Here is a 57671-nt window from a genome sequence, read left to right as displayed (position 1 = left end):
ATAGACTATTTTGTTATCAATACCTTTTAGTGAAAAAGCTCCAATATCAATAGGTATATGATTTTTATCTTTTTTATTATGACTTTCTACTATAGGAGGTACGTTGCGATAACATTGTTTGAAAAAAAGTCTTACATCACGAGGCTCTGACTTTTGTTCTAAAGTCACAGGAGCAATATCTGCCGCTACAGTTGTATTATCGGAACCATTACCCGTATTTACATTTGTATTAGAGTCATTATTTTCATCTGCTTGTGCAGTGATACTAGCAATGGGAAATAAGATCAAGAATACAGGAAACAGTTTTAACATTAATAACTCACAATAAGGGCTTAGAAATTAAAGAAAGCGCTAAGCATAAATAATAAATATGACTCTATATAATAGAGTAAACTTTTGCTTGCTCCAATCTTTGATTCGACATTAAATGGCTATTTTAGCGATTTAATACAAATAATTGGTAAATGTTCACATAGTTAGTCAAAATAATAGACAGTTTTAATAATTCTTAAATTTAAGGTAGTTATCAGTTATGCGTATATGGGGTAAGTTATTAGGCGGTTTTTTTGGTTTTATGTTTGGTCATTTCTTCGGGCTTATCCTAGGTGTGTGGTTAGGGCATAAATTTGATACGGCTGTTGGTCGCAATTTTAATATGCAAGATGGCATGTTAGGTGGGCGAGCAAATAGCATAGCAAAACAAAAAGTCTTTTTTGAAACTACTTTTTCTGTAATGGGGCATGTTGCTAAATCAAAAGGACAAGTAACCAGTACTGATATCCATATAGCAAATGCTTATATGGATCAAATGAATTTACACGGTGAAGCAAGGGTACAAGCTCAAACCGCATTTACTGAAGGTAAAAAAGCCGACTTTGCATTAACTGAAGTATTACAGGCTTTTGTACAAACCTTGCATGGCGAACGTAATGTTTTACAAATGTTTTTGGCCATTCAAGTACAAGTTGCTTTTTCAGATGGGCATATCGATGATAATGAAAAAGTCATCCTTTATACCATCGCTGAAACATTAGGTTTCTCTCGTTTTGAGCTAGATCGGTTAATTCAGATGATTGAAGGTCAAAGTCAATTTCATCGAGGTAATAGCAACGGTGGACAGCAGTTTAATAAAGCACAAGTTGAAGAAGATGCTTATAAAGTATTGGGTGTTGATAGCAGTGCAACAGATAAAGAAATTAAACGAGCTTACCGTAAGTTAATGAGTCAAAACCATCCTGATAAATTAGCTTCAAAAGGTTTACCTGAAGAGATGATGGAATTAGCGAATGAGAAAGCGCAAGATATTCAAAAAGCTTATGAAGTATTGCGTTCAAGCAGAGGTTTTAAATAATAATGTTATCGGTAATTAAGCGTTATAGTTTACAAATTGTTTTTACATTAAGTTTGCTATTAGGGCTGCAATTACCGAATTTCTTACAACAATATGAATTACGTTTACAAGGTCACTTTGCAGAAGCTCAATTGCAACTTTCACAGTTTCAATCATTAGCTGATGTGTATTTTTCTGGTGATCTTCAAGCGCTGATTAATAAACATAAAAGTAGCCAAATAGCTTTATTTCGTGATGAAGCCACTGTGATTGAAAATAGTTATTTACGGGTGCAATATTTACAACAAAAAATAGATAACTTAAATAAACCTATCTGGTATCGTTTAGCGGCATTAACTCAATCTTTCAAGCAACCTATTTTTAAAGAAAGTTGGAATAACTATAAAGCGAATATTATATTAAATCAGCAGGCGATTATCGTTGGTTTAACGGTTGCCGTCGCATTGATGTTATTGCTAGAAATTCTCTTATATATCGCTAAATTGTCAGCTATTTTTATATTTAAACGAATCAGAAATCACACTCAAAAACAAATACGGTAAATTAAAATGATGGCTGATATTTATTCATTTTATGACCAATCTTCTTATTAATAAAGACTTATGTTAAACCATCTATAGCAATTAATTGATACTTATAACGTTTTAATTTTGCATCTCACCTATCGCTTCTTTATTATTAGCACCACTTATTATTTCGTCATTATATTTTGGTGTTCTTTGCCTAATAGACTTTTAAATCGGAGCTTAATACATGTCTACATTTTCTCTTGCGTTTGGTACTGCGACTAAAAACCGCGATCAAAAAATTATTGAAGCATTTTTTCCTAATCCAATTTTAAATCCAAACGATGATCTAGTTGCGACAATTGGTGCTATTGCTGGTTATGAGGGTGGTAATCAAGTCATTGAAGTTACACCTGAAGTTGCAGAACAATTAGCTGCCGCTTTTAATGGTGAAAACGAGATGGATAACGCCGATTTTGCTGTTGCAGCGGCTAAATCAAAGCAACCTTTGGTGCTGGTTATTTTAGCTACAGATGAAGCTCCACAAAGTGTTGCTGAAGGTTACTTAAAACTACAACTTATCTCTCATCGTTTAGTAAAACCACACGGTGTTGTTTTAGATGGTATTTTTGGTCTATTACATAACATTGCATGGACAAATAAAGGTCCGATTGATTTACCTGAATTAAAAGATCGCCAAATTAAAGCGCGTTTAAAAGGTAAAACAATTACTGTTGATTGTGTTGATAAGTTTCCAAAAATGGTTGATTACGTGGTACCTGCTGGTGTGCGTATTGCTGATACATCTCGTGTACGTTTAGGTGCACATGTTGGCGAAGGCACAACTGTAATGCATGAAGGTTTCATTAACTTTAATGCTGGTACTACAGGTGTTAGCATGGTTGAAGGGCGTATCTCAGCTGGTGTTATGGTTGGTGAAGGTAGTGATATCGGTGGTGGTGCTTCTATTATGGGAACACTATCTGGCGGTGGTAAAATGATTGTTGCTATTGGTGAAAATAGCTTACTAGGTGCTAATGCTGGCCTTGGCTTCCCTCTAGGTAACCGTTGTACTATTGAATCTGGTTTATATGTGACAGCTGGTTCTAAAGTTAAAATGTTAGATAACGAAGGCAAAGAAGCGGGTTCTGTTAAAGCGCGTGAGTTAGCGAATAAAGATGATCTATTGTTCCGTCGTAATTCAGTAACGGGTCAAATTGAATGCTTAGTGAATAAAAGCGCTGTTGAATTAAATAGCATGCTGCACTCTAATTAATCCCTTCTCATTTATTACTTAAAAGAGTAATAGTTTAAGAATGCGATTCATGAAAATGAATCGCATTTTTTTAATAAAAAATTATTTTCTGTTTGTTTTTTTATATATCCCCCTAAAATAACCTATTACATTTGTACTGTCACCTTTATGTCATGTTGTTGCCATCGTATTGTAATCTATATGTTGATAATGAAGAACTTAAAAGCGTGAAAGGAAATGGTGATGCAAAGTAATAATATTGGAGAGCCTCTTAAGTTATCATCAGATTTTAAATGCAAGCTTGTTGAACTAAAGGAGCTAGTAAGAAGCCTATTTGATATTGAATTATCAATGGATAAATTAGTATTAGATGAGCAGTATCGACTCACTGTTTTTGAAGAGCTGAGCAGTTTAAATAATGAGGTTATTAAGCAACGAATAAGATCATTACAAAAGACTAATATGTATGAACAATTTCTGCCGATAAAGCCTGAAACATCCTCACAAGTGAAATCTTCCGTTATTATAAAAAAACATAATAAACTATTATTTATTACGCTTTTATTAGTCTGCATCGCATTTAGTTTACTAGTACTGATACAAAGTAATGTTTTGAAATTTACCTTAAATTCTGCAATATATCCATCAACTCTAAAGTCACATCCAAATGAACCGATAGTACATAAAGAGATTGTTTTACCGGTTCAAAATGCACAAGTGATAATGCGTTTACATGGTTCAAATACGATAGGTGAAAGTCTTGCTCCTGCATTGTTAGAAGCTTATTTGATGCAACTTGGAATCACAGAAATGCAATGGATAAAAGGTGACTCAGACAATGAACGTCAATTACAATATATTGATAATAATAGTGTTTATAGTATTGAAGTACATGCACATGGTTCGAGTACCGCATTTACAGATTTATTAGCAGGCAAGGCTGATATCGCGATGTCATCACGAGAAATTAAAGATCGGGAAGTGGCATTATTAAAAAGTAAGTATGGGAACTTAAGGCTTAATAATAATGAGCACATTATTGGTTTGGATGGTGTAGCTATTATGGTTCACCCTGATAATCCTTTAACTAAGTTAACTTTACAGCAAATATCAAAAATATTTTCAGGTGAAATTACACATTGGAGCGAACTTGGTGGAGAAGACATTGCTATTAAGCTTTATGCTCGTAATGCAAAATCGGGTACCTGGCAAACATTTAACCAATTAGCACTTAATGCTTACGATAAAAAATTATCTGGGAAAGCTAAACGTATTGAATCTAATAGCGATTTGTCAGAGTTGGTGAGTCATAATAAGGCTGCTATTGGTTTTGTGTCCTTACCTTATATTAACCATAATAAAGAAATTTCTATTATGGCGAGTGAATCTACATATCCTATCTATCCTACTTATTTCACCGTTAGTACTGAAGATTATGCTTTAGTACGTCGATTGTATTTGTATGTTCCTCAAGCAAGTAACTCCTTTATTAAAAATTTTGTTGACTTTAGTACTTCATTTTCAGGGCAAGAGGTGGTTGAAAAGGTTGGATTTATTTCTCAAAATATTAAATTAGAAACGCCTTCTAAAATACCTAGTGCACCAGCGTTTTATAATGATTATATGGAAATTGCTAGTCGTTTATCACTTAACTTTTATTTTAAAAGTGCTAGTAACCAATTGGATAGTAAGGGGAAAAAAGATATCTCTCGTGTTGTTGAGTATATTCAGCAAAACCCAGAGAAACGAATTGTTTTAATGGGGTTTTCTGACCCTTTAGAAGATCTTAAAAAAAGCACTGAATTATCGCTTATGCGGGCAAATATGGTAGAGAGTATTTTAGTTTCACATGGTGTGCACATCACTGCTATTGAAGGGCTTGGAGAGAAATTACCAATTGCATCAAATAAAACAGAAATTGGGCGGAGTAAGAATCGTCGTGTAGAAGTTTGGGTTTTTTAATCGATAAGTGTCAATTATGTTGTAGTAAGGAAATATGATGAGTCTTATATTAAAAAAATTAGATTATTTAAATATTCTTTTTAAGACTTTTTCTAATCAACAATTAACTATTGTTAATCACAATATTAATGTAACAAAACATTTATTAAAACAGCCTACCGACAAAATGAAAAGGTTAATGGCTGAACAGAATGTAATGATAGAAAATTTGCTTTCAGATAAATGCTTAGCATTAACTCGCTTTTACCTGTCCGATGAAGTTATTCAACGTGAGTATTTTTTAAATAGAGAGGCTTTAGCGCTATTTTTCGAAGCATTGCCTATGGCTGAAGCAACTATCTTTAAACAATATATCGAACGTGCTCAAATGCTCCTATCTAATGCTCATGAACTTGTATTGCATGAATTTAATTCAGAGCTTGCTGAGCCTATACAGGAAGGGGCTGATTGGGTTTATTTACAGAAACAACAAACCTTTACTAAGAAGGCAAGATTAGGTGCGGCTTTTGATAAACACTATAAAGCGTATTTTTATGAGCTACGGCAGGTGAATGAAAATGGAGATATGAAATTATTTAAACATAAAGAGTATCATGAAGGTTTTTTATTTTATTGTGAATTATTGCCATTGATGCAGATTAAAGCACAGCAATTATGTCAATAACCCCATTAATATTAATAATTAATGGGGTTATTGTGCCACTAGATAAATAATCTTCTAAAAATAATATTTATCATTTACTTTTTTGTTCTGGTTTTTCTAGCTGCTTTTGATCTTCATTAGGCAAATACTTATAAATATAAAGTCCACTTAACACGGTAAAAACTAATGTGGCGCCTAATAAACCAAAGACTTTAAAATCTACCCAAATATCCTGCGTTAAACTAAATGCCACATAAATATTTAATAAACCTAAGAACATAAAGAATATAGCCCAAGCTAAATTGAGCCTATTCCAAACATTATCAGGCAAGCTTATTTCCTTACCTAACATTTGTTTTATGAAAGGTTTATGGAAAGCATACTGACTGACTATTAGTGCAATTGAAAATAATGCATAAATAACCGTTACTTTCCATTTAATAAAAACATCGTCATGCAAAACAAGTGTTAACGTACCAAAGATCAATACCATTAAAAATGTAATGATATGCATTTTTTCTGCTTTACCATGCTTCAAGTAATTATAAGCAAGTAATAAACCTGTTGTTACAATTAAAGACCCCGTTGCAACGTATATATCGATCATTTTATATACAATAAAAAAGATGATTAAAGGAATGAACTCAAAAAACTGTTTCATGAAAATATCTCTTTAAATCAATTATATAAACGACTTATTTAAAAGTTGCTGCTTTCATTTTACTGATGAATTCAAACATCTCTGTTTGCATTTTTTCAGGATCATCAAGATTACGTTGAATAATTTTTACGACTGCTGAGCCCGAAATTGCACCCGCTGCACCAGATTTTATGGCATTTTGAACTTGCTCTGGTTGTGAAATACCAAAACCTAATAATGATGGTGGTGCATTATATTGATTTAATGTTTCAAGCATATGTTCAACGGGCATACCCGCTTTAGCATCTGCTCCAGTAACACCGGCACGACTTAGTAGGTAAGTGTAACCTTGTCCGTATTCTGCAACTTGCTGTAAAGTTTCTTGATCACCATTAGGTGGTGCAATAAATATTTGTTGTAACCCAAATTTTTCTGCTGCAGCACGATAAGGGGCACTTTCATGTAAAGGTACATCTGCAATTAAAATGGAATCTACGCCAGCTTCTTTACAACGTTGGTAAAAGTTTTCAATGCCATTACAGTAAACAAGGTTTACATATAATAATAAACCGATAGGAACTTGCGGGTGTTTGGCACGTACTGCTTTTATAATATCAAAGCAAACTTCTGGCGTAGTGCCTGCTTCAAGTGCTCGGATTGATGCATCTTGAATTACAATACCGTCTGCTACAGGGTCAGAAAATGGGATTCCTAACTCTAAGGCATCTGCCCCTGCTTCCACTAATGTGTTGATCATTGCTAGTGATTGTTCTTTATTCGGATCGCCAATGGTCACAAAAGGAACAAATGCACCTTGATTCGCTGCACCTAAGCGATCAAATAATTCAGCGTAACGCTGTGTTTGTAGATCATGAGTCATTAAATCATTCCTCTTTTTTCAAAAATATCAGCAACCGTAAAGATATCTTTATCACCTCGGCCAGATAGATTAACAATAATAATTTGTTCTTTATCATCATGTTCAATGATTTTTAAGGCATGTGCTAAAGCATGGGAAGATTCCAGTGCTGGAATAATACCTTCTTGCTCTGCTAATGCTTTGAATGCCATTAATGCTTCGTCATCTGTTGCATTCACATATTGCGCTCGACCTGTTTGGGCTAGGTAGGCATGTTGTGGACCAACTGAAGGGAAATCTAAACCAGCTGAAATAGAGTAAGACTCTTGAATTTGACCTTGCTCATCCTGCATCATTAATGATTTCATGCCAAAGAAAATACCTTCTGTCCCACAAGCAATTGGACAACCATGTTCACCACTTTCAATTCCGTGGCCACCTGGTTCAACACCAATTAGCTGTACATTTTCATCTTCAATAAAATCAGAGAAAATCCCAATTGCATTTGAACCGCCGCCTACACAGGCAATAACTTTGTCAGGTAAAATACCTTCTTTACGTAGACATTGTTGCTTGGCTTCTTCGCCAATCATTTTTTGAAATTCTCGTACAATTGTTGGGAAAGGATGTGGCCCAGCTGCTGTGCCTAATAAATAATGAGCTTGATCATAACTTCCTGCCCAATCACGTAGGGCTTCGTTACAAGCGTCTTTTAATGTGGCTGAACCAGAAGTGACTGGGATCACTTCTGCACCCATTAAGCGCATTCTAAACATATTAGGTTTTTGGCGTTCACAATCAACTGCACCCATATAAATACGACATTTAAGACCTAATAATGCACAGGCTAAAGCCGTTGCAACACCATGTTGTCCTGCCCCTGTTTCTGCAATGATTTCAGTTTTACCCATACGTTTGGCAAGTAAGGCTTGGCCTAATACTTGATTGGTTTTATGCGCGCCACCGTGTAATAAATCTTCACGTTTTAAATACAGTTTGGTTTTTTTACCTTTGGTTAAATTACGACATAGTGTTAACGGAGTGGGGCGACCAGCGTACTCAGTTAATAATTCTTCAAATTCTGCTTTAAAAGATTCATCTGTTTGTGCTTTTAAAAACTCAGCTTCAAGCTGTTTTAATGCAGGGACTAATATTTGTGGGACATACATACCACCAAAGTCACCGAAATAAGCGTCTAATGTTTTCATTTTTTACCCTTTAAATACGTTTATGTCATACAACTCAACTATACGATCAAGTTATCTGGTCATGTAGCGACGAATAGCTGCAAAGCTACGATCTAATTTATCTGCGTCTTTTGTGCCTGGTTTAGACTCTACACCTGAGTTAAAGTCTAATCCTGCACAACCGATTAATGCTGCTTGTTGCGCATTTTCAGGAGTAAGACCACCTGCTAATATAATGCTGCTTTTATCAAGTTGCTTACCTTGTTCGCTGCTTAATAAATCCCAGTTAAAACGCTGGCCTGTTCCACCACTTTGTTCACCAACTCGTGTATCTAATATGTGCTTGCTTACATTGAACTTTTCAAATTCAGGTAAGCTATTACTCACGCCATGTGCTTTCCAAATTTCACAGCTTTTTGGTAATACGGCTAATAAATCTTTAATATATTTTGGTGTTTCGTCACCATGTAATTGCACTGCACTTAATCCTAAGCTTTTAGCGGTATAAGTGACAAATTCAATCTCTTCATTTTGAAACACTCCTACGTATTTAAGCGGTGCACCTAACATCACTAAACGTGCTTGCTCTAATGCAACAAATCGAGGTGATTTTTCAACAAAGATTAATCCACCGTAAACTGCGCCTGCTTTATAAACGTCAGCAGCATCACGGGCATGAGTTAATCCACACACTTTATTTTCACCTAGGATAAGCTCTCTACAAGCACGATCAATATTAGCCTGTGACATGATTGAACTACCAACCAGAAAACCATTAGCGTATTGGCTTAACTCTTTAACTTGTTGGTGGTTATAAATACCCGATTCAGAAATAACAATGCGATCTTGAGGAATTTTAACAGCAAGTTGTTTAGTACGGTTTAAGTCGATAGTAAGATCACGTAAATCTCTATTATTGATTCCAATGACTTTTGCATCTAGAGCAATTGCACGTACCAGTTCGTGTTCATTACTAACTTCGGTTAATACGCCCATGTTCAAGCTATGTGCCGTATCTCGATAAGCTTGGTAAGCATCGTCATCTAATACTGACAACATCAGCAAAATAGCATCGGCTTTATAATGACGCGCTAAGTATATTTGGTAAGGATCTACAATAAAATCCTTACAAATAATAGGTTGTGTTACTTGCTCTCGTACTATGTTGATATAGTCTAAGTTACCTTGAAAATATTTTTCTTCAGTCAGCACTGAAATAGCCGAAGCGTAGTTTTTATAAACACCTGCAATTAAATCAAGATCAAACTCTTCTCGAATTAATCCCTTTGAAGGTGAGGCTTTTTTACATTCTAAAATAAAGACGCTGTTATCTTGATCTAATGCTTGATAAAAATGACGGTCACTTTCAATAAGCTCATCTTTAAAACTGATCAGTGGCTGTTGTTTTTTCCGTGCTTCTACCCATAGCAGTTTGTCATCAACAATCTTGCCTAAAATAGTATCTTGTAAACTTTGGTCATTAAGCATTACTTTGCTCCGCAAGTTGTTTTAATAATGAGAGAGGTTGGCCAGATTGCATACTTGCTATTGCCATTTCAGTACCTTGTTTGAAATTATCTGCTTTACCATTTAATACTAATAGCGCAGATACATTGATTGCCACTGCAGCTTGTTGTGCGGGAGTACCTTTACCTTGTAATATTTGTTCAATGATGACTTTATTTTCTTCAGGTGTGCCACCAAAGATACTTTCAATTGGGTAGCGTTCTACTCCAAAATCTTCTGGTGTTAATGTGTATTCTTTAATTTCGCCATTATGTAATTCAGCGATCTGCGTCGTGCCATGTAATGCAACTTCATCTAAGCCACTACCAAAGACAACCATCACTCGTTTCATGCCTAGCTGTTGATGTACTTTTGCAATGGGAACTAACAACTCTGGAGCATAAACCCCCATTAATTCAAAATCAGGGCGAGCAGGGTTAACCAGTGGACCTAATACGTTGAATATTGAGCGTGTTTTTAAAGCCGCTCGAACTGGTCCTGCAAAGCGCATTCCAGCGTGATAACTTGGTGCAAAAATAAAACAGACATTTAAATCATCTAAACATTGACGTGCTGTTTCTGGTGACATTTCAAGGTTAATGCCAAATGCAGCTAATAAATCAGAGGAGCCTGATTTGCTAGACACGCTACGACTACCATGCTTACACACTTTTACGCCACAAGCTGCAGCAACAAAAGCACTGGCTGTTGAAATGTTAATGGTGCCTAGTCCATCGCCACCAGTACCGACAATATCGGTGAAAGGGTAGTTTGGACGAGGAAATTTTTTAGCTTGGGATAATAAGGCTTTTGCTGCACCGGTTATTTCTGAAGGGGTTTCACCTTTTATTTTTAATGCGCTAATAACCGATGATAAAACGATGGGGTCAATGTTACCCGATACAACTTGTTCAAAAAACTGTTGGCTTTGTTGTTCAGTGAGCGAATCGCCTAGGAAAAGTTGCTCTAAAATAGGCTGGACTTGATATTGGCTCATTTATTTATTCTCCGATTCAGTCAGTAAATTAAGACTGTTTTCTAAAAGCTGTGCACCTTCACAAGTTAAAATAGACTCTGGGTGGAATTGAAAACCGATCACTTTATCTTGCTCATGATAAATCGACATGCACATGCCGTTATATTGTGCCACAGTTTTAAGTGATGCGGGTACTGTTGTGCCAACTAATGAATGGTAACGTGCTACTGACAACGGTTGCGATAGACCTGCAAACATTTTGTCGCCGCAGTGTTCAATCAATGATGATTTACCATGTTGTATTTCATCAGCTTGACCAACGACACCACCATATTGTTCGATTAAGGCTTGATGTCCTAAACATATACCTAAGATAGGAATATGACCTTTGCATAAAGTTATTAAATCAATCATACAACCCGCAGCACTGGGTGTGCCGGGGCCGGGTGATAAGACTAACACGACATCATCTTCACAGGCATCAATATGCGCTTTAATTTGTTCTGCACTTTGACTGTTACGATAAATTTTGACTGGATAACCCGCAGCTTTAAATTGATCAACTAGGTTGTAAGTGAATGAATCAAAGTTATCAAGAAAAAATAGAGTAGTTCTTTTTGTCGTTACCGTTGTTGAAGTCATCTCTTATTCTCCTTGTTTTTTGGCTGTTGCTGTCACAGCGGCTAATGTTGTGCCGTGAGCAAGTGCAACTGCATTTAAAACGGCTGCTGCTTTACTGCGTGTTTCATCTGCTTCTAATTGTGGAACTGAATCGTAAACAACCCCGGCACCTGCTTGCGCTTGTGCCACTCCATCTTTTACAAAAGCAGAGCGGATAACAATACAAGTATCCATATCACCATTGCCATTGATATATCCAACGGCACCGCCGTAACTGCCTCGACGTTTTTTCTCCACTTGTCGCACTAAGTGTGATGCACTAATTTTTGGTGCTCCAACTAACGTACCCATGTTCATACAGGCTTGATAAGCATGTAGCGCGTCTAGATCATCGCGTAATTTACCAATGACACGTGAAACTAAATGCATAACATGGCTATAACGATCAACTTGTAATAACTCTGCTACATGGCGAGTACCTGGTTCGCTGATGCGTGCAACGTCATTACGTGCTAAATCAACTAGCATTAAGTGCTCAGAAGTTTCTTTTTTATCTAAACGTAATTCTAATTCTAAACGTCCGTCTAGATCTTTATTGATGCTGCCATCGGGATTAAACCCTCGGCGACGAGTCCCCGCGATAGGATAAATTTCTACATCACGACTGGTTTGAGTGAATTTAATTGCACTTTCAGGTGAAGCACCAAATAAAATGAAATCACTGTCTTTTAAATAAAACATGTAAGGACTTGGATTGGTTTCTTTTAATTTTTGATAAGCAGAAATAGGATCTGGACAAGGTAAAGAGAAACTACGTGATGGTACAACTTGGAAGATATCGCCTTTAACAATATTGGTTTTTAACTGTTCAACAATGGCACAATATTCACTATCTGTTACATCAACCGAAACTTGTGCATCAATGCTCATTTGTTGGTTAATTGGTGCAATAAAGTTATCGCAGAAGCCTTGTAACTCGGTAATACGTTGAGTAATTCTAAATTGGCTTTCATCTGAATACAAACCACCAAATATACTACCTAATATTTGGCTTTTTTGAGTTTGATGGTCGTGGATCATCAAGGTTTCAGCCACATAAAAAACATAATCAGGAGTGGTATTTTCTCCATCAACCACATCAATTAATTGTTCAAAAGTGGCAATGAAATCATAAGCAAATACACCACCTAAAAATAAAGCTTCTGGATGTGATGATTTTTTAACAATACGATTTACTAAACAGCGGATAGCATCCATTGGTGATGCCGATTTTAAACGTTGGTCTTCATCGCCACTGGTATCTGATTGTGGAAAGGTAAGTTGTAGTTGGTTAGGTTGTTGTGCTGTAATGAATTGTGTTGAAAATTTAGGAGTAATAAAAGTCAGTAAATCTTTACCATTGTCGGTGAGCGCATCTAATGTAACAACTAAACCGTGGCAGGTTATTTTTAAGCAGGCGTCTACTAGGATCAAGCTTTTAAGATGGGCTTTACTTTCAATTTCTGCTGAATCAAATAACAAATGGTTTTGACTGTCAGCACTAATTTGTTGAAATAACCCTAAAGAATCTTGGATATAACTACAGTGTGCTTCAATGGTTTTTAATACGCCGATTGGGTGGTGAGTATTCATGTTTAAGTCCTTAATAATAAGTTAGCAAATAGTGTTTATGAGTTATTTGATTTGCCATCGCCAATTAAGGATTGTGCTTAATATGATCATTGTATTTTACCTGTTTTACTTTTGTTTGTTCCAAATATGAAAAAAGCCCGCAATATGCGAGCTTTAAAATTGGTTTTGTTGGGAAAATTAACTATACAAAAACCTCATTGCTCGCTTATGAGAATGAGTGCCACCAAGAATCTTTAAGAGTAATTGTATAAGAAATCATATATTATCTATCCCGTAATTATTAGAAGCTATTTTTTTGCATTATGCTTTTAATGTCAAGGTGATTTTTAGGATATTCATGTTAATTGATCTTCACTCACATACTAAAGCCTCAGATGGGCAGCTTACACCAAGTGAATTAGTACAACGCGCTGAAAATAGACAAGTTCATTTTTTAGCCATTACTGATCACGATACGGTTGATGGATTAGCTGAAGCAAAACAGTATATTCAAGATAATAATTTAAAACTGCAATTAATAAATGGTATTGAAGTGACAACTAATTGGTTGAATCATGAAATCCATGTTGTGGGCGTTAATATTGATCCAACTCATCCAGCATTGATTGAATTAATAAAAATACAAAAAGAAAAACGTGAACAACGTGCCATTGAAATGGGACGTCGTTTAGCAAAAGCCAATATTGATAACGTTTATGAAGGTGCCAAAGCATTAGCGGGAGATGGTGCTATTACGCGAGCTCATTTTGCGCGTTATTTAGTTGAAATTGGCATCGCTCCTACTTTCCCCAAAGTATTTGATAAATATCTTAGCCGCGGTAATACAGGTTATGTTCCTCATGATTGGGTCGATTTAGCTGAAGCAATTACTGTTATTCAGGCGGCTGGTGGACAGGCTATTCTTGCTCATCCTGATCATTATAAGCTATCTAATAAATGGTTAAGAAAATTACTTATTACTTTTAAAGCTGCTGGTGGTGATGCAATGGAAGTGGCGATGGGGCAACAATCTCCACAAATGCGTTTACAATTAGGCATGTGGAGTAAAGAATATGATTTACTTGCTTCGCAGGGCAGCGACTTTCATTTTGTAGGGCGCTGGAGAGATTTAGGGAAAAGTCTATTTTTACCTGATATTTGCCTACCAGTTTGGCATAATTGGCCTGCTTGTCAGACACAATAAATAGCAAACTATGTTTAACCCAATTTTTATCTAACATTTAAGAGATGTTTAAAGAGTAATTTATGAGTCAGTTTTTTTATGTACATCCTGATAATCCCCAAAAGCGATTAATGAAACAGGCTGCTGAAATAATCAATAAAGGTGGGGTCGTTATTTATCCAACCGATTCAGGGTATGCACTTGGTTGTGGTATTGATAATAAACGAGCGTTAGAACGTATTTGTCATATCAGAGATTTATGTAAAAAACATAACTTTACTTTAGTGTGTAAAGATCTCGCCGAGATTGCTGTTTATGCTCGTGTTGAAAATGCTGCATATCGAATGTTAAAAAACAATACGCCGGGCGCTTATACGTTTATTTTTAAATCGACTAAAGATTTACCTAAACGTTTAATGAATCCAAGTAAGCGTACTATCGGTATTCGTATTCCTGATAATGCGATTGCTTTAGCGTTATTAGAAGAGTTAGATACACCTTTAATGACAACTAGCCTTATTTTACCTGGCAAAAACACAACTGAGTTTGATCCAGAAGAAATTAGAGATCAGTTAGAACATCAAGTTGATTTAATCATCAACGGTGGTTATTTAGGTGAAGCACCTACAACAGTGATTGATTTGTCTGAAGATGAAGTTGTTATTTCAAGAGAAGGGGCGGGTGATTTAACACCTTTCCTATAAATAAAAATATAAGTAGTTATATAAAATATTAGTAGTGCTCGTTTTTAGCAGTCACGCTAAAGTGACGATACTATTTATTGGCATAATGAGAATTACCCAAAGGAATTTAAAATGAGTGAAAAATTACAAAAAGTCTTAGCACGTGCAGGATTAGGTTCTCGTCGTAAGATGGAAACAGTGATCGAAGAAGGGCGTGTTAGTTTAGATGGTAAAATTGTTGCCTTAGGCGAACGTGTCACACAAGAGCAAGTGATCCGTGTTGATGGTCATGTTGTTAAATACCAAGCTGCTGAAAGCGTTGTTTGTCGCATTTTAGCGTATAACAAACCTGAAGGTGAAGTTTGCACACGTAGTGATGAAGAAGGACGAAAAACGGTATTTGATCGTTTACCACAACTAAAAGGGGCGCGTTGGATTTCAATCGGTCGTCTTGATATTAATACATCTGGTTTATTGTTATTTACTACTGATGGCGAATTTGCCAATAAAATGATGCATCCAAGCCAACAAATTGAACGTGAATATGCTGTTCGTGTTTTTGGTGATGTAACTGAAGCTATATTAAATCGTTTACGCATGGGCGTTCAGCTTGAAGACGGTGAAGCGAAATTCTTAGATATTAAAGAGCATGGTGGAGAAGGCATTAACCGCTGGTTCCATGTTGTATTAACTGAAGGCCGTACACGTGAAGTTCGTCGTTTATGGGAAAGTCAGGGGTTGCAAGTTAGCCGTTTAATGCGTGTTCGTTACGGCAATATTATTTTAAATAATCAATTACCTCAAGGTGGGTGGCAAGAACTGTCACTAAAAGAAGTTAACTACTTACGTAAACTGGTGAATATGCCACGCGAAACAGAAACTAAAGTTCGTGTAGACACCAATAAAATTTCTAACCCTCAGGCGAGAATTCGTCGTGCTGTGAAAAAACATAATCAGCACCGTAAAGCGGGTGAACGTCGTCGTGTTACACGAACCAGAAGCTAAAGACTTAATATTGTTGTATTTTTTCATGTAATCGTCATGCAAAAAAAGATATAGTTATTTTAAGTCAATGAATTATTAAGAGGATGTGAAATATGATCAAGAAATGTTTATTCCCTGCAGCAGGTTACGGTACACGTTTTCTTCCTGCAACTAAATCTATGCCAAAAGAAATGATGCCACTTGTTAATAAACCTTTGATTGAATTTGGTGTTGATGAAGCAATTGAAGCTGGTATGACTGGAATGGGTATTGTTGTTGGTCGTGGCAAACACTCTATCGCGGATCATTTTGACCATAATTATGAATTAGAAAATGAAATTAGTGGTACGCCAAAAGAAGAGAAACTAAAAGATATCCGTAAAATTATGGATAACGCTCGTTTTTCTTTTATTCGCCAGCGTCAAATGAAAGGTTTAGGGCATGCAATATTAATTGGTAAAGAGTTGATCGGAGATCAACCTTTTGCTGTCGTACTTGCTGATGATTTATGTATCAATCAAGAAGGTGACGGTGTTCTAAAACAAATGGTGGCTTTGTACCAACAATTCCGTTGTTCTATTGTTGCTGTAGAAGAAGTACCTGAAGAAGAAATTCATAAATATGGTGTGATTAAAGGCTCTATCATCCGTGATGATATTTATCGTGTTGATGATATGGTTGAAAAACCTGCTCCAGGTACTGCACCAAGTAATTTGGCGATTATTGGGCGTTATATTTTAACTCCTGATATTTTTGATATTCTAGAAAATACAAAACCAGGTAAAGGCGGTGAAGTGCAAATTACTGACGCTTTATTAGAGCAAGCTAAATCTGGTTGTGTATTAGCGTATAAATTTAAAGGTAAGCGTTTTGATTGTGGTAGTGTTCCTGGATATATTGAAGCGACTAACTATGTATATGAAAATATTTATAAAGATGAGTAAAACCTTTAATTAATTTATTTGTTGTAAATATAGCCCTGCATTGTCAGGGCTTTTTATTACCATTATTCTATTATCGCAATCGCAATGTAATTGCTATTAAATACACTGTCGAATAAAGCCTTTATTCTTTTGTAAGTTATGTTTTGCTTGTTGCACATCAACGCCTGTTAAGATCATTACAATGGCTGTTTTACAATGATTACCTGAATCCATTAGTGCTTGCTCTGCCTTTTCTCTACTGCAATCTGTTGCTTCCATTATAATTTTCTTTTGTCGCTCAATAAGTTTTGCATTGGTTGCTTGTACATCTACCATTAAGTTGCCAAATACCTTACCACTTTTGATCATTGCACCTGTGGTTAGCATGTTAAGCACCATTTTTTGTGCGCTACCTGCTTTCATTCTGGAAGAGCCTGTAACAACTTCAGCCCCTACAATAATATCTAATGCAATATCAGCAATTTTTGCCATTTCACTATTTTGATTACAACATAGGCTAATGACTGTACAGCCTAACTGTTGTGCATATTGCATTGCACCAATAACATAAGGTGTTCGACCACTTGCGGCGATACCAACTAAAATATCGTTACTATTCATCTGTATTTTTTGTAAGTCTTCTTTACCTGCTTGTGTATTGTCTTCTGCATTCTCAACTGCTTTTAATATCGCACTTTTACCGCCAGCAATAAGTCCAATGACTTGTTCTTCTGGGCTACCAAAAGTAGGAGGACACTCACTTGCATCTAAAATACCTAAACGTCCTGATGTTCCTGCTCCACAATAAATTAAGCGGCCACCGTTATCTAATGCTTGTTTAATGGCATCTACAGCTTGTGCTATTTGCGGCAAAATCGTACTAATCGCAAGCGCTACTTTTTTATCTTCATTATTGATAATAGTGAGCATATCTAAGGTTGATAATGTATCGATATTCTCACTGGCTTTATTGCGACTTTCAGTTGTAAATTGTTGTAAAGATAAGCTCATAATAGGCTCTTAAGTTTAATAGTTTTTAACTCATAGGAAGTAAGTTGTTATACTAACAGCTCATTAAATAGAGTTGAATTGATATCATGGTTAAACAGGTTAATAAACATCCTCCAAGAGCAGAAGAACAAGCTGAAATAGTACTTTCTAATGATGTAAAAAATGATAAAAAGTTAGCCGCAGCTAAAGCTTTAAATAAAAAGCAAGATACGGCCCGTTTTGTCAAAAATAGTTTACAAATTTTATTAGGACTGTTGATTATTATGCTTTTTTTATCAATTGCTAAGGTCATTATTGGTTATTTTCAAAGTACTTTTCCTGCATCTATATTAGCCATGTTAATGCTATTTGTTGCGCTGTCATTGGGGGTAGTAAAATTAACTTGGATTGAGTTTACTGGGAATTTAATATTAAAATATTTAGCGTTATTATTTATTCCAGTTGGTGTTGGTTTGATTAATTATTTTGATTTGATTGCAGCTCATTGGTTAGTGATTGTTTTTTCTTTATTTTTTACCACGTTATTAACTATGTTTCTGGTAGGGCATTGTTATCAGTGGTTAGTTAAAGAGGAAAAATAATGTTTATTTATATTGCAGCACCACTGACTTTGTTATTGTTTTTTATGTCTAAAAAACTATACACATTAAAACCAATTGCATTATTAAATCCCGTACTTGTTACGATTTTTAGTTTAATTGCAGTTTTGTTAGCATTTGATATTTCTTTCATTGAATATCAGCAAGGTACTAAATTAATCACTGCGTTATTAGAGCCTGCTATTGTTGCGTTGGCTGTTCCCTTATATCTACAGTTACGAGTGATCCAGTCTCGCCTTAAATATATTTTGAGTGCCTGTTTATTAGCTGTGTTTGTGGCTTTTACTTGTGCATTTTTCATTATGCCGTTCCTTGGAGCTGATTTGATCACTGCAGCCTCTTTTGCGGCTCAATCTGTTACTACGCCTATTGCCATGGGGATCAGCCAAAACTTGAATGGTATTGTTTCATTAACTGCTGCGATGGTTATTTTTGTAGGAATTATCGGTGCAAGCATAGGCATACCATTTTTAAAATTATGCAGAGTACATAATAAACAAGCAATAGGTGTTGCAATAGGCTGTGCTTCACATGCATTGGGGACAGCAAAAGCATTGGAAGAAGATGAAGAATCGGGAGCTTTCTCATCTATAGCATTAATTATTTGTGCCATATTATCTGCGGTATTAATGCCTTTTTTATACCATTTAATTATTCAATAATGATAAAAAAACCGAAGCAAGCTTCGGTTTTTTAAGTTGATAATGCGTTTAATTAATAGTGATTAATCAGGCGCATAACCAAATTCACCAAGCTGTTTACCATCCAATAAAGCATAGTTATCTTGCATAACTAAACGTCCATCAATAAACCACGAAGCAGCAAGTGCATAAATTTGGTGTTCTTGTGTTAATACGCGTTCTGCTAATTCTTGTGCATTATCTTCTTCGAAGATAGGAACTTTAGCTTGTAACACGGTTGGTCCACTGTCTAACTCTGGTGTCACAAAGTGTACCGTCGCACCATGTTCTTTTTCACCAGCATCGATAGCGCGTTGGTAGGTATTTACACCTTGATATTTTGGTAACAAAGACGGATGGATGTTTAGCATTTTACCTGAATATTGGTTAACAAAATCTGGTGTTAAAATGCGCATAAATCCAGCCAATAAAATAAGATCTGGCTGCAGTTTATCTAACTCTGCTGTTAACAACCTATCGTATTCTTCACGTGAACTAATACCTTTGCTTTCAATTAAGATCGCGGGGATATTAGCTTCAGTAGCACGTTGTAATCCATAAGCATCTGTTTTATTGCTGATAACTGCAATGATTTCGATGTTATGATTATTGACTTGTTGCTTATGTAATTTATCGATTAGTGCTTGCAGGTTACTGCCGTTACCAGAGATAAGTACAACTATCTTTTTAGTTACCATGATATTATTTTATCTCTACTTGAGATTCACCTTCAGCTGCATCTTCGATATGACCTAATACCCAAGCATTTTCACCTTGTGCATTTAAAATCTCAACTGCTTTGTCTTTTTCAGCAGCAGGAACAACGATCATAAGCCCAACACCACAGTTGAATGTACGGTACATTTCTTCTGTTTCAACGTTACCATTTTCTTGTAACCAGTTAAAAATTGCAGGCCATTCCCAACTGCTTCCATCAACAACCGCTTTACTGCCAGCTGGTAATACTCGTGGGATATTTTCCCAGAAACCACCACCGGTAATATGTGAGATAGCATGTACTGGACAGTTTTTAATTAATTCTAATGTTGATTTAACATAAATTTTAGTTGGTGTTAATAGAGTGTCACCTAGCGTAGAGTCACCGAATGGTGCGCTTGTGTCTGCTTTTGATACTTCTAAAATCTTACGTACTAACGAGTAACCGTTCGAGTGAGGACCACTTGAACCTACTGCGATTAAAGCATCACCAGCAGCAACTTTAGTACCATCGATAGCTTCTGACTTTTCAACAACACCAACACAGAAACCTGCGATATCGTAATCATCACCTTCGTACATGCCTGGCATTTCAGCAGTTTCACCACCGATTAATGAACAGTTTGATAATAAACAACCCTCACCGATACCTGTTACTACGTCTGCTGCTACGTCTACATCTAATTTACCTGTTGCATAGTAGTCTAAGAAGAATAGTGGCTCAGCACCTTGTACGATAAGATCGTTTACACACATTGCAACTAGATCGATACCTACAGTGTCATGTTTTTTAAGGTCAATTGCTAAACGTAATTTTGTGCCAACACCATCAGTGCCCGCAACTAATAATGGCTCTTTATAACCAGTTGGCAGTTGACATAAAGCCCCAAAACCACCAAGTCCGCCCATTACTTCTGGACGTTTAGTGCGCTTTGCTACACCTTTAATACGTTCAACTAATGCTGTACCTGCGTCAATATCAACACCAGCGTCTTTGTAGCTTAAAGAGTTTTTTTGGTTGCTCACTTGTATTCCCCACAAAATAGAAGTTAAAAGCGAATATCGCTTTAAAAAGTTTAGAAGGTAAAAATTGCGCGTATTTTAGCATTTATATGACTAGGATCGAATTATTTCTGATAAGAATTTGTACTTTTAATGTAAGTTTTTACATATCTGGCGCCTAAGCTGTTAAATCAGGCTAATTTTTAAGTTATTTTATTGCATATTGATTCACTGATACTTGCATTAACACAAGATCTGCTTATGATCTGTTTTATATAAATAATTAAAATGGTTGTGTAAGTAGATGAAAATTAATGTGTTGGTACGTGTTGTTGCTGTAATAAGTATATTTTTTTCGGTGCACAGTATCGCTTTACCTGAAATAAGCCCATATAAAGGCTTAGTCTTAGCGCAGGGAGCGAATGAAGGAGAATTAAGAGAGCAAGCTTTACAGCAAGTGCTCATTAAAGTTTCTGGTAACATCGATGTTAATAAATTAGATGAAAGTAAAGCGCTAACAAAACATATCTCTTCTATATTATCGCAATTCGGTTACCAACAAATTGGTAATGCTCGTTTTTACTATGCTCTATTTGATTCACGCAAAATTAATAAAGCTTTAGTTGATATGCAACAACCTATTTGGGGAGAAACTCGTCCTAAACCTTTAATTTGGTTAGTTAATGAAGACAGACAAATTACTTCAGAGCATATGATAAATAGCAGTCAAGATAGTTCTATTTCTTGGGGATTAACAAAATCACAATTAACACGAGGTATTAGTGCACAATTTCCATTAATTGATTTAGATGACTCACTTGCAATTAGAGCATCAGATATAAGCGGACGTTTTTATCAAACCATTGCAAATGCTTCAAAGCGTTATGATGCTGAATATTTTGTATTAGCTAATTTAGTAAAAACAGGCGATGGTAAATCACAATTAAAATGGGAATTAGTGCAATACAATGCGCAAAGTAAAAAAAGTAAGGTGTTAATAAAACAAACAAATAGAGGCTCTAAATCGTATGTAATGTCTATTATGCTCAGTGATATTGCTGATTATTATGCAAAACAATTTGCCATTTTAGAAAATAATGGAGAAAAATTAACACAGGAATTAAATGTTAAAAATATTAATTCTTTAAAAGATTTAACAGGTTTAAATTCATTATTAGATGGCTTAAATGCAGTAGACTCTTTTGAAATTGTCTACATCTCAGAACATCAAGTAAAAGTGTCAGTGACACTGAAAGGTGGTTTGATGAGTTTAAAGAATGCCTTGAATGTACAAACACATTTACAAAAAGATTTGTCGTCAGGATCTACATTCTTTTATAAATGGAAACCATAGAGAATTTAATGCCTCAAGATGAATTACGATTTCAATATCCATTATTAGCGTTAAAATTTCCAGACGATGAAACGTTTGCTAGTTTTTACCCAGGACAAAATGCTGAACTATTAACCCTACTTAAAAATAGTGTAGTAGGGATAGGTGAGCCTATTTTGTATATGTGGGGAGAATCTGGAAGTGGCCGCTCACATTTATTACATGCTTTATGTTCTGAAATTGATGAACGTGGAGAAAGTGTTGCTTATATTCCCTTGCATCATCACCGCAGTATGACCTTAGATATTTTTGAAAATATGGAAAATGTTACTTTAGTTTGTATTGATAATGTAGATGCAATTGCTGGTAATAAAAAGTGGGAAAAAGCATTATTTGATTTTTATAATCGCTGGTTAGACAACAAAGAGCATAGAGTCCCTGGTGCGAGCTTAGTTATTGTTGCTAGTGACTTACCAAAGCAAATTGGTATTGAGTTGGTCGATCTTGTTTCCCGTTTAGAGTGGGGGGCTTGTCACCACTTGGAGCCTCTTACCGATGAAGAGAAATTAGGTGCATTACAATTGCGAGCACAATTAAAAGGAATGCGTTTGCCAATTGATGTTGGTCGCTTTTTACTTAATCGACTTTCTCGTGAAATGTGCATGTTATTGAATACATTAGATCAATTGGATAACGCTTCATTGGAAGCAAAACGTAAACTAACCATCCCCTTTGTAAAAGATGTCTTACGTTTATAGCCTAAAAGATAAAGCCACTCAGCGAGTGGCTTTATCTTTTTAATAGTATTTAAAATTATTCTTTAGATTTCTTTTTACGAATACTTAATCCTAGTTCTCGCCCTTTATGTTTAGCAAAATAAATATTACCCGCTAAAAATAAACTCGCTAAAATTAACTCAATAATGGCTAATCCTAGTTCTGCACCACTCATTAATATGACACACGCGTGCATAACATATATGAGCGAAATAAAACCACTCCAAGCATAAGTGTATGGATTACCTTTAAGGATCCCTTTTAATGGGAATAAGAGTGGAATAAACCAAATGGCCGTTATCAACCATGGATTAATATCTAATGCAGGTGGGGATAAATACAGATGCCAAATAGGTACCAATAATAACAGTCCAAAATACCCACATTGTGCAAGACGTTGAAATTGTAAAGTGCTCATCTAAATCCTTTTAGTTAATACGCTAAATAGTGGTAACGACAGTTAAAGGATCGCTAATACCGATTCTGGCGGACGACCGATCGCTGCTTTTCCATTAGCAACGACAATAGGCCGTTCAATTAATGATGGATTCGCATGCATTACTGCTATTAATGCCGATTCATCTTCTTCAGATGCAAGGTTTAACTCTCTATATAGTTTTTCCTTTGTACGCATTAATTGTCGAGCAGAGGTAAAGCCTAATTGTGAAATTAACTGTTTAATTGTTTCATTTGATGGCGCAGTTTCTAAATATTTTATTATTTCAACATCATGCTGAGTATTTTTAACTAAAGCTAATGTTTCACGGCTTTTAGAGCAACGTGGATTATGGTAAAAAATAATACTTGTCATAATAACCTCTTTATTTATTAAATTGCTTATTCGGCAGGCCAAATTGCAATGTAATCTTCTAATTTTTCAGGATCTATTTGCGTTTCGGAAATGATTTTTCCACGAATAGAATGCCCGCCTTTGTGCATCGCCGATTGATTTCCTGTAAGTAAAGGGTGCCACTGTGGTAGGGGCTTTTCTTCTATCAATAACTTATAAGCACAGCTTGCTGGTAACCAGTGAAATTGCTCAACATCCTCTAATGAAATTTTCACACAGTCAGGCACTAACTTAAAACGTTTTTCATATTTTCTGCATTGGCATGTTTTAGTGTGTAGGAGATGACAAGCTACATTAGTAAAATGCAACTCTTCTGTTTCATCATCAATAAGTTTATTAAGACAGCACTTTCCACAACCATCACAAAGTGATTCCCATTCGTTCTGAGACATTTGAGAAAGCGTTTTTTTTTCCCAAAATTTTTCTGTTACATTTTTCATTAAATAGAGCCTTATTCAACAACTATTTTAGGATGTTGGATACGTTCAGATAAATAACTTACAGCGGTTGCAAAGTAATAAGAACGATTCCAATGCATTAGTACTTTGTAATTGTTATAGGCTAAATAAACTCGTCCATTTTCATCATCAGGGATAACAACAGAAGCTTGTAAATCAAAATCTGGTAAGTCTTTTCCATCATATCGGCGAACACCTAATGCTTGCCATTCCTTTAATGATTTCTGTTGTCTAATACCTGCTAAGCTTTTATCGAAATCATTCGGTAGTTTGACTTGGCGTCCCCATGTTTGCTGGTCATTCCAACCTTCTGTTTTAAGGTAATTTGCTGCTGAAGCGAATACGTCTGCAGGTGTATTCCAAATGTCTTTTTTACCATCACCATCATAATCAACTGCATAGTTTAAGTAAGAAGTTGGCATAAATTGAACTTGTCCCATGGCACCTGCCCATGAACCAATAAATTTATCTTGGCTAATATGGCCTTCTTCTAAAATAGTTAATGCGGCAAATAATTGCTTTTTAAATAACGCTTCTCGGCGACCTTCATAAGCCATAGTTGTTAATGAGGAGATAATATAATGACGACCCGTCAATTTACCAAAGTTAGTTTCAATTCCCCATAAGGCAACAATAAAGCGCGGTTGCACACCGTATTCTTTTCCAATTTTGTGTAATAACTTATAGTGTTTTGTGTAGGCATCACGTGCTTGCTGGATTTTCCAATTAGGCACAGCTCGTGGAATATAAGTATCTAGCGTCATTTTAAACTCGGGTTGTTCTTTATCTGAAGAAACACTCCGCTGTAGAAATTCAACGTTTTCAAAAGCTGAATCAATCACGCCTTTATCGATACCTAAAGTGAGGGCTTCTTGTTTCAGGTTCTCTACGTATTGAATAAATGAAATATTACGTTCAACGCTCGCAACACTGGTTGTTGAATACCCCAATAAGACTAAAACTGGCAGTATGCTTAGGTAACGAACAATTTTTTTTGAAAATAAACTTATTTTTTCCATTATTGCGATTCCTGTTTTTTTTGTGTCCAATTTTTATGCTCTTTTAAATGATCAACTGGCGGTGGTGGCAATTGTAAATAAAAGCCGGCTCTACTGACTTCTTGTATCACTTTTGTTGCATCTGCCATAACCATTTTTGTGTTTTCAGTGATATTTAATATAGTCACCAATTTTGGTGGGCCAAATTGTTCTAGCAAAGGAGTGGGGACTTGCTCAAAGTCATCTCGTTTTGCAACAAAAAGGTAGGTCTGTGGTTTACGGATACTTTTATATACAGCACATAACATAATACTTATCTAGCCCTTTACTTGCCTAATGTTGATGCAAACTATAACATGCATAAGCGTTTATTTTTTATAGAAATTCGCTGAATTTTATGTCAAATGATAAAGATTAGATTAGAAAGGATAATTATGGCGTTAAAATCGTTAAATTTTACCTTGTTAGTAGTGAATCTTGATAGTGAAACGCTTTCAGAACTTGCCGAAGAATTAAATAAAAGACGGCTGATGGCTCCTGAATTTTTTGCTCAAACACCTATGGTGGTTAATATTGTAAAAACATCGTTAAATATCGATTTTTTACAACTACAACGTACAGTTGAAGAGCATGGTTTTATCTTGACAGGTATAACAGGCAAAGTCTCAAAAGAACAAAAACAGCAAGCGAATGAACACTCTATTGCTGTATTACATGGATCAACAAGACAAGTTATTAAAGCAGTTCCTGCAACGCAAGTGTCGGAACAATTAGAAGAAATAGTTGTCCCAGCTGAAGAAACGGATGATGTAGTTGATATTCCACCATCATTTGTAGTGAGTGATGTTAAAACAAAAGTACATGTTGGTCGGGTACGCTCTGGACAACAAATTTATGCTAAAGAATGTGATTTAGTCATTAATGGTGATGTGGGGGCTGGAGCAGAAGTTATCGCAGACGGATGTATCCATGTTTATGGTGCGTTAAGAGGTAAAGCTTTAGCCGGAGCAATGGGTAATACCAATGCCGCTATTTTTTGCCAAACTTTACAACCTGAATTAGTGTCAATTGCTGGTGTTTACAAATTAAGTGAAGCATTACCTGAGAATATGTGGTCAACGGCTTGCTCTGTCTCTTTGGATGAGCAAAATATGGTTTTTTCAAGTTTAAATAAAATTTAACATTAGAAAGGAAAGTTATATGGCAAAGGTAATTGTTGTCACATCAGGTAAAGGCGGTGTTGGTAAAACAACGAGTAGTGCTGCTATTGGTACTGGGTTAGCAAAAACAGGTGCTAAAACAGTGATCATCGATTTTGATATTGGCTTGAGAAATTTAGATCTGATCATGGGATGTGAGCGTCGTGTTGTTTACGATCTTATTAATGTTATCAATGGTGAAGCAAATTTACAGCAAGCGTTAGTGAAAGATAAACGTGTTGATACTTTATATATTTTACCTGCATCACAAACACGTAATAAAGATGCTTTAACACAAGAAGGTGTGGCTGAAGTTATTGATGCTTTAAAAGCAGACGGTTTTGAATACATCATTTGTGACTCTCCTGCAGGTATTGAGCAGGGCGCAATGATGGCATTATATTTTGCCGATGAAGCTGTTGTCACCACCAATCCAGAAGTGTCATCGGTTCGAGATTCTGATCGTATTACTGGCATGTTATCTAGTAAGTCTTACCGTTCAGAAAAACAGATGGAGCCAGTGAAAGTACATTTGTTGATCACTCGTTATTGTCCTGAGCGTGTTGAGCGTGAAGAAATGTTGAGTATTGAAGATATTGATGACTTATTAGGTATTGACTTAATTGGTGTTATTCCTGAGTCTAAAGATGTATTAAGTGCATCAAACTTAGGTGAGCCAGTTATTTTAAATCAAGAAAGTGATGCAGGGAAAGCTTATCAAGATGCTGTTGATAGATTGTTAGGCTTTCAACGAGATTTACGTTTTGTTACTGTTGAAAAGAAAGGCTTTTTGAGCCGTATATTTGGGAGTTAATATGGGATTATTAGAATATTTTCGTAAGGAAAAACCTAAAAAAGGCACTGCAAAATTAGCTAAAGACCGTTTACAAATTATTGTGGCTCATGAGCACTCTAGTTTTGACGTTCCTTCGTATATGCCGGAGTTACAAAAAGAACTTGTTGCTGTGATCCGCAAATATATGGATATTTCATCAGACGATGTTAAATGTGAATTTAATGATAAAGCAGATGATGATATGTCGGTGCTTGAAGTAAATGTAACATTGCCTAAACAAAAATAATGTAGTTAAAATTAATCGCTAACTATTGCAGAGTTTGTGTTTATTTAGCTGATCGTTTTACATAAAAATGCGACTAATTAGTCGCATTTTTTGTATTCAGATTATTATACCAATCACAATAAATAGCGGATCTATTTTACTGCTTAAAACAAGTCACTTCTTTGTTATAAATTTCGTAAAAGGGGCTGCCATTTACGTCTTGAATTGAACTTTTTTTCAGCGTGAAATTCAGATAACATATTTAATGTAATCGCTATTATTACTTCGGTTGACTACTTTTTATCAATTAACATAATACTTTGGTCTGTTACGACAGTGATCCTATTAATAATGACTGGTGTTACAGGCTTGTCTTGAGCGCCTGTTTGCACGTTGGCTATTTTATCAACCACATCCATGCCTTTGGTTACTTTACCAAAGACTGCATAACCCCAATTACCACCAGAGGCATCTAAAAATAAATTATCTTTATGATTAATAAAAAACTGACGGGTTGCTGAGTGAGGGTTACCGGTACGAGCCATCGCAATAGTGCCACGTTCATTACTTAATCCATTACGAGATTCATTTTTAATTGGAGCATTCGTTTCTAAACGCTCTCCTGAAGCTAAAAATCCTCCACCTTGGATCATAAATCCTTTAATGACTCGATGAAAAGTACTCTGCTTGAATTCATCTTTCTCTATATAAGCTAAAAAATTCGTAACACTCGCAGGAGCTTGTTCAGGAAAAAGCTCAAGAGTAATTTGCCCTTTATTTGTATCTATTACAATCATTGGATTATTTGCTGCAAGTACCAGGTGACTAGTAAATAATAAGATCAGGGCAGTTATGTATTTCATGGTAGTTCCTTAACTATAAATAATTTAAATAATATTGGTGTGCGTTAAAACTTTTGCAGTTTATCGTTGAGCTCTTGGTCTTTAATAATTTGGTTTAATAATTGTGATAGTTGTTTATTTAATTCTTCTCTAATACGTGAAACATTGGTTGAAAAAGGAGCCTCCCACTGATTATTTGAGCGGAACAATTTAACAAAGCTTTTATCTTGATAGGTCAGCTGTACCTTAATGATCATTTGTGTTGATGCGTTATAGCTTACTGCACCTTCTGTGACCGTTGTTAATGCTTTAATTAATCTAATATCTACTTTGTAATCACTTACGTTAGCTGTTTTTAATTTATTTGTTATCCAAGCTTGTTTTAAATTGTTTTCGACGAGTACTCGTAATGATTGACGTTCATTGATTAATTGAGCAACGTTATCACCATCAACTATTTCGATTAAATGACGAGCAATACGATAATCTTGACTATTTATTTGCCAAGCGTGAGGATTAGAAAATTGATAAGTTCCCGTTTCAAGAGGCTGTTTAGAATTAATATTAAGATCTGCTGGGATAGTAGAACACCCCATTAATATTAATAAAGTAGCAATAATTAATGATGGTTTAAAGTAAGTAGCAAACATCCTAAGATCCTTTGAGGCAATGTGGTACACATCATAACAAACCTATTATCTAAGTGGGTTATAAATATAAGCTTGTAAGCATAGTTGTATTAATTTTAAGCGACATTATTTTATAAATTGTATTATTGAAGCAATATGCCTGTACTTTTTACGCTTATTAATCACTTTGAGCTGTATATGATAAAAGTACCCATTACCTTATAAATAAATTTTTTTGTACAAAATATGATCAAGGCTACTAATTTTTTTTCCAAGAAGATCCTTGTCATATTAAGTTAATCTTTCTGTAACACTGATGAACTCTAGGCTAGCGATGGTTATCCACTTTTTCTGTGGATAACTCTGTGGGAAGTTAATGAAGATCACGCTGCAACCCTTGATATACCTTAGGTTTGATTAAATAGAAGTATTTTTAAGCATAAAAAATAAGTCTTATTTTTCAATTGGTTATAATCGTCAAGTGGTTTTTTTTTAGTTTTTATTGTTATTTTAAACCCTTCTTTTGTTTTTTACCCTGTCAACTATTTTCTGTGAATTATTTTTAAATTTTTAAAATTATTTTAATTGACAATCATCTCCTTTCTTGAGTTTGTATTGACTGTTTTATGAACACCACTTTTTATAACCTATATGAAGTTAATGGCTATTATTATTGGTGTTTTTATAAACTTTTATCTATTTTATAAAGTCTTTAAAGTAAATTTTTAATCTTTTAATGTATATAAATACTAAATTCGTTCGCAAATGTTTGTGTAACAGTTGTTTTCACTTGTTTATTGAAAAGTCATCTTTATCTCTATTTAAATCTGTCGTTTTGTTCGTAAACAATAATGGTAATATTGCAGCTTAAGCCAAGATAATATTGAGGATCTATGAGTAAACCTTTTGAATTAGTTTGTCCTTTTTCACCCGCGGGAGATCAACCGCAAGCAATTTCAGAATTAGTGGATGGATTAGAGTCGGGTGTTGCATTCCAAACTCTCTTAGGGGTAACCGGCTCAGGTAAAACATTTACCTTAGCTAATACTATTGCTCAAGTGAATCGCCCTACGTTGATCTTGGCTCCTAATAAAACACTTGCCGCACAACTTTATGGGGAAATGAAAGCTTTCTTTCCTAATAATGCGGTTGAATATTTTGTTTCTTATTATGATTATTATCAGCCTGAAGCTTATGTGCCTAGCTCAGATTCGTTTATTGAAAAGGATGCGGCAGTTAATGCACACATTGAACAAATGCGGTTATCTGCAACAAAAGCGTTATTAGAACGTGATGATGTAGTTCTTGTTGCTTCTGTATCTGCTATTTATGGTTTAGGTGATCCTCAGTCTTATTTAAAAATGATGTTGCACATTAGTGTCGGTGAAATTATTTCGAGTAGAGATATTTTGCAACGCTTAGTGGATATTCAATATACACGTAATGAAACTGAATTAAGCCGTGGTACTTTCCGCGTTCGTGGAGAGGTGATTGATATTTTCCCCGCGGATTCTGAAAAAGAAGCCATTAGAGTTGAGTTATTTGATGATGAAGTTGAGGGGATCAGTATTTTTGATCCTTTGACTGGACATGTCATTGAAAGGTTATCTCGAACCACCATATTTCCTAAAACACATTACGTAACGCCTAGAGAAAAAATATTAAGCGCCATTGATGGCATTAAAGAGGAGTTACAAGAGAGAAAGAAAACTTTTCTTGATGAAAATAAACTTGTTGAAGAGCAACGTATTTCACAGCGTACATTATACGACTTAGAAATGATGAACGAGTTAGGCTATTGCTCCGGTATTGAAAACTATTCCCGATATTTATCAAGTCGTGGAGTAGGGGAAGCACCGCCTACACTATTTGATTATCTCCCTAAAAATGGTTTATTAGTCATTGATGAAAGTCACGTAACAGTGCCTCAAATTGGTGCTATGTATAAAGGTGACCGATCACGTAAAGAGAATTTGGTGAATTATGGTTTCCGTTTACCTTCTGCTTTAGATAACCGTCCTCTGAAATTTGAAGAATTTGAAAAACTTGCTCCACAAACTATTTATGTTTCTGCTACGCCAAGTGATTACGAAATAGATAAATCACAGGGAGATGTAGTAAGGCAAGTTATACGACCAACAGGATTGTTAGATCCTATTATTGAAGTGCGCCCAGTCAGTACTCAAGTTGATGATTTATTGTCAGAAATTAATATTAGAGTGCCTAAAAGTGAGCGTGTATTAGTGACAACGTTAACCAAACGTATGGCTGAAGATTTAACTGAATATTTAAACGAACATGGTATCAAAGTGCGTTATTTACATTCAGATGTTGATACCGTCGAGCGTGTAGAGATTATCCGTGATTTACGTTTAGGTGTATTTGACGTGTTAATTGGTATCAACTTGTTACGAGAAGGTTTAGATATACCCGAAGTTTCACTAGTGGCGATTTTAGATGCTGATAAAGAAGGTTTTTTACGTTCTGAACGTTCATTGATTCAAACCATGGGGCGTGCTGCACGTAATCTAGAAGGAAGAGCTATCTTATATGCGGATAGAGTTACTGATTCAATGCGTAAAGCGATTAAGGTAACGGAAGATCGAAGAATATTACAGGATGACTTTAATAAAGCGAATGGTATAACACCGCAAGGTTTATCAAAAGAAGTACAAGATGTGATGCAATTAGGCCAAAATCCACAACCTAAAAGCAATATAACACCACTTAAAGTCGCTGAAAATAATTCACAATACCAAGTGAATAAAGGCTTACGTAGTGAGAAAGATATTCTTAAAGCGATAGCTACATTAGAAAAAGAGATGTTTGCTTGTGCTAAAGCATTAGAGTTTGAAAAAGCTGCACAACTTCGAGATCAAGTCAGTAAGTTACATGAGCAACTTGTTTCGATGGGATAAGTATTATTATTTTATGCAAAGCTACCTAGTGACAGTAATACTGTCACTAGGTATTTATATTACGATATTAAAGTATTGAAAAACCTTCATTTTCTAATAATTTAATTAAAGAAATAAGTGGCAAACCAATGAGACTATTTGGATCTTTGCCATCGAATTGACTAAATAAACTAATGCCAAATCCTTCACTTTTAAAACTACCCGCACAGTTATAAGGTTCTTCTTTATTAAGATAATTAGTGATCATTTCATCAGATAATTCTCTAAAGTACACATCATAAGGTTCTACTAATGATTGCACTTTTCCTGTTTTACTATTAACAACAGCAAGACCCGTATAAAAAGTAACATGTTGAGCACTTGCTGCTTTTAGTTGTTTAAATGCATTCTCAAAGTTACCTGGTTTTCCAAGAATTTTTCCGTTATTTAAACAGACTTGATCAGATCCAATAATTAATGAATCAGGAAAATCGTTAACGACTGCTTGTGCTTTTGCAATTGCTAGTCTCTCTACTAATTGAATTGCTGTTTCTCCAGGTAGTTCCTCTTCGTTAACCTGTGGGTTAGCTGTGGAAAAGTCTAAATGCAGCTTTTCTAATAGCTGTTTTCTAAATGGTGAAGTTGATGCTAGCACTAGCTTTTGTGGCATAATTAACCCTACTTAAGTATAAAAATAAGTTTATTTTAAGGACTGTGAAAGAATAAAGCGATAGCTGAATAAAAACTTACGAAAAATAACGCTTTTTCTTTGACTATATTGCACTCTATCTATATTATTCGCGACCATGCAAAAGGTTAAACTACCGATTAGCGTTGATTCTGTTCGCGCTGCTAATAATAGATTAGAGATAGAAGCTAGTCTCGATAAGTCGTTATTAAGCAGATTAAGAGAGTCAACAAACAGTATTAACTCTGATATCGATACTTATTTTTCGTTTAATGTTGATCAGCAAAAGCTGAAAATCATTGAAGGTAAAGTGAGTGTCGCAGTAGAACTCACTTGTCAACGGTGCAATGAGCCTATGACTTATCAGTGTGAATCTGAATTTACGTATTGTCCCGTTCTTAATAAAGAGCAGGAAAATAATTTACCAGACGTTTATGAGCCAATTTATTACGATGAAAATGGCGAGGTAAACCTTCATCAAATAGTTGAAGATGAGCTGTTATTAACACTTCCGCAAATTGCAAAACATGCAATTGAAGAATGTCAATATAGCAACTACGAAAGTAGCTTCGGCGAAATTGAAGAAGAGGAAGAACGTCCTAACCCATTTGATGCTCTAGCTCAGCTAAAGCGCAAGTAACAAGCAGGAATTTTAAAAATGGCAGTACAAAAAAGTCGTAAGACTCCTTCAAAACGCGGTATGCGTCGTTCACATGATGCACTAAGTGCACCTACTTTAACTGTTGATAGCACTTCTGGTGAAACTCACCGTCGTCATCACGTTACTGCTGACGGCTTCTACAAAGGCAAAAAAGTAATCGAAAAGTAAGCGATTATTTTGCGTAACTTTACCATTGCGCTAGATGCCATGGGGGGAGATTTTGGCCCCCATATTTCCTTATCTGCAAGTTCAAGAATTCTACAGTTACATCCCAATTTATCACTGCTTATCGTTGGTGATAGTCAGCAACTTATCCCTTTATTAAAAAAACACTTATTACTAGATCATGCTCGTGTCAAATTTATAGATGCACCAGAAACCATATCAATGGAAGATAACCCTGTTTCTGTTTTACGTCATCGGGTTGAATCTTCAATGCATATAGCATTACAACTTGTTGCAAGTGGTGAGGCTGATGCTTGTGTTAGTGCAGGGAATACAGGTGCATTGATGTTGTTGGCAAAGCATACATTAAAAACATTAGAAGGCATTTCACGTCCTGCATTAGTGGCTGCTTTACCTAATAATGACGGTGGTCATAGTTATTTAATGGATTTAGGTGCTAACCTACAATGCGACAGTGATACTTTATTCAATTTTGCACTCATGGGCAGTGTTTTATGTGAAAAAGTGGAGCAATTGAGTTCTCCAGCTGTTTCATTATTAAATGTCGGTCGAGAAAGTAATAAAGGTAGTGATGTCATAAAGCGTTGCGCAGATTTATTAAACAGAACAGAACATATAAATTATACAGGTTTTATCGAGGCCAACGAATTATTTGAGAATCGTGCTGATGTTGTGGTTACAGATGGTTTTAGTGGTAATATCGCGCTGAAAAGTTATGAAGGTATGGGGCGTGTTTTTTTTGCTCAATTGCATAAGGCAATGAATGCAACGTGGTATAGCCGTTTATTGGGTAAAGTCTTGAACCCGATAATAAACAAGCAATTAAAACATTTACATCCAGATCTGTATAATGGCGCAAGTTTGATAGGATTACGTGGTATTGTTGTTAAAAGTCATGGGAGTGCTAATGTTGAAGCATTTACTTATGCAATGGAACAAGCCATTAAAGAAATTCAATGGCAGATACCAGCTTGTATTACAGCAAGGTTGGAATCTGTCTTAGTAGAGCGAGATTGTTTATCACATGAATAGCAAAATTATAGGTACGGGTAGTTATTTACCAACAGCAGTACGAACTAACCAAGATTTAGAAAAAATGGTTGATACAAGTGATGAATGGATCACTGTGCGTACTGGTATTAAAGAGCGTCGTATTGCTAATGAGCAAGAAACTATTGCTTATATGAGCAAACAAGCTGGCGATAAAGCATTAGAAGCTGCGGGTATGACTGCAAGTGATTTAGATTTAATTATCGTAGCGACAACAAGTAACCATAACGCTTTTCCTTCAGCTGCATGTGAAGTACAAAATCTTTTAGGTATTTACGATATTCCTGCGTTTGATGTATCTGCAGCGTGTGCTGGTTTTGCCTATGCATTAAGTGTTGCTGATAACTTTATCAAAGCAGGTTCTGCAAAAAATGTTTTAGTGGTTGGTGCAGATGCACTTGCTAATACTTGTGATCCAGAAGATCGAGGCACAATCATCTTATTTGGTGATGGTGCAGGTGCTGTGATCGTGAGTGCAACAGAAGAAGTAGGCATTTTATCTACACATATTAATGCTGATGGTCGTTTTGGTGATTTATTAAAACTACCCAATGTAGAGCGTGGTAATCAGCAAGCATTAACAAACTCATACTTATCAATGACTGGTAATGAAGTTTTCAAAGTGGCCGTTAAAAAACTAAGCCAGGTGGTAGTAGATACATTAGCAGCTAATAATATTGAAAAAGATAAATTAGACTGGTTAGTACCACATCAAGCGAATCAACGCATTATTGCTGCGACTGCTAAGAAATTAGGTATGTCAATGGATCAAGTTATTCTAACACTTGATAAACATGGTAATACGTCAGCAGGTTCCGTACCGCTTGCATTAGATGAAGGTGTTCGAAGTGGTAAAATAAAACCGGGCCAATTAGTGCTATTAGAAGCATTTGGTGGTGGGTTTACTTGGGGCAGTGCATTAGTTGTAATGTAAATATTCAGTGTGATTATTACAACACAAGATTTTAGTTTTAAAATATATTAATAGAAAATTTAGGAATAAAGATGACAAACTTTACATTTGCCTTTCCTGGCCAAGGATCTCAAAGTATAGGCATGTTAGCTGATTTAGCTGCAAATTATCCTGTAGTGATTGATACATTTAAAGAAGCAAGTGATGTATTAGGCTATGACCTTTGGGCACTAACTCAAGATGGTACTGCGGAAGCATTAAATCAAACAGACAAAACTCAACCTGCGCTATTAACCGCATCAGTTGCTATTTGGCGAGTATGGGCTGAAATTGGTGGCGAAAAGCCAACGACTATCGCAGGTCACAGTTTAGGTGAATACTCTGCTTTAGTTTGTGCTGGGGTTATTGACTTTAAAGATGCCGTTAAATTAGTAGAGCTTCGTGGACAATTAATGCAACAAGCAGTACCTGCCGGTGTTGGTGCTATGTATGCCATTATTGGTTTAGATGATGCTAAAATTGCTGCTGCTTGTGAACAAGCTGCACAAGGTGAAGTTGTTTCTCCTGTGAACTTTAACTCTCCAGGTCAAGTGGTGATCGCAGGTAATAAAGATGCTGTAGAGCGTGCTGGTGTTTTATGTAAAGAAGCTGGTGCGAAACGTGCATTACCATTACCTGTTTCTGTTCCTTCACATTGCGCCTTAATGAAACCAGCTGCTGATAAATTAGCGGTTGCACTAGAAGCATTAACATTTAGTGCTCCTCAAGTGGCTGTGATTAATAATGTTGATGTGGTTGCTGAAACGGATGCAGATAAAATTAAAGATGCTTTAGTTCGTCAATTATATTGTCCTGTTCGTTGGACTGAAATTGTAGTGAAAATGGCAGAGCAAGGTATCAACTTACAAGTTGAAGCTGGTCCAGGCAAAGTATTAAGTGGTTTAGTTCGTCGTATTGACAAAAGCTTTACTGCACAAGCAATTAACGATACAGCAAGTTTACAAGCTGCATTAACTGCTGTTAAAGGAGAATAAAAAATGAGTATGACAGGTCAAGTAGTTTTAGTTACTGGTGCAAGCCGTGGTATTGGTCGTGCAATTGCTGAAAGTTTTTTAGCATTAGGTGCAACCGTTTTAGGCACTGCAACAAGCGAAAATGGTGCAGCTGCAATCAGTAAATATTTAGGTGATGCTGGCAAAGGTTTTGTACTAAACGTTACTGAAAATGAATCAATTGAAGCTTTATTTGCAGATATCAAAAAAGAATTTGGTAGTGTCGATGTATTAGTTAACAATGCAGGTATTACACGTGACAACCTATTAATGCGTATGAAAGATGCAGAATGGGATGACATTATTGAAACCAACTTAACGCCTATTTTTAAATTAAGTAAAGCCGCACTTCGTCCTATGATGAAAAAACGTGTTGGCCGTATTATTAATGTTGGTTCTGTTGTTGGTACAATGGGTAATGCAGGACAAGCAAACTATGCTGCAGCTAAAGCGGGCGTGATTGGTTTTACTAAATCATTAGCACGTGAAGTTGCAAGTCGTGGCATTACAGTTAATACAGTTGCACCAGGTTTTATTGAAACTGATATGACTAAAGCATTAAATGAAGAACAACGAGCTGCAACATTAGCAAATGTACCGGCAGGTCGTTTGGGTGATCCAAAAGAGATTGCTGCTACTGTTGTATTTTTAGCTTCTGAAGGTGCTGCTTATATTAATGGTGAAACAATTCACGTTAATGGTGGCATGTACATGGTTTAAATTTTTAACAATGTTGTTAAAAATTAAGCTAAAAATAGATATTCTACTAATTTTTTGATTAAAATCTAAAAATAACTGGTCTAACCAGTGATAGAATACTTGAATATTAAACGCGATAGAATAAACTACCGCTACTAAACGCAAAAGCGTAATTACAAAGGAAAATAAAAATGAGCAATATCGAAGAACGCGTAAAAAACATCATCGTTGAGCAACTTGGTGTTCAACTTGACGAAGTTAAAAACGAAGCTTCTTTCGTTGACGATCTTGGTGCTGATTCACTTGACACAGTTGAGCTTGTAATGGCTCTTGAAGAAGAATTTGATACAGAGATTCCAGATGACGAAGCAGAGAAAATTACTACTGTTCAATCTGCGATTGATTACGTTGTAAACAACGGTTAATTCTTCACTTTCATCAGTGTTGAAATTTTCTAAAGGCGGTCTTCTGACCGCCTTTTGTATATTTATTATTAAGTATTTAACTTTAATAATAACTAAGCATTTTACATAAAGTCTTTAGTTATTATTTTTAAAGTCTCATTAGGAGAGTCTAGTGTCAAAGCGTCGAGTTGTAATAACCGGTTTAGGTATGCTATCACCAGTAGGTAATACGGTGGAGCAATCATGGGAAGCTGTACAAGCAGGGAAAAGTGGTATTTCAAATATTGAACACTTTGATACTGAAAAGTTCTCTACTAAATTTGCAGGTTTAATCAAAGACTTTAATGTCGAAGAATACATGCCTAAGAAAGAAGCCCGTAAAATGGATCTATTTATCCAATACGGTGTTGCTGCTGCAGAGCAAGCGTTTCAAGATTCTGGTTTAGTCGTTACTGATGAAAATGCAGATCGTATTGGTGTTGCAATTGGTTCTGGTATTGGTGGTTTAGGTATCATCGAAGCGAATAAAGATAGCTTTGCTAAAAGTGGTCCTCGCAAAATTAGTCCGTTCTTTGTACCTGCAACCATTATTAATATGATCTCTGGTCATGTTTCTATTAATAAAGGCTTAAAAGGTCCTAATATTGCTGTTACTACTGCTTGTACTACAGGTACACACAGTATTGGTTTAGGCGCTCGTATGATCCAGTATGGTGATGCTGATGTGATGTTCGTTGGTGGTGCTGAAAAAGCATCAACTGAAATGGGCATGGGCGGTTTTGGTGCTGCTCGCGCATTATCAACACGTAATGATTCACCTGAAACGGCAAGTCGTCCATGGGATGAGTCTCGTGATGGTTTTGTATTAGGTGATGGTGCTGGCGTACTTGTTATTGAAGAATATGAACATGCAAAAGCACGTGGTGCAAAAATTTATGCAGAGTTTGTTGGCTTTGGTATGAGTGGTGATGCTTACCATATGACGTCACCACCAGAAAGTGGTGCAGGTGCTGCAGCATCAATGAAAAATGCCATTAAAGATGCAGGTATTAACCCAACCGATATCCAATATATCAATGCTCACGGTACATCTACTCCTGCTGGTGATATTGCTGAAACACAAGCTGTTAAAGGTATTTGGGGAGAAGCTGCTAATTCTGTCATGATGAGTTCAACTAAATCAATGACCGGCCATCTATTAGGTGCAGCTGGTGCAATTGAAGCTATTTTCAGTGTTTTAGCGATTAAAGATCAAGTTGCTCCACCAACTATTAATCTTGAAAACCCAAGTGAAGGTTGTGATTTAGATTATGTAACTGATGGTAAAGCTCGTCCTGCAGACATCGAATATGCATTATCAAATTCATTTGGTTTTGGTGGAACAAATGGTACTTTAATCTTTAAACGTATCTAGTTTTTACAATTACCTATAAAATAAAAACCCGATTTTGAAATCGGGTTTTTTTATGTCTAAATTTTGTAACCGAGCTTATATCAATCAAGATAAATAGCTGATCTATTTTACAGGTTAAAACAACTCACTTCTTTGTTATAAATTTCGTAAATGGAACCACCATTTATCTCAATTTACATCTCGAATTGAATTGTTTTTTCTGCTTAAAATTTAGATTACATAGTTAATGTAATTGGTATTATAAAAAATGAGCTGATAGTCGTTATATAAAAGTTTAAAGTAGTGATATAGCTTTTAAACCCCTCACAAATAGATATGGTTAATTTTATATAACCATATTGAACAATTTAAATTTCTAGAGGCTGATAACATAAGATGTTAATTAATGGATTAGAAAATAATAAACTGTGTGCAACAGACCGTGGACTTGCTTATGCTGATGGATTATTTTCTACGATTAAAGTTGAGTTTGGTCTGATAATAGATTGGTCATTGCATCTACAGCGACTACAGCTTGGTGCTGCTCGTTTATTTTTTCCTGATGTGGATTGGTTGTTATTAGAGCAGGAAGTTACAGACTATGCACAAACAGTAAAAGAGCATGCTCACTATGTACTAAAAGTTATATTAACGAGAGGCAGTGGTGGCCGTGGTTATAGTATCGAAAACTGCCAAACACCAACACGAATTATTAGTCTTTCACCTTTTCCTGAGATCTATTTACAATGGCAGAAACAAGGGATTGATATCATCCAGTGTGAAAGCCTGTTAAGTCGTAATAAACAACTGGCTGGACTAAAATCGCTTGCTAGATTAGAACAGGTTCTTATTAAACAAGAACTCATGAGTAAACAAGCCGTTGAAGGTTTAGTCTGTGATGAGTTTGATCACCTTATTGAAGCTTGTGCCGCTAACGTATTTATTTATCTTAACGATCAATGGTATACACCTAAATTAGATTATTGTGGTGTGGCGGGGGTGATGCGAGCTCGTATTTTACAACATGCATTAATTGATGTTATTGAAAAAGAAATAAGCTTGATTGAAGTTAACCAAGCTTCATGTCTATTTTTAACTAATGCCTTGATGGGAGTTGTGCCAGTTAAACAATATCAAGGTAAAACATATTCTCAACAACAGTTACAGAGAGTAACTGAATTACAAGCGGTGCTTAACCAAGGAAGAATTTCAGAATGATTAAAAAATTAGCCCTCATCTTTTTACTAGTATGCCTTATTTTGGCTGGTTCATTATTATGGGGCAAATCTCAAATCAATGAATATTTAACATCTCCAAGAGTACAAGAAACACAATTGTTTACTTTAAAGGATGGTAGTTATTTTTCACATTTAGGGCCTCAATTAGTTGCACAAGGTTTATTAGATAAAACCACTTGGTGGAAAGTAATTTCAAAACTGAATCCAGAATTAACAAAGATAAAATCAGGTACTTATCAACTGCCTAAAGGTGCTTCTTTGGAAGATATTTTAATTATCTTAAATAGCGGGCGTGAGTTTGAATTTAAATTAACTTTTGTTGAAGGTAGTACTTATAAAGATTGGCTAAAAGTGCTGGGTAATGCAGAACACTTAAAGCCTCTTGATGATGATGAAGTTGTTTTATTAGAAAAGTTAGGCAGCCCTTATAAAAAAATTGAAGGTTTATTATTTCCTGAAACATATCACTATACGGTGGATATGAGTGCTTTTAGTATCATTAAAAAAGCCTACCAGCATCAGCAAAAAGTGTTAGATAAATTATGGTCAGAAAGAGACAAAAACTTACCTTATAAAAATGCTTATGAAGCATTGATCATGGCTTCAATTATTGAAAAAGAGAGTGGGCTTTCAAATGATCGAGATAAAATATCATCAGTTTTTGTTAATCGTCTAAGAATTGGTATGCGTTTACAAACAGATCCTACGGTTATTTATGGAATGGGAGATCGTTATGATGGGCGTATTCGTAGCAAAGACCTACGTGAAAAGACAGCGTACAATACTTATACCATGCATGGTTTACCTCCGACACCTATTGCAATGCCAAGCGAACAGGCTCTTTATGCCGCATTACATCCAGCAAAAACAAGGTATTTATATTTTGTAAGTAAAGGTGATGGCACATCTTATTTCTCAAAAAACCTTAAAGAACATAATAATGCGGTTAATAAATATATCCGAGGAAAATAGAATGTCAGTATTAGAAAAGCTAGTGGGTAAATTTATTGTTATTGAAGGTTTAGAAGGTGCAGGAAAGAGTACGGCTATCGAATATATTAAGTCTTGGTTGTTAGCCCAAGGAGTGACTGAACAGCAAATTGCATTAACTCGTGAACCCGGCGGTACTGTATTAGCAGAGAAAATGCGTGAAATTGTTAAAATGGATATTGATGGTGAACAATTAGCAGATAAAGCTGAATTGCTGATCATGTATGCTGCACGTGTGCAATTAGTGGAACATAAAATAAAACCGGCGTTAGCAAAAAATAAAGTGGTGATTGGAGATCGCCATAATTGGTCTTCTTTAGCTTATCAAGGTGGTGGACGTGGTATCGATTTAGAGTTGATTAATGAGATCAAGCAGGTTGCATTAGGGGATTTTAAAGCTGACTTTACTTTGTTCTTAGATATTGAGCCTGAATTAGGTTTAGCCAGAGCACGTGGCCGTGGAGAGCTTGATCGGATCGAACGTTTAGCCATTGATTTTTTTAATCGCTCTCGCGCTATTTTTCAGCAATTAGTCGTAGATGAACCTAGTGCCGTGAGTATTGATGCAAGTGAATCATTTACACAAGTTGAGGCTGCTATTCATTGTCAACTTGATAGATGGGCAGCGAGTCTATAAATGTCAGATAAAATCGATAGCCTAACAAGTGATTTGCAGCATGTGTCTACTCCTTGGTTAACTCCTTTTTACGAGAAGTTGCAAAAAACCTATCATCAAGGACGTTTTGCTCATGGTTTATTATTTACTGGTAGTAGTGGTATTGGTAAACAGAAAATAGCAAAACAATTAGCCCAATTTTTACTGTGTACTAATAAACAAAATAATGATGCTTGTTTTCAGTGTCACTCTTGCCAACTTATTAATGCTAATAATCATCTTGATTTTCATTTGTTAGAGGCAGAAAAGAATAAATCAATTGGTATCGACCAAGTTCGTTTATTAACTGAAAAACTTAATGAACGCCCACAATTAGGCAACAACAAAGTTGTTTTAATTAAAGGGGCGGAACAATTAACTGAGTCTGCTGCTAATGCATTATTAAAAACCTTAGAAGAGCCTCAAGGTGATAGTTATCTTATTTTATTAGCACGTACTCATCATCAATTAATGCCTACGTTATTAAGCCGTTTACAGCAAACCCATTTACATAGTCCAGATGATCAAACATTAATTAATTGGTTATATCAATTAGGTTACCAAGTTAGTGATTTAGGGGTGTTACGGTGGTTTCAAAATAGTCCGTTAGCATTGCTTAATCATTTAAAGTTATTACAGCAAGATCCTTCATTAGATACTCGCCGACAGTGCGTTGAAGGATTATTTAATCTGTTATATCAGCCTATTAATCTATTTTCATTTTCATCATTAATCGCTAAAGATGTAGAACAAAATTTATTGCTGTTATTTCATTTGTTGCACGATATTCATCGTTTAAAATTAAATGATAATCAGCTTAATGAAGATGCTATCTATTACTTTGCTTTACCGCAGTTACAACTTTGGCAAATACAATTATCACTTAAAAGTTTACGTACATTAAGTACTGAAATATTGACGACTCGATCTTTATTAGTTGAACATTCAGCCTTGAAAAAAGAATTATTAATTAATGCCTTATTAATAAAGATAAAAAATAAATTTAAGGAAAGCACACCATGTTAGTGGATTCTCATTGTCATCTTGACCGATTAGATTACGATAAAAAACATAAAAATATTGCAGATGTTATTGAAAAAGCAAAAGAAAAAGGCATTTCACATTTATTAAGTGTGTGTGTGACGCTAGACGATTATCCAGCAATGGCTGAAATGATTGCTCCTTTTAAACAAGTTTCGAGTACCTGTGGTGTGCATCCATTATATAAAGATGCGGTAATGGATGAAGCTTTGTTATTAGAATATGCAAGTGCAGATAAAGTGGTTGCCATAGGAGAAACAGGGTTAGATTTTTTCTACTCTCCAGAAACTAAAGAATGGCAAATTGACGCTTTTCGTAAACAAATTCGTGTCGCTAAAAAATTAAATAAACCATTAATCATCCACACTCGTGATGCTCGCCAAGAAACACTAGATATTCTTCGTGAAGAGGGAGCTGAACAAGTTGGTGGTATCTTGCATTGTTTTACTGAATCTATCGAAATGGCTGAAGAAGCAATGAAAATGGGATTCTATATTTCAGTGTCAGGTATTGTTACTTTTAAAAACGCCAAAAGCTTACAGGAAGTGATTAAAGCGATACCGTTAGATCGCCTACTTGTTGAAACGGATTCCCCTTATTTAGCGCCTGTACCACATCGAGGTAAAGAAAATGAGCCAGCATATACCTATGATGTAGCACAGTTTGTTGCACACTTAAAAGGTGTTTCATTTGCAGAATTAGCAGCAGTGACAAGCAATAATTACTTTACACTTTTTAAAAGTGCAACCACTTAAAGAGTTAAAATATTGAAGATAAAAATGCTCATCAGTTAATATCTGAATGTAATAAATTATTTTAAAAGGGGCGTGCTATGCAGTCTGTATTATTAAATGGTCAAAAAATTACACCGTCTAAAGTAGTTTGTATCGGGCGTAACTATGTTGAACATATTGAAGAATTAAATAATGAAGTACCAACGGAGCCGGTTATTTTTGTTAAACCCAATTCAGCTATTTCAGATGAAATAGCAACACATCCTATTGATGCTGTTCATTACGAAGCAGAGCTCTCTTTGATCATCAAAGATAATCAGTTTATGGCAGCAGGCATTGGTTTAGATTTAACAAAAAGAGAAGTGCAAAGTAGATTAAAAGAAAAAGGCTTACCTTGGGAACGAGCAAAAGCGTTTGATAAATCTGCTGTATTTTCTGAGTTTGTTAGCTTAGATAATACTAATGATGTTAAATTATTACGTTTAGTTTTATTGATTAACGATCAAGTTATTCAACAAGCAGATTACGACTTGATGATTTATAAACCTGCAGATATCGTTAAACAGGTCAGTGAATTTATGAGCTTTGAAAATAACGATATATTGATGACTGGCACTCCAAAAGGTGTCGGTAAAATTAACTTAGGCGACCGATTTACTAGTCAATTGTATAACCAAGACGAATTGCTTATCACTCAAACTTGGGTGGTTAAATAAACCAACAAACTACTTTGATTTTTAAAGCACTGCAACGAAGAGATACATTTCTTAAAATAATTCTTCGTTTGCAGTGTTTTATCTTCTGCAAAATGTCCTCAGCACTAGCCATATCTATTTGATCTGCGTAAAATTGCATCCATATTTTTTATCACTTGTCTTAAAGTAGAGTAAATTGAATGCAGCATCTAGATGAAATCGTTGCTAATGCGCAACAACAGATCGAAAACGCCGCGGATATTAACGAGTTAGAAGAGATTCGTTTACAATATCTTGGCAAAAAAGGTTTAATGACCGAGCAAATGAAAGGGCTGGGTAAATTACCACCTGCTGAAAAACCTGCTGCGGGTCAATTAATTAATCAAGCTAAACAAGCGATTCAAGCGGTATTAGTTGAGCGTAAAAAATGTTTAGAAGAAGCGATTTTAAATGAAAAATTAGCTTCTGAAACAATTGACGTAACCTTGCCTGGTCGTGGTTCAAAGCAGGGTAATGTTCACCCTGTCACGCGTACAACTGAACGTATAGTTGAATTTTTTAGTGAATTAGGTTTTGAAGTAAAAGATGGACCTGAAGTTGAAGATGGTTACCATAACTTTGATGCGCTAAATATTCCTCCGCATCATCCAGCACGTGCTGATCACGATACATTCTATTTTAATCCTGATTTAGTATTACGTACGCAAACTTCTGGTGTACAAATTCGTACTATGGAAAATCAAAATCCACCGGTACGTATTATCTCTCCTGGACGCGTTTACCGTAACGATTATGACCAAACACATACACCAATGTTTCATCAGGTTGAAGGTTTGATGATTGCAGAAAATGTTAGCTTTACGCAGCTTAAAGGTATTTTGCATGATTTCTTACATAACTTCTTTGAGCAAGATTTAGAAGTACGTTTCCGTCCGTCTTATTTCCCATTTACTGAACCTTCTGCAGAAGTAGATGTAAAAGGTAAAAATGGCTGGTTAGAAGTATTAGGCTGCGGCATGGTGCATCCTTCAGTATTAAAATCAATGGGTGTTGATCCTGAAAAATACTCTGGTTTTGCCTTTGGTATGGGTATTGAACGTTTAACAATGCTGCGTTACGACGTAAATGATTTACGTTCTTTCTTTGAAAACGATCTTCGTTTCCTCAAGCAATTCAAATAAGGGTTAATGACAATGAAATTTAGTGAAGCTTGGTTACGCGAGTGGGTTAACCCAGAAATTACACGTGATGAATTAACACATCAAATCACTATGGCTGGTCTTGAAGTTGATGATGTAGAGGCTGTTGCTGGTGAATTTAGTAAAGTATTAGTTGGCGAAGTGGTTGAATGTGGTCCACACCCTGATGCAGATAAATTACAAGTAACCAAAATTAATATCGGTGAAGAAGAGTTAATCGATATTGTTTGTGGTGCAAAAAATTGCCGCCAAGGTTTAAAAGTTGCAGTTGCAGTTGTTGGCGCTGTGTTACCGGGTGATTTTAAAATTAAAAAAGCAAAACTACGTGGTCAACCATCGTTTGGCATGTTGTGTTCTGAATCAGAGCTAGGCATGGCTGAAAGTGCGGAAGGTATTATTGAATTACCGTTAGATGCACCGATTGGTGAATGTGTACGTGAATACTTACAACTTGATGATGTAACGATTGATGTTGATTTAACTGCAAACCGTGCAGACTGCTTAGGTATTGCAGGTTTAGCGCGCGAAGTTGCTGTGTTAAATGGTATTGAAGCAACTCAAGCAACATGGGAAAACGTAGCTGTTACCATTGATGACCAAGTTGCCATTAATTTACAAGCACCTGAAGCATGTCCTCGTTACCTTGGACGTGTGATCAAAGGCATTAATCAAAATGCAACAACACCTCTATGGATGGTTGAAAAACTACGTCGTTGTGGTGTGCGTAGTGTTGATGCTGTGGTTGATATTACACAATACGTTTTACTTGAGTTTGGTCATCCTATGCATGCCTTTGATTTAACTAAATTAGAAGGTGGCATTGAAGTTCGTCTTGCTGAACAAGATGAAAAATTAACGTTATTAGACGGTAAAGAAGTAAAACTAAACGCTGATACATTAGTGATTGCCGATCAATCTAAAGCATTAGCGATAGCGGGTATCTTTGGTGGTCAAGATTCAGGTGTGCAAGAAGGTTCTACTGACATCTTCTTAGAAAGTGCATTCTTTGCTCCGTTAGCAATTGCTGGTCGAGCACGTAGCTATGGTTTGCATACTGATGCTTCACATCGTTATGAACGTGGTGTTGACCCTGTTTTACAAGCAACGGCAATGGAACGTGCAACACAGCTTTTAGTTGAAATTTGTGGCGGACAAGTTGGCCCAATGACTGAAGCGGTTAGCGAAGTGAATTTACCAAAACAAGCAACAATTGAATTACGTCGTAGTAAGTTAGATCGTTTAATCGGTATTTCAATTGATTCTGAACGTGTTCAGAAGATATTAACGCAATTAGGTTGTAAAGTTTCTGAAACGGCTGAAGGTTGGTCTGCTTTAGCACCAACATATCGTTTCGATATGGAAATTGAAGAAGACTTAATTGAAGAAGTCGCTCGCGTATATGGTTATAACAATATCCCTAATATTGCGCCGCAAGCTGCTTTAACCATGCCTGCTCATAACGAATCTCGTTTAAAATTAGCAAAGATCCGTGATGTGTTAGTTAATCGTGAATATCAAGAAGCAATCACTTACAGTTTTGTTGATCCTGATAAACAGCTTAAATTACACCCTCAAGCTGATGCACTTATCTTACCTCATCCGATCTCTAAAGATATGTCTGCGATGCGAGTGAGTTTATGGACTGGTTTATTAGAAAGTGTTTCTAAAAACCAAAAGCGCCAACAGAACCGAGTACGTTTATTTGAAACTGGTTTACGTTTCATTAAAGATGAACAAGCTGAAAATGGTATTCGCCAACAATCAATGTTATCAGGTGTGATTATTGGTAATGTCAATGATGAACATTGGTCTATCGAAAGCCGTGCTGCTGACTTTTTTGATCTTAAAGCTGATTTAGAAGCGGTATTAGATTTAACCGTTGATGATACTAGCTTTGAGTTTAAAGCAGAGAAACATAGCGCTTTACATCCTGGGCAATCAGCTGGTATTTATCGTAATGGAAAAAATATTGGTTACATTGGTAGTTTACATCCAAGCCTTAAAAAACCGTTTGCATTAAATGGTCAAGCGATTATATTTGAAATCGAAGTTGATGCTATTTTAACCCGTAAATTACCACAAGCGGGTAATATTTCTAAGTTCCAAGCTAATAATCGTGACCTTGCTTTTGTGGTTGATGAGCATATAAATGCAGGTAAGGTACTAAAATTTATAGAAAAAATTGGCGGTTCTGAACTAGTTAGCATAAACTTGTTTGACGTATACCAAGGTCAAGGCGTTGAAGACGGTAAAAAAAGCTTAGCAATAGGCTTAACATTACAAGATACAAGTCGTACTTTGGAAGAACAAGAGATTGCTGATAGCGTTAATTCAATAGTTGAAGCGGTTTCTACGGAGTTTAATGCATCGTTGAGAGATTAATTTATGGCACTGACTAAAGCGGAAATTGCAGCACATTTATCGGAAGAAATTGGATTAAGCAAACGAGAAGCAAAAGAGTTTGTTGAATCTTTCTTTGAAGAGATCAAATCAACCCTTGAAGCTGGTTCTCCAGTAAAAATTTCAGGTTTTGGTGGGTTTGAACTGAAGGATAAAGGAGAGCGACCTGGTCGTAATCCAAAAACGGGTGAAGATATTCCTATTGAAGCTCGACGAGTAGTTACTTTTAAAGCTGGTCAGAAACTGAAAGAGTTGGTAGAAGAAAGCTTACCTGATACTCCTAATAAATAATCCATATGTGTTTTAGAAAAAGTCGCTTAGCGGCTTTTTTTTTGCCTAAAATTCAACCGTAACATGAACTAAGACACAATTTTTTTTTACCATAACACTACAATTAGTGATGATATTTAATAGATAGGAGCCATCTTATAGTGAGTAAATATAAAAAAATTGTAGTCTTAACTGGTGCAGGTATTTCTGCAGAATCAGGGATCGATACATTTCGTGCTAAAGATGGATTGTGGGAAAAATATAAATTGGAAGACGTTGCTACTTTAGACGGTTATAAACGCAACCCTGAATTAGTGCTCGATTTTTATAATAAACGTCGCCAAGATTTTTGTTTAGGTGAAAGTAAACCTAATGCCGCTCATTATGCTTTAGCGGAGTTAGAAGAAAAGTTTGATGGTGAATTTTTATTAGTGACACAAAATATAGATAATTTACATGAGCAAGCTGGATCTAAAAACGTGATACACATGCACGGTGAATTATTAAAAGTACGCTGCGCTAAAACAAACCAAGTTATTCAATGGACAACAGACCTGACAACTAATGATTTTTGTACTTGCTGCCAATATCCTTTAGAGCTTCGTCCTCATATTGTTTGGTTTGGTGAAATGCCTTTAGGCTTAGATATTATTTATCACCATCTTGCTCAATCTGATCTATTTATCGCAATAGGAACCTCTGGAACAGTTTATCCCGCTGCAGGATTTGTTGAAGAAGCTAAAAGTGTCGGTGCTGATTCAATTGAAGTGAATTTAGAAGCCAGTGAAATTCATAGTCATTTTGATATTTTTAAACAAGGAAAAGCGACGCAAATGGTGCCAGAACTGGTTAAAAATATTTTAATGGGAACTTAATGTAAATAGAACGGTGAAGATGATCTTTAAATAATCGTTAGAAATTATTAATGTACTTGAAAAGCTAACAGAACCCCCTACAATGATCCGCTGCTGAATAGCTGTCATACAATTTAGGAAAGTTAGCTTGTTATGAATTCAAAACACTTTGTATTAGGCGGAGATATTAAAAAATCTCTTGCCGAAGGGTACCAATTCGATTTAAAAAAACTGTTTCAAGATGCTTTTAAAGTAACACGCAAACACTTTTTACCGCTACTCACTGCCTGTCTTTTTATCATGCTGACATTTACTGCTGTCTTTGCCATGTTAGTTAAAGATATGGCCTCTATAGAAGATCCTAGGGTATTAGGACTGTTCTTTGTTATTGCGCTACTCATTGTTCCATTATTTACAACAGGTTTGTTAATGATGGGAGTACATCATTCAATTGGTTTAAAAACCAAATCCTTTGATCTTTTTAAATACTTTAATATTATTTTTAAACTATCACTAGCGGCACTGATGGTTAATTTATTAACTAATATCGCGGGTATCGTCTTTGCTCAAGTCTTTGGTAGTATTGGATTTACATTATCAGTCATTGTGCTGTTATATCTTAAAATGTCTTTCTGCTTGGTTTATCCGTTAATTGCAGAGAAAAAAGTACCGCCTATTTTGGCGTTAAAATTATCTTTTAAATTAGTGCATAAAAATATTGGTCAATTCACGCAACTATTAATCATTTTTTGTATCCTATTTTTCATCGGTATTATAACTTCAGGTATTGGTTTGTTATTTATTGTTCCATTCTGTGTGAATGTGATGGGAATAATTTATCGCCAAATTTGTGGCGTGGGTATTTCTGTGACTGAAGTACCAGAAGGCGCGACAAATGAGTCGTCTACTGATAAACACTCTGATGACGATGATAGTTCAGGCCCTAAAAGCGGTGGTTTTGAAGCCTAAGCTGTAGATGATTTAAAAAAGGAATGACTAGATGCGTTTATTACTCATTATAACCTTGATATTGAGCTCTTCATTTGCTCAAGCATCAACTATCAAATTAAATTACTCTGTTTTTTTTGGTTACATGAAAACCATGTATAAATTAGATTATCAATATGTAACGACAGCTTTTTATTTGGTAGATAGAAACGATAAAAATTTATGTGCTATTAACAATGCTCAGATGCAGGTTGAAAGACGATTTGAACCTATTTTGTTTGAACCAGAAGGTCGTTTATTACCTTATTACTCAGACCAAGATCGCAAAGATGGCGGTATGTTAGTAGTTGATATTAATGATGGTAAAAACGTATCTAGCTGTGATTTACAAATTACAGTGATGGCTAAAGAACGTGAACTAGCTGATTTAAATGAACAAAAATTAATATTGATTAGTGAACAACTCGAAGGTGTTTTAAAGAAAAATGCAGGCATGATAGGTAAATACTTTTTACCTACATATGCTGGTGTACGTTTACAGCTTTCTGATACTTTGAATGCATCGCAACGAACAGCTTTAGGTGATCTTGTTAGTCCTATTAACGACAAACAAATATTACTTCATAACGATAACTTAGCAGTAATTAATAAAATAAATGAACTTAATCTGACGGTTGTACGTATAACTCCATGGATGTTAAGTGATCAATAAATAGTTTTTTGATGCGATTGGTCAACGTCATAGTTTAAATAGGAATTATTTGTGAAATTTACTAATAAAGAAGCCATATTATTTGATTTAGATGGCACATTGATTGATAGCGCACCTGATTTAGCACTCGCTATTAATCATATGTTAACCACTATTGGCCGAGAAAAAATATCAGAAAATATTATTCGTTCTTGGGTAGGTAATGGTGCAAGCATTTTAGTACAAAGAGCATTATCTGCTCAGATTGATATTCGTGCAGATCTTGATCCTGAGCTAGTTGAAAAAGCTTTGGCTATTTTTCTTGAGTTTTATGCTCAAAATATTTGTGTTGCTACTGTGACTTATCCAAACGTATTAGCAACTTTAAAAGCTTTAAAAATAAAAGGTTATCGCCTCGCTGTTGTGACAAATAAACCCTACGACTTGATCCAACCCATTCTTGATGGATTAGAGCTAAATGGTCTATTTGAAATATTATTAGGTGGTGACAGTTTAGATAAACGTAAACCAGATCCTTTACCGCTTCAGTATACCTGTCAAAAATTAGGACTTAGTGTTGATCAGTGTGTCATGGTCGGGGACTCGAAAAACGATATTTTAGCCGCTAATGCGGCTAAGATGCAAAGTATTGGTTTAACTTATGGTTACAACTATGGGGAAAATATTAACGAGCATGGCCCTGATGCCAGTTTTGATGATTTTGCCGATATTAATGCAACTTTTTCTCATGTTAACCAGTACACATTAGCTGACTAGTTAATCAATAGCAGTCAATCAGAAAATAATGTTAAGCATAAAATATGTTTAACAATGGCGAAGAGTTTAATGAAAGATAAAAAAATAGCCATTATTGGTGGTGGGATAGCAGGGGCTTCAATTGCTTTGTATTTAAGCGAAATTGGCTTACAAGTAGAACTGTTTGAAAAGGGCACCAGTTTAGTTAATGGACCGCCTATTTGCCATTTACATGCAGGGGGTAATTTATATCGTGAAATTCCAGATCAGCAATGTGTTACTTTATTAAAAGAATCCATTGAAGCACTGCGTTTATACCCTGATTCAGTTGACTATCGTCCTACTGTGATTGCTGTACCACAGCAAGATACTGGAGAACCATTAGCATTATTACCTAGATTAAACTTACTACAAGCCGAATATCAAAAACTGATTGATCAAGATAATCAAAATCAAGTCTTGGGCAAAGTGAGTGATTATTACCAATTATTTGAATTAGAAGAATTGCAACGATTAGCATTATTAGATGAAGTGAAAGTCCCTAAAACAGCTCAAGAGTGGATGATTCCATTTGCCAAACATGTGGATTTATCATTGCTTAAATACCCAGTGGTATTAGTTCAAGAGTTTGGCTGGAATGTCTTTCGCCTTGGTGCAACAGCAGCACTTTCATTGGAAAAAAATACAAGTTGTCAGATACATTTAAATACTAAAGTTATAAAAATAGATCAAAATAAACAACAAAAATGGCAAGTGACTTTTGCTAAAGATTCTATTCAAGAATCTGTTGAGTTTGATTATTTAATTAATGCAGCTGGTTTTAAAACAGGTGAAATTGATGATTTAGCTGGTTTTCATCGTCAACGTTTAGTTGAGTTCAAAGCCGCTTATGTAACCAAGTGGCAGGGTACTAATGGTTTATGGCCAGAAGTGATTTTTCATGGGGAAAGAGGTACGCCAGAAGGCATGGCTCAATTTACGCCTTATGCGAATAATTTTGTACAGTTACATGGTATGACAGATCAAATAACATTATTTGATAATGGCTTGGTGGCTACTTCTGAAAATAGCTCACAGCCTCAGCTTGATTCACAATTTTTACGGAAAATAGATACAGGTTGGCTTGAGCAAGAAGTGATTGATCGTGGGGAAAGAGCCATTGCACATTTATCGCGTTATATTCCTACTTTCAAGCAAGCTACTGTGGAAGGCAAACCATTATTTGGCGCACAGCAGATCCCAGGTGAAGATGCTAACTTGCGTGCCGCGGGCGTTTCTTTTGAGAATAATAATTATGCTCGCTGTGAAATAGTAAAAGCGTCATCAGTATTAACTTGTGCGGATGCCTTAACTGAAAAGTTAGCTGAGATTGGTTTGCTTGATAAGCACTTAGTTGGTGGTCGATTATTTCCTATCACGCATTCACTAAGTGATGAAGAAATCACAGAACGTTCTGAGTTGTACACTCAGCAACGTGGTTATCCCATCGCCTTAGCTTATCGTAATATTAAGCAGTCATAAGATCGGTTTTTTATTAAATCGATGATCAACGGCTAACTCAGATAAAATCCTATGATTTAATTGCTCATGGGATTTTTTTGTTTCTAGATTCATGTACCTCTCTTTTAAAACCATTATTTGTTATTGAGTAGTTATGTATTTTTTAGCTCATTTTTGATTATTATTCACGGTATTTTTAACTTGTTGGGTAGGTTTTGCTTATTATGAGTATTGACTTGTTTTCTGTTGCTGAAAGTCATTATTTACTTGGGAAAGTTCAACGATGCGGGAATTGTAGGTGTATTGAGTTATGTTCTTTTATGACTATTTTATAGAGTAAAGCTAAATTCCAATTTTAGCCGTAATACTGAATGATTCGGTAAGGATAGAAATATAAATAACCACTTTTTTTATATTGGCATACAAAATGCTTCATATATTACTAAGTATTTAAATTATTAACAGAATCATTCTGATATAGGAGTATCAAATTATGCATAACAAACCAAAATTCACTACGGCCAACACATCTTTATTAAATGATTGTACTAACCATATTGCTTTCCAACTTAAGAAAACACATTTAGATAAAAATATGTCTCAGCACAGAGTTGAACGCTTATATGAAACGCCTATAGCAGAGGTTGTTACCAAGGAATACGTTAAAGGTTATAATTAAGAATAGCCATTTAGGATGTAGAAAACGGGATGAACATTATTGTCTGTTGCATATTTTTATTGTCTTATGACCCCCTCAATAAAAGAGTTTATGCCTAATTTTGATGCATTATTTTGGTTACATTGCACTCATTGAGTGCAATAAATTATTTTTAGCTCCATGCTTGGTTATTAAGTAAAAGAATAAAGTAATGGTTTAGTCGTCATTTTTGACAGAGTTATTTAAATGGTTAAATAACTCTGCTGTTTACATTTATTGTCATAAAACCGAATTACTTAAAAAGTATGTTCACCGATCATCGGGGTTGTTTGATTGCTACTGAATAAACTTGCATGTAATCGTAACGCATGGTTATCGGTTAAGCTGGAAATATAATCTGCGATAACCCGTTGTTCACGTGAACTATCTCCGTTTTGTTCTTTCCATAACTGCTTCGCTCTTTCTGGTAAAAAACGTAATGGTCCTGCTCTAAATGCTTCAAATAATTCCATCACGATTTGCTGTCCGCGATATTCTAAAATTTGTAAATCAGGACTTTTTATTACGTAGTTCAACACGAATTTCTTTAAGATCTCTAAAGCTTGAAACATTGCTGGTGCCAAGTAAGCGTTATAGGCTAATAATGGTTCTACAAATCGTTTATTAACTTGTTGGATCCTAATGGATGTGATTAGTGCGTTAACTAATGCTCCAATGGCATCTTTACGTTTAAAGTGTTGCGATGAAAATAGATTATCAGTGATCTCTTGTAATTGGTGATGTAAGCAAAAATCTTCAATGCTAGATAATTGTGTTAATACTTTTTCTTGCCATAATGCTTTAGTAATAATCCCCATCGCAATGGCATCTTCAAGATCATGAACACCGTATGCAATATCATCTGCAATTTCCATGATGGAACAATCAAGAGATTTATATTTTGATTTTAAATGTTGTTTTGAATCAGCCTCAGGGGTGCGTTTACTGCCAAATAATTGACGGTCACTTTCGCATAAAGGTGCTAATACAGCATCTAACAATGTTTTATCATGATCGTAAATACCTTTTGCAGGCATCCACTCTTCAGTTTTTAATTGACGGAAATTTCGACTTGTATCCTGTGGATACGCAGCACTTATTTCACTTAAACAAATAGGATATTTTAATAACCCCAGTAAACTACGACGGGTTAAATTCATGCCATTAAATTCAGTATATTGTTCAAGCTGAGTTAGTATTCTAAATGTTTGGCCATTCCCCTCAAATCCACCATGCTTGATCATCATATAATTAAGTGCTGTTTCTCCACCGTGGCCAAAAGGAGGGTGGCCAATATCGTGGCTTAAACAAATTGTTTCAATTAAATTATTACCAGGCAGTAGTGCCAAAAATTCTGGTTGGATCAGTTTTAAATTAGCAACAATGCCAGTACCAATTTGTGCAACTTCTAGCGAGTGCGTTAAGCGAGTTCGATAAAAGTCGCTGAGGCCATTATTATGAATTTGAGTTTTAGATTGTAAACGTCGAAAAGCAGCTGAATGTAATACACGCGCTTTATCTCTTTGAAAGGGACTTCGTTGATCTAATAGTCTTTTTTTATTAGGTTCTTCCACTAAGCGTTCAAGCCATTGTGGAGCAATTACAAGCGGTCGCTGTAATTGTGTGTTGCTTGTTTTGTTCGATGTTGGATTATCATTGACAGTCATTCTGTTCTTTTCTAAACACATATTTTCACCGTAGTTTGCTAAGCACTTAAAAAGTGTAGCGTGTTTGGTTATTGAAAAATAGTAGAATATTGAAGAAAGAAAAATTAAAAAATGAAAGACTACTTTATAAGTGGGCTTATGTCTTTTTCTGGGTAAATACTTAGCTCTATATAGCTGATATTAATACTTTAAATGACTCACCCCCAATTCAGGGTTTATATAATAATACTATTAAATAACAGCTTAATGGTTATGTACTTCAAGGTTGAATTTACCTTTTAATTAAGCTGTATATCTAGGTGGCTAATTATGCAATGAGTTTTTTAATTGGCACAATGCCGCTATTTAGAAAGAGTAGAAGCTCTTTTGTTGATAATGTGCTTAATCCTAGTGAGCCTAAGGTTCTTCCTTCTTTGTAAAAATCTCTTTTTAGAAGACCGCCACACATTTCAATTAAACGATTACATTCTGGCATCGCAACATTTAGTTTTTCACCTAATGATGCTAATAAAACCAAGCCCATCGGAACATCTTCTGTAATGTATCGATTATCAAAGCTATAAGGTCCGGGTGGTGATGATAATTTATAACTTTCAAATACATCTCTGGCATCTTGTGTAAGGTCTGTTTCATTTCTAAATAAACAGGCTTCTAGATAAGGTATTGCTTGGCATCCTAATGCACTTAACACAGCCATTTTCTCAGCATCTAGTTTTTCTATCATCAACCATGCCATTTCTGTAGAAAGTGCATCTCTATACATATAAGGCACTTCATCGGGATGATGTTTGGCACAATATTCAAGCATAGGGTACATGACATATAAACCTATGGTATGCACTATGATATTAGGGTTATGTAAAGCGGATTCAAAAATATGTTTACGGACTTGATCTGCTTCAATTTGATAAGCTGGAAATAATTTACACGCTATCTTCATGCCCTCTGTTGTTTTAACCGCTGGAAAAAATGAAAGTGAGTTTCTAATATTTTTGAATAATACTTTTACAACACCTGACGAGACTATTCTGGCATCATTAGGAGTTGATTCTCCTTCTGCAAAAATAGGGGTGTTAGTGCAATGTTGGTGATAAAACAGACTGCCAGCATAACCAGGGATCAGCATGACCAGCTGACTATCTTGAAAGTATTTTGCTATTCGTTTTGCTAAAGCTTCATGGTAGGTCGTTTGGATAAATATCATCACAACATCGGCGCCTTCGATAGCAATTTTAGGATCTCGGGTAACCATATCTAATGGCTGAAAGGCTTTTTCTGCATCATCAGCACTATCTGTAAAATGACCATTATTGGTGTTGTTGATGCAATAGATCCCTTGATTATTGGACATCGCTTGAAAATGTTCATCATGTGTCACGTTATTTGAGGTTTTTAGCAATCTTACTTTATGTCCTGCTTCTGCAGCCATAAATGCACAAGCTGATCCTGCATTACCAGCTCCAATAATGGTTATTTTCATTTTTATTTCTTTTGATGAGGGGATCTGATTCCAAAGGCAATAAAGTCCACCTTTGAAAGCAAAAAACGTTAAATGTGAAAATGTTGAAATATGAAAATATTGATACGTGGTATCTTAAAAAATAGAAGTGTGAGTTATTGCAATGCAGGGATGTGTTTAGCATTAATTATCTAAACGTTAGTTTAAACTGTACCTTTCCAATAACTTAATTGGTCATTACAGGTAATGAGCGTTTAAGTGTGAATTTGGTGAGCCCATTGTAGCTTATATACCTTAAGGATGTTGAGATAGTTATAATACCCATCACAATCAATGGTTTATCTATTTTGTTAAAGCAGCCCTGTTATTTGTTGTAAATTTCGTAAAGGGGAGATCAATTTAAACCTGAACTGACCTGTCTTTTAAGCACAAAATTTAGATAAATTATTTAATGTTATAGGTATAATTTTTCGAGTTTAAAGCATGCAATGAGATTGCTCACTGTGATTTCTGTTATTCATTAGTTTAAAAGGTGTTAGAACATGTCGATGTTGATTATTTTAGGAACGTTATTTTTAGCACTGGTATTAATGGTTGTGTTAGTTGAACGATTTGCTAAACCAACAGATGAAAAACAACAGGCAAAATACAGTAAAATATTGCCGATATTAGTTTTTGTTATGTTGATTGCTGCATTAATAAAGCAACTTATGTAAACATAAGTAGAAAGATATCACCTTAGTTTATTTTTTCTGTTAATTGACGCACCTCGTCAGAATGTAATGGCCTAACAACACGAGCAACTTCTTTACCGTCATGTAAGAGAATTAAGGTCGGCCAAAGTTTTACTTTGAATACACGCCCTAATCGTTTGCCTTTCCCGTCAACT

The 57671-nt window shown here is 35.5% G+C and carries 63 protein-coding genes (2 of these 63 cut by a window edge); 41 read left to right on the top strand and 22 right to left on the bottom strand.

Annotated elements, in window-relative coordinates; translation table 11 throughout:
* Positions 1–312 carry the 5' end (the start) of an LPS assembly protein LptD gene (gene lptD / locus E2R68_RS09015; protein ID WP_134277368.1) on the bottom strand. 2082 nt of this gene lie to the left of the window's left edge, so 312 of the gene's 2394 nt are visible here — the first part of the coding sequence; the start codon lies at positions 310–312; its stop codon lies beyond the left edge, outside the window.
* A 220-nt stretch (positions 313–532) separates the two neighbouring features.
* On the opposite strand from lptD, the gene djlA reads away from it, so the two are divergent.
* From djlA to E2R68_RS08990, 5 genes are all read left to right on the top strand, one after another.
* The gene (gene djlA, locus E2R68_RS09010) at positions 533–1351 is read left to right on the top strand and encodes a co-chaperone DjlA (RefSeq protein WP_134277367.1); all 819 of its coding nucleotides are present in this window, start codon (positions 533–535) and stop codon (positions 1349–1351) included.
* Between the two features lie 2 nt (positions 1352–1353).
* A complete protein-coding gene (locus tag E2R68_RS09005; RefSeq protein ID WP_134277366.1) occupies positions 1354–1893 on the top strand; it encodes a DUF2937 family protein in 540 nt (179 codons plus the stop codon).
* Between the two features lie 211 nt (positions 1894–2104).
* Positions 2105–3133: a 2,3,4,5-tetrahydropyridine-2,6-dicarboxylate N-succinyltransferase gene (gene dapD / locus E2R68_RS09000; RefSeq protein ID WP_134277365.1), complete on the top strand. Its 1029-nt coding sequence runs from the start codon at positions 2105–2107 to the stop codon at positions 3131–3133.
* A gap of 222 nt (positions 3134–3355) precedes the next feature.
* Positions 3356–5074, top strand: a complete 1719-nt coding sequence (locus tag E2R68_RS08995; RefSeq protein ID WP_166738839.1) for a phosphate ABC transporter substrate-binding/OmpA family protein — start codon at positions 3356–3358, stop codon at positions 5072–5074.
* A gap of 37 nt (positions 5075–5111) precedes the next feature.
* Positions 5112–5738, top strand: coding sequence for a hypothetical protein (locus tag E2R68_RS08990; protein ID WP_134277363.1), 627 nt, complete (start codon positions 5112–5114; stop codon positions 5736–5738).
* Positions 5739–5808: 70 nt separating this feature from the next.
* Here E2R68_RS08990 and E2R68_RS08985 read toward each other — a convergent pair whose 3' ends face one another.
* From E2R68_RS08985 to E2R68_RS08955, 7 genes are read right to left on the bottom strand one after another with little or no spacing between them, the layout of a single operon-like run.
* On the bottom strand, positions 5809–6378 hold the full coding sequence (locus E2R68_RS08985) for a septation protein A (RefSeq protein WP_134277362.1): 570 nt from the start codon (positions 6376–6378) through the stop codon (positions 5809–5811).
* A 34-nt stretch (positions 6379–6412) separates the two neighbouring features.
* A complete protein-coding gene (trpA, locus tag E2R68_RS08980; RefSeq protein ID WP_134277361.1) occupies positions 6413–7237 on the bottom strand; it encodes a tryptophan synthase subunit alpha in 825 nt (274 codons plus the stop codon).
* A complete protein-coding gene (trpB, locus tag E2R68_RS08975) occupies positions 7237–8424 on the bottom strand; it encodes a tryptophan synthase subunit beta (protein ID WP_134277360.1) in 1188 nt (395 codons plus the stop codon). The genes trpA and trpB overlap by 1 nt, the downstream gene beginning before the upstream one ends.
* A gap of 51 nt (positions 8425–8475) precedes the next feature.
* Complete coding sequence (gene trpCF / locus E2R68_RS08970) at positions 8476–9891, bottom strand: bifunctional indole-3-glycerol-phosphate synthase TrpC/phosphoribosylanthranilate isomerase TrpF (protein ID WP_134277359.1); 1416 nt, start codon at positions 9889–9891, stop codon at positions 8476–8478.
* Positions 9884–10906 (bottom strand): anthranilate phosphoribosyltransferase, encoded by a 1023-nt coding sequence (gene trpD, locus E2R68_RS08965; protein ID WP_134277358.1) that lies wholly within the window; start codon positions 10904–10906, stop codon positions 9884–9886. Before trpD ends, trpCF begins: the two co-directional genes overlap by 8 nt.
* Positions 10907–11527 carry an anthranilate synthase component II gene (locus tag E2R68_RS08960; RefSeq protein ID WP_134277357.1) on the bottom strand — a complete coding sequence of 207 codons (621 nt, stop codon included), beginning with the start codon at positions 11525–11527 and terminating at the stop codon, positions 10907–10909.
* 3 nt (positions 11528–11530) lie between these two features.
* On the bottom strand, positions 11531–13138 hold the full coding sequence (locus E2R68_RS08955; protein WP_134277356.1) for an anthranilate synthase component 1: 1608 nt from the start codon (positions 13136–13138) through the stop codon (positions 11531–11533).
* A 337-nt stretch (positions 13139–13475) separates the two neighbouring features.
* On the opposite strand from E2R68_RS08955, the gene rnm reads away from it, so the two are divergent.
* The 4 genes from rnm to galU all read left to right on the top strand — a co-directional run bounded on the left by rnm (position 13476) and on the right by galU (position 16911).
* A complete protein-coding gene (gene rnm, locus E2R68_RS08950) occupies positions 13476–14321 on the top strand; it encodes an RNase RNM (RefSeq protein ID WP_134277355.1) in 846 nt (281 codons plus the stop codon).
* A gap of 62 nt (positions 14322–14383) precedes the next feature.
* Positions 14384–15004 (top strand): L-threonylcarbamoyladenylate synthase, encoded by a 621-nt coding sequence (locus E2R68_RS08945; RefSeq protein WP_134277354.1) that lies wholly within the window; start codon positions 14384–14386, stop codon positions 15002–15004.
* Between the two features lie 111 nt (positions 15005–15115).
* Positions 15116–15988: a 23S rRNA pseudouridine(2605) synthase RluB gene (rluB, locus tag E2R68_RS08940; protein WP_134277353.1), complete on the top strand. Its 873-nt coding sequence runs from the start codon at positions 15116–15118 to the stop codon at positions 15986–15988.
* Positions 15989–16080: 92 nt separating this feature from the next.
* The gene (gene galU / locus E2R68_RS08935; protein ID WP_134277352.1) at positions 16081–16911 is read left to right on the top strand and encodes a UTP--glucose-1-phosphate uridylyltransferase GalU; all 831 of its coding nucleotides are present in this window, start codon (positions 16081–16083) and stop codon (positions 16909–16911) included.
* 96 nt (positions 16912–17007) lie between these two features.
* On the opposite strand, the gene murQ is transcribed toward galU, so the two are convergent.
* Positions 17008–17901 carry an N-acetylmuramic acid 6-phosphate etherase gene (gene murQ / locus E2R68_RS08930; protein WP_134277351.1) on the bottom strand — a complete coding sequence of 298 codons (894 nt, stop codon included), beginning with the start codon at positions 17899–17901 and terminating at the stop codon, positions 17008–17010.
* An 86-nt stretch (positions 17902–17987) separates the two neighbouring features.
* Between murQ and E2R68_RS08925 the strand changes: the two genes are divergently transcribed.
* Both E2R68_RS08925 and E2R68_RS08920 read left to right on the top strand, forming a co-directional pair.
* Positions 17988–18482 carry a CidA/LrgA family protein gene (locus E2R68_RS08925; protein ID WP_134277350.1) on the top strand — a complete coding sequence of 165 codons (495 nt, stop codon included), beginning with the start codon at positions 17988–17990 and terminating at the stop codon, positions 18480–18482.
* Positions 18482–19162: an LrgB family protein gene (locus tag E2R68_RS08920; protein WP_134277349.1), complete on the top strand. Its 681-nt coding sequence runs from the start codon at positions 18482–18484 to the stop codon at positions 19160–19162. Before E2R68_RS08925 ends, E2R68_RS08920 begins: the two co-directional genes overlap by 1 nt.
* Before the next feature lie 62 nt (positions 19163–19224).
* Here E2R68_RS08920 and purN read toward each other — a convergent pair whose 3' ends face one another.
* Both purN and purM read right to left on the bottom strand, forming a co-directional pair.
* Complete coding sequence (purN, locus tag E2R68_RS08915) at positions 19225–19878, bottom strand: phosphoribosylglycinamide formyltransferase (RefSeq protein ID WP_134277348.1); 654 nt, start codon at positions 19876–19878, stop codon at positions 19225–19227.
* 4 nt (positions 19879–19882) lie between these two features.
* The gene (gene purM / locus E2R68_RS08910; protein WP_134277347.1) at positions 19883–20923 is read right to left on the bottom strand and encodes a phosphoribosylformylglycinamidine cyclo-ligase; all 1041 of its coding nucleotides are present in this window, start codon (positions 20921–20923) and stop codon (positions 19883–19885) included.
* Between the two features lie 280 nt (positions 20924–21203).
* On the opposite strand from purM, the gene E2R68_RS08905 reads away from it, so the two are divergent.
* A complete protein-coding gene (locus E2R68_RS08905) occupies positions 21204–22253 on the top strand; it encodes a DUF2066 domain-containing protein (RefSeq protein ID WP_134277346.1) in 1050 nt (349 codons plus the stop codon).
* Positions 22254–22261: 8 nt separating this feature from the next.
* Entirely contained in the window at positions 22262–22990 is a 729-nt protein-coding gene (gene hda / locus E2R68_RS08900; RefSeq protein WP_134277345.1) for a DnaA inactivator Hda, read from the top strand.
* 55 nt (positions 22991–23045) lie between these two features.
* On the opposite strand, the gene E2R68_RS08895 is transcribed toward hda, so the two are convergent.
* The 5 genes from E2R68_RS08895 to E2R68_RS08875 are packed head-to-tail and all read right to left on the bottom strand — an operon-like array spanning position 23046 to position 25622.
* Entirely contained in the window at positions 23046–23426 is a 381-nt protein-coding gene (locus E2R68_RS08895; protein ID WP_134277344.1) for a DUF2069 domain-containing protein, read from the bottom strand.
* A 42-nt stretch (positions 23427–23468) separates the two neighbouring features.
* Positions 23469–23819, bottom strand: a complete 351-nt coding sequence (gene arsC / locus E2R68_RS08890) for an arsenate reductase (glutaredoxin) (RefSeq protein ID WP_134277343.1) — start codon at positions 23817–23819, stop codon at positions 23469–23471.
* 26 nt (positions 23820–23845) lie between these two features.
* Positions 23846–24298, bottom strand: a complete 453-nt coding sequence (locus tag E2R68_RS08885; protein WP_134277342.1) for a YcgN family cysteine cluster protein — start codon at positions 24296–24298, stop codon at positions 23846–23848.
* An 11-nt stretch (positions 24299–24309) separates the two neighbouring features.
* Entirely contained in the window at positions 24310–25335 is a 1026-nt protein-coding gene (locus E2R68_RS08880; RefSeq protein ID WP_134277341.1) for a lytic murein transglycosylase, read from the bottom strand.
* Positions 25335–25622, bottom strand: coding sequence for a YcgL domain-containing protein (locus E2R68_RS08875; RefSeq protein ID WP_134277340.1), 288 nt, complete (start codon positions 25620–25622; stop codon positions 25335–25337). The genes E2R68_RS08880 and E2R68_RS08875 overlap by 1 nt, the downstream gene beginning before the upstream one ends.
* 126 nt (positions 25623–25748) lie before the next feature.
* Here E2R68_RS08875 and minC point away from each other — a divergent pair, with 126 nt between their 5' ends.
* Genes minC through minE form a run of 3 tightly spaced genes read left to right on the top strand, consistent with a single transcriptional unit; the run spans position 25749 to position 27595 of the window.
* Positions 25749–26495 carry a septum site-determining protein MinC gene (minC, locus tag E2R68_RS08870; protein WP_134277339.1) on the top strand — a complete coding sequence of 249 codons (747 nt, stop codon included), beginning with the start codon at positions 25749–25751 and terminating at the stop codon, positions 26493–26495.
* Positions 26496–26514: 19 nt separating this feature from the next.
* Positions 26515–27327: a septum site-determining protein MinD gene (gene minD / locus E2R68_RS08865; RefSeq protein WP_134277338.1), complete on the top strand. Its 813-nt coding sequence runs from the start codon at positions 26515–26517 to the stop codon at positions 27325–27327.
* 1 nt (position 27328) lies between these two features.
* Positions 27329–27595 (top strand): cell division topological specificity factor MinE, encoded by a 267-nt coding sequence (minE, locus tag E2R68_RS08860; RefSeq protein WP_134277337.1) that lies wholly within the window; start codon positions 27329–27331, stop codon positions 27593–27595.
* 272 nt (positions 27596–27867) lie between these two features.
* On the opposite strand, the gene E2R68_RS08855 is transcribed toward minE, so the two are convergent.
* On the bottom strand, positions 27868–28371 hold the full coding sequence (locus E2R68_RS08855) for a peptidylprolyl isomerase (protein WP_208380190.1): 504 nt from the start codon (positions 28369–28371) through the stop codon (positions 27868–27870).
* A 110-nt stretch (positions 28372–28481) separates the two neighbouring features.
* Entirely contained in the window at positions 28482–29066 is a 585-nt protein-coding gene (locus E2R68_RS08850) for a YajG family lipoprotein (protein WP_134277335.1), read from the bottom strand.
* Between the two features lie 872 nt (positions 29067–29938).
* Between E2R68_RS08850 and uvrB the strand changes: the two genes are divergently transcribed.
* Entirely contained in the window at positions 29939–31963 is a 2025-nt protein-coding gene (uvrB, locus tag E2R68_RS08845; protein ID WP_134277334.1) for an excinuclease ABC subunit UvrB, read from the top strand.
* 67 nt (positions 31964–32030) lie between these two features.
* On the opposite strand, the gene E2R68_RS08840 is transcribed toward uvrB, so the two are convergent.
* Entirely contained in the window at positions 32031–32612 is a 582-nt protein-coding gene (locus E2R68_RS08840) for a Maf family protein (RefSeq protein WP_134277333.1), read from the bottom strand.
* Positions 32613–32748: 136 nt separating this feature from the next.
* On the opposite strand from E2R68_RS08840, the gene yceD reads away from it, so the two are divergent.
* From yceD to E2R68_RS08725, 23 genes are all read left to right on the top strand, one after another.
* Positions 32749–33270: a 23S rRNA accumulation protein YceD gene (gene yceD / locus E2R68_RS08835; RefSeq protein ID WP_134277332.1), complete on the top strand. Its 522-nt coding sequence runs from the start codon at positions 32749–32751 to the stop codon at positions 33268–33270.
* 18 nt (positions 33271–33288) lie between these two features.
* Positions 33289–33459, top strand: coding sequence for a 50S ribosomal protein L32 (gene rpmF / locus E2R68_RS08830; RefSeq protein ID WP_025562454.1), 171 nt, complete (start codon positions 33289–33291; stop codon positions 33457–33459).
* A gap of 9 nt (positions 33460–33468) precedes the next feature.
* Positions 33469–34509 (top strand): phosphate acyltransferase PlsX, encoded by a 1041-nt coding sequence (gene plsX / locus E2R68_RS08825; protein ID WP_134277331.1) that lies wholly within the window; start codon positions 33469–33471, stop codon positions 34507–34509.
* Positions 34502–35461 (top strand): beta-ketoacyl-ACP synthase III, encoded by a 960-nt coding sequence (locus E2R68_RS08820; RefSeq protein ID WP_134277330.1) that lies wholly within the window; start codon positions 34502–34504, stop codon positions 35459–35461. Before plsX ends, E2R68_RS08820 begins: the two co-directional genes overlap by 8 nt.
* A gap of 71 nt (positions 35462–35532) precedes the next feature.
* Entirely contained in the window at positions 35533–36474 is a 942-nt protein-coding gene (gene fabD, locus E2R68_RS08815; protein ID WP_134277329.1) for an ACP S-malonyltransferase, read from the top strand.
* Between the two features lie 3 nt (positions 36475–36477).
* Positions 36478–37212 carry a 3-oxoacyl-ACP reductase FabG gene (fabG, locus tag E2R68_RS08810; RefSeq protein ID WP_134277328.1) on the top strand — a complete coding sequence of 245 codons (735 nt, stop codon included), beginning with the start codon at positions 36478–36480 and terminating at the stop codon, positions 37210–37212.
* Positions 37213–37382: 170 nt separating this feature from the next.
* Entirely contained in the window at positions 37383–37616 is a 234-nt protein-coding gene (gene acpP, locus E2R68_RS08805; protein ID WP_025562459.1) for an acyl carrier protein, read from the top strand.
* A 151-nt stretch (positions 37617–37767) separates the two neighbouring features.
* Entirely contained in the window at positions 37768–39009 is a 1242-nt protein-coding gene (gene fabF, locus E2R68_RS08800) for a beta-ketoacyl-ACP synthase II (protein WP_134277327.1), read from the top strand.
* A 375-nt stretch (positions 39010–39384) separates the two neighbouring features.
* Positions 39385–40206, top strand: coding sequence for an aminodeoxychorismate lyase (pabC, locus tag E2R68_RS08795; RefSeq protein ID WP_134277326.1), 822 nt, complete (start codon positions 39385–39387; stop codon positions 40204–40206).
* The gene (gene mltG, locus E2R68_RS08790) at positions 40203–41198 is read left to right on the top strand and encodes an endolytic transglycosylase MltG (protein WP_134277325.1); all 996 of its coding nucleotides are present in this window, start codon (positions 40203–40205) and stop codon (positions 41196–41198) included. The genes pabC and mltG overlap by 4 nt, the downstream gene beginning before the upstream one ends.
* A gap of 1 nt (position 41199) precedes the next feature.
* Positions 41200–41853 carry a dTMP kinase gene (gene tmk / locus E2R68_RS08785; RefSeq protein ID WP_134277324.1) on the top strand — a complete coding sequence of 218 codons (654 nt, stop codon included), beginning with the start codon at positions 41200–41202 and terminating at the stop codon, positions 41851–41853.
* Positions 41854–42897: a DNA polymerase III subunit delta' gene (holB, locus tag E2R68_RS08780; RefSeq protein WP_134277323.1), complete on the top strand. Its 1044-nt coding sequence runs from the start codon at positions 41854–41856 to the stop codon at positions 42895–42897.
* Complete coding sequence (locus E2R68_RS08775; protein WP_134277322.1) at positions 42891–43667, top strand: TatD family hydrolase; 777 nt, start codon at positions 42891–42893, stop codon at positions 43665–43667. The genes holB and E2R68_RS08775 overlap by 7 nt, the downstream gene beginning before the upstream one ends.
* Positions 43668–43744: 77 nt before the next feature.
* The gene (locus tag E2R68_RS08770; RefSeq protein WP_134277321.1) at positions 43745–44362 is read left to right on the top strand and encodes a fumarylacetoacetate hydrolase family protein; all 618 of its coding nucleotides are present in this window, start codon (positions 43745–43747) and stop codon (positions 44360–44362) included.
* A gap of 179 nt (positions 44363–44541) precedes the next feature.
* Positions 44542–45522, top strand: coding sequence for a phenylalanine--tRNA ligase subunit alpha (gene pheS, locus E2R68_RS08765; RefSeq protein WP_134277320.1), 981 nt, complete (start codon positions 44542–44544; stop codon positions 45520–45522).
* A 12-nt stretch (positions 45523–45534) separates the two neighbouring features.
* Positions 45535–47922: a phenylalanine--tRNA ligase subunit beta gene (pheT, locus tag E2R68_RS08760; RefSeq protein ID WP_134277319.1), complete on the top strand. Its 2388-nt coding sequence runs from the start codon at positions 45535–45537 to the stop codon at positions 47920–47922.
* A gap of 3 nt (positions 47923–47925) precedes the next feature.
* On the top strand, positions 47926–48231 hold the full coding sequence (locus E2R68_RS08755) for an integration host factor subunit alpha (protein ID WP_134277318.1): 306 nt from the start codon (positions 47926–47928) through the stop codon (positions 48229–48231).
* A gap of 140 nt (positions 48232–48371) precedes the next feature.
* Positions 48372–49085 carry a Sir2 family NAD+-dependent deacetylase gene (gene cobB, locus E2R68_RS08750; RefSeq protein ID WP_208380180.1) on the top strand — a complete coding sequence of 238 codons (714 nt, stop codon included), beginning with the start codon at positions 48372–48374 and terminating at the stop codon, positions 49083–49085.
* A 132-nt stretch (positions 49086–49217) separates the two neighbouring features.
* Complete coding sequence (locus tag E2R68_RS08745) at positions 49218–50033, top strand: DUF2189 domain-containing protein (protein WP_134277316.1); 816 nt, start codon at positions 49218–49220, stop codon at positions 50031–50033.
* A 31-nt stretch (positions 50034–50064) separates the two neighbouring features.
* The gene (locus E2R68_RS08740; protein WP_134277315.1) at positions 50065–50724 is read left to right on the top strand and encodes a DUF2987 domain-containing protein; all 660 of its coding nucleotides are present in this window, start codon (positions 50065–50067) and stop codon (positions 50722–50724) included.
* A gap of 51 nt (positions 50725–50775) precedes the next feature.
* The gene (locus E2R68_RS08735; protein ID WP_134277314.1) at positions 50776–51480 is read left to right on the top strand and encodes a phosphoglycolate phosphatase; all 705 of its coding nucleotides are present in this window, start codon (positions 50776–50778) and stop codon (positions 51478–51480) included.
* Positions 51481–51549: 69 nt separating this feature from the next.
* Positions 51550–52980, top strand: a complete 1431-nt coding sequence (locus E2R68_RS08730; RefSeq protein WP_243834637.1) for an FAD-dependent oxidoreductase — start codon at positions 51550–51552, stop codon at positions 52978–52980.
* A 472-nt stretch (positions 52981–53452) separates the two neighbouring features.
* Positions 53453–53638 carry a hypothetical protein gene (locus E2R68_RS08725; protein WP_134277312.1) on the top strand — a complete coding sequence of 62 codons (186 nt, stop codon included), beginning with the start codon at positions 53453–53455 and terminating at the stop codon, positions 53636–53638.
* Between the two features lie 275 nt (positions 53639–53913).
* On the opposite strand, the gene E2R68_RS08720 is transcribed toward E2R68_RS08725, so the two are convergent.
* Both E2R68_RS08720 and E2R68_RS08715 read right to left on the bottom strand, forming a co-directional pair.
* On the bottom strand, positions 53914–55323 hold the full coding sequence (locus E2R68_RS08720) for an anti-phage deoxyguanosine triphosphatase (RefSeq protein ID WP_134277434.1): 1410 nt from the start codon (positions 55321–55323) through the stop codon (positions 53914–53916).
* Between the two features lie 307 nt (positions 55324–55630).
* Positions 55631–56803, bottom strand: coding sequence for an NAD/NADP-dependent octopine/nopaline dehydrogenase family protein (locus E2R68_RS08715; RefSeq protein ID WP_134277311.1), 1173 nt, complete (start codon positions 56801–56803; stop codon positions 55631–55633).
* Positions 56804–57324: 521 nt separating this feature from the next.
* On the opposite strand from E2R68_RS08715, the gene E2R68_RS13910 reads away from it, so the two are divergent.
* Complete coding sequence (locus E2R68_RS13910; protein ID WP_166738838.1) at positions 57325–57498, top strand: hypothetical protein; 174 nt, start codon at positions 57325–57327, stop codon at positions 57496–57498.
* A gap of 22 nt (positions 57499–57520) precedes the next feature.
* On the opposite strand, the gene E2R68_RS08710 is transcribed toward E2R68_RS13910, so the two are convergent.
* Positions 57521–57671, bottom strand: partial view of a thioredoxin family protein gene (locus E2R68_RS08710; protein WP_134277310.1) — the end only. The gene runs 188 nt beyond the window's last position; 151 of the gene's 339 nt are visible here — the last part of the coding sequence; the start codon falls outside the window, past its right edge; it ends in the stop codon at positions 57521–57523.

This window comes from Psychromonas algarum (genome assembly GCF_004376845.1).
In the GTDB taxonomy this organism is placed as follows: Bacteria; Pseudomonadota; Gammaproteobacteria; order Enterobacterales; family Psychromonadaceae; genus Psychromonas.
Note: the sequence above shows the minus strand (reverse complement) of the source record. Positions and strands in the feature narration are given on the sequence as shown.

Excerpts from the sequence above, each read along its gene's own strand:
- djlA (WP_134277367.1), top strand. The coding sequence starts at position 533 with ATGCGTATATGGGGTAAGTTATTAGGCGGTTTTTTTGGTTTTATGTTT.
- E2R68_RS09005 (WP_134277366.1), top strand. The coding sequence starts at position 1,354 with ATGTTATCGGTAATTAAGCGTTATAGTTTACAAATTGTTTTTACATTA.
- dapD (WP_134277365.1), top strand. The coding sequence starts at position 2,105 with ATGTCTACATTTTCTCTTGCGTTTGGTACTGCGACTAAAAACCGCGAT.
- E2R68_RS08995 (WP_166738839.1), top strand. The coding sequence starts at position 3,356 with ATGCAAAGTAATAATATTGGAGAGCCTCTTAAGTTATCATCAGATTTT.
- E2R68_RS08990 (WP_134277363.1), top strand. The coding sequence starts at position 5,112 with ATGAGTCTTATATTAAAAAAATTAGATTATTTAAATATTCTTTTTAAG.
- E2R68_RS08985 (WP_134277362.1), bottom strand. The coding sequence starts at position 6,378 with ATGAAACAGTTTTTTGAGTTCATTCCTTTAATCATCTTTTTTATTGTA.
- trpA (WP_134277361.1), bottom strand. The coding sequence starts at position 7,237 with ATGACTCATGATCTACAAACACAGCGTTACGCTGAATTATTTGATCGC.
- trpB (WP_134277360.1), bottom strand. The coding sequence starts at position 8,424 with ATGAAAACATTAGACGCTTATTTCGGTGACTTTGGTGGTATGTATGTC.
- trpCF (WP_134277359.1), bottom strand. The coding sequence starts at position 9,891 with ATGCTTAATGACCAAAGTTTACAAGATACTATTTTAGGCAAGATTGTT.
- trpD (WP_134277358.1), bottom strand. The coding sequence starts at position 10,906 with ATGAGCCAATATCAAGTCCAGCCTATTTTAGAGCAACTTTTCCTAGGC.
- E2R68_RS08960 (WP_134277357.1), bottom strand. The coding sequence starts at position 11,527 with ATGACTTCAACAACGGTAACGACAAAAAGAACTACTCTATTTTTTCTT.
- E2R68_RS08955 (WP_134277356.1), bottom strand. The coding sequence starts at position 13,138 with ATGAATACTCACCACCCAATCGGCGTATTAAAAACCATTGAAGCACAC.
- rnm (WP_134277355.1), top strand. The coding sequence starts at position 13,476 with ATGTTAATTGATCTTCACTCACATACTAAAGCCTCAGATGGGCAGCTT.
- E2R68_RS08945 (WP_134277354.1), top strand. The coding sequence starts at position 14,384 with ATGAGTCAGTTTTTTTATGTACATCCTGATAATCCCCAAAAGCGATTA.
- rluB (WP_134277353.1), top strand. The coding sequence starts at position 15,116 with ATGAGTGAAAAATTACAAAAAGTCTTAGCACGTGCAGGATTAGGTTCT.
- galU (WP_134277352.1), top strand. The coding sequence starts at position 16,081 with ATGATCAAGAAATGTTTATTCCCTGCAGCAGGTTACGGTACACGTTTT.
- murQ (WP_134277351.1), bottom strand. The coding sequence starts at position 17,901 with ATGAGCTTATCTTTACAACAATTTACAACTGAAAGTCGCAATAAAGCC.
- E2R68_RS08925 (WP_134277350.1), top strand. The coding sequence starts at position 17,988 with ATGGTTAAACAGGTTAATAAACATCCTCCAAGAGCAGAAGAACAAGCT.
- E2R68_RS08920 (WP_134277349.1), top strand. The coding sequence starts at position 18,482 with ATGTTTATTTATATTGCAGCACCACTGACTTTGTTATTGTTTTTTATG.
- purN (WP_134277348.1), bottom strand. The coding sequence starts at position 19,878 with ATGGTAACTAAAAAGATAGTTGTACTTATCTCTGGTAACGGCAGTAAC.
- E2R68_RS08905 (WP_134277346.1), top strand. The coding sequence starts at position 21,204 with ATGAAAATTAATGTGTTGGTACGTGTTGTTGCTGTAATAAGTATATTT.
- hda (WP_134277345.1), top strand. The coding sequence starts at position 22,262 with ATGCCTCAAGATGAATTACGATTTCAATATCCATTATTAGCGTTAAAA.
- E2R68_RS08895 (WP_134277344.1), bottom strand. The coding sequence starts at position 23,426 with ATGAGCACTTTACAATTTCAACGTCTTGCACAATGTGGGTATTTTGGA.
- arsC (WP_134277343.1), bottom strand. The coding sequence starts at position 23,819 with ATGACAAGTATTATTTTTTACCATAATCCACGTTGCTCTAAAAGCCGT.
- E2R68_RS08885 (WP_134277342.1), bottom strand. The coding sequence starts at position 24,298 with ATGAAAAATGTAACAGAAAAATTTTGGGAAAAAAAAACGCTTTCTCAA.
- E2R68_RS08880 (WP_134277341.1), bottom strand. The coding sequence starts at position 25,335 with ATGGAAAAAATAAGTTTATTTTCAAAAAAAATTGTTCGTTACCTAAGC.
- E2R68_RS08875 (WP_134277340.1), bottom strand. The coding sequence starts at position 25,622 with ATGTTATGTGCTGTATATAAAAGTATCCGTAAACCACAGACCTACCTT.
- minC (WP_134277339.1), top strand. The coding sequence starts at position 25,749 with ATGGCGTTAAAATCGTTAAATTTTACCTTGTTAGTAGTGAATCTTGAT.
- minD (WP_134277338.1), top strand. The coding sequence starts at position 26,515 with ATGGCAAAGGTAATTGTTGTCACATCAGGTAAAGGCGGTGTTGGTAAA.
- minE (WP_134277337.1), top strand. The coding sequence starts at position 27,329 with ATGGGATTATTAGAATATTTTCGTAAGGAAAAACCTAAAAAAGGCACT.
- E2R68_RS08855 (WP_208380190.1), bottom strand. The coding sequence starts at position 28,371 with ATGATTGTAATAGATACAAATAAAGGGCAAATTACTCTTGAGCTTTTT.
- E2R68_RS08850 (WP_134277335.1), bottom strand. The coding sequence starts at position 29,066 with ATGTTTGCTACTTACTTTAAACCATCATTAATTATTGCTACTTTATTA.
- uvrB (WP_134277334.1), top strand. The coding sequence starts at position 29,939 with ATGAGTAAACCTTTTGAATTAGTTTGTCCTTTTTCACCCGCGGGAGAT.
- E2R68_RS08840 (WP_134277333.1), bottom strand. The coding sequence starts at position 32,612 with ATGCCACAAAAGCTAGTGCTAGCATCAACTTCACCATTTAGAAAACAG.
- yceD (WP_134277332.1), top strand. The coding sequence starts at position 32,749 with ATGCAAAAGGTTAAACTACCGATTAGCGTTGATTCTGTTCGCGCTGCT.
- rpmF (WP_025562454.1), top strand. The coding sequence starts at position 33,289 with ATGGCAGTACAAAAAAGTCGTAAGACTCCTTCAAAACGCGGTATGCGT.
- E2R68_RS08820 (WP_134277330.1), top strand. The coding sequence starts at position 34,502 with ATGAATAGCAAAATTATAGGTACGGGTAGTTATTTACCAACAGCAGTA.
- fabD (WP_134277329.1), top strand. The coding sequence starts at position 35,533 with ATGACAAACTTTACATTTGCCTTTCCTGGCCAAGGATCTCAAAGTATA.
- fabG (WP_134277328.1), top strand. The coding sequence starts at position 36,478 with ATGAGTATGACAGGTCAAGTAGTTTTAGTTACTGGTGCAAGCCGTGGT.
- acpP (WP_025562459.1), top strand. The coding sequence starts at position 37,383 with ATGAGCAATATCGAAGAACGCGTAAAAAACATCATCGTTGAGCAACTT.
- pabC (WP_134277326.1), top strand. The coding sequence starts at position 39,385 with ATGTTAATTAATGGATTAGAAAATAATAAACTGTGTGCAACAGACCGT.
- mltG (WP_134277325.1), top strand. The coding sequence starts at position 40,203 with ATGATTAAAAAATTAGCCCTCATCTTTTTACTAGTATGCCTTATTTTG.
- tmk (WP_134277324.1), top strand. The coding sequence starts at position 41,200 with ATGTCAGTATTAGAAAAGCTAGTGGGTAAATTTATTGTTATTGAAGGT.
- holB (WP_134277323.1), top strand. The coding sequence starts at position 41,854 with ATGTCAGATAAAATCGATAGCCTAACAAGTGATTTGCAGCATGTGTCT.
- E2R68_RS08775 (WP_134277322.1), top strand. The coding sequence starts at position 42,891 with ATGTTAGTGGATTCTCATTGTCATCTTGACCGATTAGATTACGATAAA.
- E2R68_RS08770 (WP_134277321.1), top strand. The coding sequence starts at position 43,745 with ATGCAGTCTGTATTATTAAATGGTCAAAAAATTACACCGTCTAAAGTA.
- pheS (WP_134277320.1), top strand. The coding sequence starts at position 44,542 with ATGCAGCATCTAGATGAAATCGTTGCTAATGCGCAACAACAGATCGAA.
- pheT (WP_134277319.1), top strand. The coding sequence starts at position 45,535 with ATGAAATTTAGTGAAGCTTGGTTACGCGAGTGGGTTAACCCAGAAATT.
- E2R68_RS08755 (WP_134277318.1), top strand. The coding sequence starts at position 47,926 with ATGGCACTGACTAAAGCGGAAATTGCAGCACATTTATCGGAAGAAATT.
- E2R68_RS08745 (WP_134277316.1), top strand. The coding sequence starts at position 49,218 with ATGAATTCAAAACACTTTGTATTAGGCGGAGATATTAAAAAATCTCTT.
- E2R68_RS08740 (WP_134277315.1), top strand. The coding sequence starts at position 50,065 with ATGCGTTTATTACTCATTATAACCTTGATATTGAGCTCTTCATTTGCT.
- E2R68_RS08730 (WP_243834637.1), top strand. The coding sequence starts at position 51,550 with ATGAAAGATAAAAAAATAGCCATTATTGGTGGTGGGATAGCAGGGGCT.
- E2R68_RS08725 (WP_134277312.1), top strand. The coding sequence starts at position 53,453 with ATGCATAACAAACCAAAATTCACTACGGCCAACACATCTTTATTAAAT.
- E2R68_RS08720 (WP_134277434.1), bottom strand. The coding sequence starts at position 55,323 with ATGACTGTCAATGATAATCCAACATCGAACAAAACAAGCAACACACAA.
- E2R68_RS08715 (WP_134277311.1), bottom strand. The coding sequence starts at position 56,803 with ATGAAAATAACCATTATTGGAGCTGGTAATGCAGGATCAGCTTGTGCA.
- E2R68_RS13910 (WP_166738838.1), top strand. The coding sequence starts at position 57,325 with ATGTCGATGTTGATTATTTTAGGAACGTTATTTTTAGCACTGGTATTA.